The sequence below is a fragment of the Fodinibius sediminis genome (assembly GCF_900182555.1).
GTDB lineage: Bacteria > Bacteroidota > Rhodothermia > Balneolales > Balneolaceae > Fodinibius > Fodinibius sediminis.
This window is the reverse complement of sequence record NZ_FXTH01000012.1, coordinates 114,513-172,183: the sequence shown is the minus strand read 5'-3', so window position 1 is coordinate 172,183 and position 57,671 is coordinate 114,513. Positions and strand designations below refer to the sequence as shown.

Genomic DNA, 57,671 nt, shown 5'->3' with positions numbered 1-57,671 from the left:
GGGACGGTGAGCGGTTGTCGGACGGACGTCCGGATGTATCTGATGATCTGCTTGAACGTCTTAAAGGCATTCGCATAGAAGACGCCTGGCAGTATCTCTATGAAAGGGGCTATAAGAATCAGTATGAGGGAGGATGGAAAAAACTGCACTCCGATCGTCCGATGGTCGGCCAGGTTTTGACTGCCCAGTTTATGCCCGAGCGACCAGATATCAAGGAAAAGCTGGTTGAGGAAGGCACCGAAGCCGGACATATGGGGCCAATGAATACCTGGCCGATAGATATGCTTCAGCAGGGAGATATCTATCTGGCGGACTCTTATGGAAAAATTGCGCAGGGTACCTTGATAGGAAGTAACCTGGGGAATTCTATTTTTGACAACTCCGGCAACGGCGTCATTTTCAACGGCTCTCTGCGCGACGGGGAGGATCTGGAAAAAATCGATGGTTTTAATGCCTTTGTCAGAGATTGGCATCCTTCGTTTCTGGAGCAGACTATGCTTACAGGCATCAATGTGCCTATCCGTATTGGAAAGGTGACGGTTATGCCTGGTGATGTTGTCCTGGCTAAAAAAAGAGGTATTGTCTTTATCCCTCCGCATATGGTCGAAGGGATGGTGATAACGGCAGAAATTGTTAAGCTGAGGGATGAATTTGCCCAGGAGCGCATGGAGGCTGGTGTGTATACCGCCGGACAAATTGATACGAAGTGGACCGAAGAAATAGAAGAAGACTTCCTCGGATGGCTCAGGGATAATCGAATGGATCAGCTGCCTGTGTCCATAGAGAAAATGAAAGAATACCTTCAGGAGCGGACCTGGTAAGATCATGCCGGACCGAAGCTAATTGCAAGAAGAAAAACAAAAGATAGATGAAGAATATTTACAAGGTACTGTTATACATAAGTCTTGCGTGCTTGATCGGCCTGGTGGTTGCGTTGCTGGCGGGCGCTGGGACTGCGGTGATAGCTCCTTTGACCATCGGGATGTTTGTATCGCTGGCCCTGGGCGTCCGGGGCACGGATACGCTTTTTAAATCCTTTTCTTTTTCGATCTGGATTTTTGCATCTGTGTCGCTGGCGATGTTCTATCCGGGCTATATTACAGAAGTGGGCGGCTTCGACACGAGTACACTTATTGTGCCATTGATCCAGCTTATCATGTTCGGGATGGGAACACAGCTGAGCCTGCAGGATTTTACCGGGGTGATGAAGAAACCGCGCGGCGTTTTGGTGGGCATGCTCTGCCAGTTTTCTATTATGCCGCTGGTCGGTATTTCACTAGCGCTGACCTTTGGATTTCCGGCTGAAATAGCCGCCGGTGTTGTGCTTATTGGTTCATGTCCTGGGGGCGTGGCCTCCAATGTAATGGCTTTCATCGCAGAGGCAGACCTGGCTCTTTCTATTACGCTGACCGCCGTGGCCACGATGGTTTCGCCTTTTGTGACGCCGTTCCTCATGCAGTTTCTTGCCGGACAGTTTGTCCCTATTGATGCGTTTGGCATGATGCTTAGCATCCTGAATATGATTATCCTGCCCATTGTGCTTGGACTGTTGTTCAACCATTTTCTGCATGGAAAGGCACAGTGGTTGGATGATATTATGCCGGTGGTTTCCATGGTGGGTATTGCTGTGATTATCACCGTCATTACAGCCGCTGGACGAGACTCACTGGTTTCCATTGGACTGCTCCTGATTGTAGCGGCTGTTATCCATAATGCCGCCGGCTATCTTTTTGGTTACTGGGGTGGCCGCCTGCTCGGCATGGAAGAGAAAGAGTGCCGTACCATCGCCCTGGAAGTGGGCATGCAGAATGGGGGCATGGCGTCAGGCCTGGCCGCGGAGATGGGTAAGATTGCCACCGTAGGGCTGGCTCCGGCTGTTTTTGGACCATGGATGAATATTTCCGGTTCCACGCTTGCCAACTGGTGGCGGCGAAAGGCCCTTTCTGAGAATGAAAAGGAAATGGTCGGGGAGGCATCATCTAATTCTGGACAGGAATATGAGCTCCTCTCAGATAATTAAGAGGCGAAGCTGGCCTGGCGAACAGCCGGGAACAGGTCTTACTTCCCGAGTTTATATACTTTGAATCCCCTGTTGTTTCGGGCAATCAATAGATAGGTCTGCCCGGCATGTTGGAGTGAACGGATGGATCGAATTTCCCCTTCTGCGGAAAGTCCGCTTTGCTGGGGAGGTATGGCCCGGTATTGCCCGGAGGAGTCCTGCTTCAGCAGCGTGCCATAGCTTGCATCATAGGGTCCAGCCTGGGGTTTTACGGTCTGCAGGTTTCCTCCCAGGAGAATATCCAAACGCTTGTCACCGTCAAGGTCTTGAAGGTGGATCCCGTATATGGGAGAAAGCTGTGCTTCCTTGGGCAGGCGTTCCACTTGAAAATGTCCTGTGCCATCGTTCCATCCGATACTGCTGCCCAGCATGGTTGCTTGCAGGTGTATACTTTCATCCAGCTGCTTTTGATTGAACAACTCATGCACCGTCTTCCCGGCATAAGAGTGATAGTTGGGAGCTTTGTTGTTAAGCATGGGGAGTACGGCCATAAGGTCATGCCGCAGTGCGACCGGATAGGCGTCGGTGCCTTTGAAGGTAGTTAGAATCTGTTCAAAACTCCCATCCTGGTTATAGTCATTTACCCACAGCTCTACCGGTTGTTCAGCTGTGGCCCGGAATCGGGAGTTCAGCCCGTGGTTGCCTCCCAGCCAATCCAGATCCCCATCACCGTCAAGATCCCTTAATTTGAGGGTATTCCACCATCCGTGAGTGGAATCCAGGCCTGCTTCTGCGGTAGCGTCTTCAAAGAATTTGCGTTCATTCTTGAACAGGGTCACCGGCATCCATTCTCCCGCCACCAGCAGGTCCGGATCACCATCGCCGTCTACATCCCCCCATTGGGCGTCTGTCAGCAGTCCAAGATCGGATAGAGCGGGTGCCCGTTTCGAGGTTACATCCGTGAAGGTACCGTCTCCGTTATTCTGGAGGAGGTATCCGCTTGCCGGTATCCCGTAGGCCGCTGGCTGCATGCGGTGTCCCACGAATAGATCAATGGTCCCGTCACTGTTGAAATCAGCAGCCTCCACAACCCCGGTTGGGGCGTTAAACCAGCTGCCCAGGGAGGAGAAGGCCTCTCTGGAGAGTGTAAACTGCCCCTCCCCGTTATTAAGGTACAACCGGTCCGAAAAGGCGGGATCCCCCGTGGTGGACGCACCTCCGCCACTGGCTACATACAGATCCAGGGTTCCGTTGCCATCGGCGTCAAAAAATGCACAGTCAACATCCTCGCTGGCCGATGCGGCTGCAAAGACTTTGCTGGACGCCGTGGTGAAGCCCGTGGTTCCTTCCTGCAGGAATAATGTTCCGGGCTGTCCCTTTGCCCCGCCTGCAAAGAAGTCTTGCTGCCCGTCTTCATTGACATCGCCGGTGCAGAGGGGAGGGCCTTCAGTTGATTTGGAATGATACAGCAGAGGCTGATGGCTAAAATCAAGATAGTCGTCTTCGGTATGCTTCCAGTCAACCGGGAAAGAGTCTGTCACGTCCTGAAGTAACGGAGGGGCGTCTGTAAGGGACGGTTGAGACTGGGTCTGCCACAGTGCTGTCCAGCTGGTATCAGCCCGGGCCTGTTCGTGGCTGAAGGTGAGGGTCTGATTGGCTTCAATATTGAGTTTCCGGCTAAGCTGTCCATCCGGCCAGCGTACCCATAAGGTATCAATCTGGCTGGTCGGGCCCAGCCCGATGTGTATCCTTGAATCCACGGTGGACTGGTAGCCGCGAACCGGCATTTGCTCGGCATACCAGCGTCTGCCATTGGCTATTGCCAGGAGCTGGGAACCCACAGCTCGGGAATTGGGGTACGGGCCTTGCAGCGCTACACGCAGCCAATGGCGCTGGCTGTGTTTCTCCGTGGTCCTGTTGCGGTAAACAAATGGTTCTGCATTGACATTATTGACCACCAGGTCCATATCGCCGTCATTATCCAGATCGCCGTAAGCGGCCCCATTGGAGAAACTCGGCTCATCGAGTCCCCAGGCCTCCGCACGGTTGCGAAACTGCAGCGACCCCTGGTTCTCAAAGAGGTAGTTTGCGGTGGGATTGGACGGGGTCATGTCAATGAGTTTTTTGTAATTGACACGGTTGTTTTGAACCACGCTGTTGATCACCTCCTGCTGACTGACATGCAACAGATGGTCTTGGTCGGTCATGTCTTTATAAACGCCGTTGGGGACAAAAATGTCGTTTTCTCCATCCAGGTTAAAGTCGGATATGAGGGCTCCCCAGCTCCAGGCCGTGGCCTCGACGCCGGCATATCGCCCGATTTCACTGAAGGTATCATTGCCATTGTTGAGCTGAAGAACGTTGCGGGTCATCTGGTGAAAATAGTTGTGCTGAAGCTCGAACTGGTACTGTTCCCAATCAGCAAAAGTAGTAATTGTCTTAAGACGCTCTTCACTTTCGGGGAGCATGTCGGTTACAAAAATTTCGGGAAATCCGTCGTGATTCAGATCGGCGATGTCTCCGCCCATGGATGTAGTGCTGATACTGTTCATTTGCTGTTCCAGGGTTTCTCGGAACGTTCCGTCCTTATTGTTTATATACAGGTAGTCCCGCTCAAAGAAGTCGTTGGAGATAAAGATGTCCTCCCATCCGTCGCGGTTGACATCTCCGACAGAAACCCCGAGTCCAAAGCCGATATCACTGCTGAAAATGCCGGTTTCCCTGGTGACATTTGTAAAGGTTGGATGCTTGTCGCTCCGGGAAGGTTGATCTTCAGCACCGGTGGAATCCGCTTGGATGAGATCGTTGCGGTAAAACCGATCCCCTCCCTTAAAATTTATGACATCCCGCTGGCTGCGCTGGAGATCAAAGCTGCCGATAGACTGGGGGGTATAGTTGAGGAGGTACATGTCGAGATCACCATCCTTGTCGTAATCAAAGAAAGAGGCATGGATGGAATAACCGCTGTCCGCAAGGCCGTATTCTTCGGCTCGTTCGCTAAATGTCAGGTCTCCATTATTGATAAAAAGTTCGTTTTTCCGGTCATCATTCGGAAGGTTTCCTGCATTGGAAACATAAATGTCCAGCATGCCATCTCCATTGACGTCAGCTATGCTGACACCGGTCGACCAGGCGCGGGTTCCGCCTACCCCGGCCTCCTCGGTGATGTCTCTGAATGAAAAATCCCCTTCGTTTAAATAGAGTTTATTATCTTCTTGATTGGCAACCAGGTATATGTCAATGAGCCCATCGTTGTTGAAGTCACCGAGTCCAACGCCCCCGCCGGAATAGAAGTTGGCATAAGTATAGATATTGAAAGCGTTTGTCGGATTTAGATGGTTTGAAAAAGTTATATGGGAAGATGAGGAGGGAACCTTCTCAAAAAGAGTATCCCTGCTGTTGCCACCGATGTATGAACAGGAGGAAAGATGGATGATGGTCCCGAAAAAAAACAGTAGCAGGAGAAAAGGGTGCTGCGGAAGTAGATGTTTCACGCTGTTCGATCTTTGCAATTATTGGTTCCCCGATGTAGCTGGAACAGTGAAATTCTCAGTTTTTGATGAGGGCAGGTAAGGCTGCCAGTTCCAACATACCTAAATAAATGTACAGCCTAAAGGGCACGCCGGCCCCTATTCAAAAAGCAGTGTACCAAATTTTTTATACTCATGGAAGCTTTTCTTGACAGGCTGCCAAGACATTAAGGTCTGCTCCCTGTCGTAATCAATACGGTAGAAGTTGGCTCTCCAGCGGGTCCCGGAATCCGGTGGAACATTACTGAGGGGATGGAGCAGGGTATAGGGAATGAAAAATTCGGCTGTCCATGCCCTGATGGCTGCTCCGCTGCTCTTTGGCCCACCTTCGGCAGCCGTCATATGTCTTGTTTGTATCTTTTTATTATACGAAAAAGGGCGCCAGGAAGTGTAGTTTTCTCCCTCGTTGGAGATTAAAAGGAGGAGTTCGTAATTGAGCGGAGACAGTTCATATTCAAAATAGACCGGGTTTTGCTCATTGGGCCAAAGGAAAACCTCCACGACATCCTCTTTCCACAGTGTTGCAAAATCCTCCTCCATGGAAGCTGTCAACAGGCTGTCTTCACATTGAAAGAGGATATAAAGACCGGTACTGGAGTAGAGGGCCTTCATCCTGGTGTTCAGTCCCTGCTTTGGTTCTCCCGGTGTTGCTATGGGAGTTATTGGAATCCAGGTAGCCGAGGACCAGTTTTTTGCGGTTCCGCGGCCGTCTATGGCAAAGTCTGTGGTTTGTTGGACAGTTAACACAGACTCCCCGGCCGACTGACCGAACACTGCATTATTAAGGGATGCCAGGGTAAGCACCGTTAGTAACCATGTTGTAAGGCGATAGAGCATAGCATAATCCCACTAGTTATTTTTTGTTACACTGATTTTTTTCAGCTTTTTAAGGGCTGAAAGTGGCTGCATGCAGTCCCTCCCTCTTCGTTACGGCTGTCTGCCACAGTCTTGATTTTCGATGCTACAGCTTGAAATCCATTGTGATTTTGGTTCCATTTTCCGTGAAATGTAGGTTGTCGGTATATTGACGAATCAGATAAACGCCGCGGCCGCCCTCCTTTAGCAGGTTTTCTTCTTTCAGTGGATCCGGAATCGTTTCGGGGTCAAAGCCGTCGCCCTCATCCTGCACACTGATTGTGAGTATGTCGTCTTTCAATTCTGCCACGACGGCAACCGATTTGTCTTCCTGCAGCTGGTTGCCGTGAAGTATGGCATTGTTGACCGCCTCGCTTAGGGGAAGCATGATGCGGTCCCACTGCTCTTGGTCAAGTGAAACCCATTTTTGAAGCTTGTTGACAAACGGCTCCAGTTTCTCCATTGCTTCCAGAGAAGATTGGAGGATCATTTTTTTTGTGTTTTCAGGAGCTGGTACCATTGTTATAATGTTATGCTGAAGGATATTAGCGATGATGGCCGGATCAGGCGTAGATGCCCCGCATTTTGAGGGTTGTAGCAACTTTATTGATTCCATAGACATAGGCCGCCTGCCGCAGGGTGATGTCATGTTCCTCACGTACATTGAAGAGATTGTCAAAAGCAGCCCGCATCATCCGATTCAGGCGGCGGTTTACTCGTTCTTCAGTCCAAAAATAGCCCTGTCGATCCTGCACCCATTCAAAATAGGAAACCGTTACGCCTCCCGCGTTGGCAAGGATGTCGGGGACCACCATAATGCCCTTATCTTCTAAAATAGCATCTGCGTTGGCCATGATTGGTCCGTTCGCCCCTTCAACGATGATGCGGGTATTGATATTCCCGGCGTTATGCGGCCCTATCTGATCCTCTTTGGCTGCGGGTATGAGCACATCGCATTCCAGGCGTAACAGTTCCTCATTGGTGATTTTTTCCGCTTTCGAGTAGCCTTCCAGCGACTTGTCGTTCTGTTGAGCGTAGGCTATGGCGTCCGGGATATCAATGCCGTCCTTGTTGTAGTATCCTCCTGAAACATCACTGATGGCAATTACTTTTGACCCCTGCTCGTACATCAGTTTGGCACTGATTGAACCCACATTGCCAAAGCCCTGGACAACCGTCGAAGACTTGTTCGGAGCAAGGCCTGCCTTGTTGAGGGCAGCAAGCGTCACCGTGACAACTCCTCGGCCGGTGGCCTCCTTGCGTCCGTGCGAGCCGCCGAGGATAATAGGTTTTCCAGTCACAACAGCTGTCTCGGTCTTATGGGCGTTCATGCTGTAGGTGTCCATAATCCAGGCCATGATCTGTTCGTCGGTATTCATGTCGGGAGCCGGTATGTCGCGGTCCGGGCCAAATACTTCAAGCATGTTGGCGGTATACCGGCGGGTAAGACGCTCAAGCTCCCCGGAGGAAAGCTGTTTGGGATTGCAGCGCACGCCACCCTTGGCTCCTCCGAAAGGCACATTGACAATGGCACACTTCCAGGTCATCCATGAAGCCAGGGCCTTGACCTCCTCGAGCGTGACATCCGGTGCGTAGCGTATTCCGCCCTTGGAGGGGCCAAGTACGTTATCATGGATCACACGGTATCCCTCAAATACACGAATATCCCCGGAGTCCATAACTACTGGTATGGAAACCGTAACCTGTTTGACGGGGCTGGCCAGATACTGAAATTCACCCTCGTCCAGTTCCAGGATATCCGCTGCAAAACGGAAACGTTCCATCATCGATTTAAACGGAGAGTCTTCATCTAATTTAGGTCCCGGCTCTTTGTAATAGCCGGTGCTGTGCATTTTGTCATCGTAGGGCATAAGTCAAATACCAAGGTCTGCAGCGTTTAGGTTGTAATGTGGGAAGTCGTCGGTGAATGTTCCTTTGCAAGGGGGAATTAAAGAAGGTATAAAAATTTTGCAGATGATATAAGCTCATTTTTGATCATTGTTCGATGGAAACAGGGCCGTCTGACACAGCAAAGATACAGCCCCCTTTGCGGCTTGCCAAGAAGCACCCATGTAGAATCAGGAGATTTGCGGGAAATGGCACCAGAGAACGGTGGGCATGGGGGACAGCAGTGCTGAAAGGCCGGTCAACTTCTTAATTATGTTAATATGCATTTTTCATATGAATTCAGCATATTTAAAATTTATTACAAAAAGATCAGCATGCCTTTAGTGACAAATTGTTTGGTTCATGGCTAACTCTCGGGAATCAGATTCAGCATCTTCAACGTTATCAAGCTTCATCCCGATCCGATTTTACCGGATTCTACGCAAGGAACGGACCTTTCTGGCTCTTATCGGCCTGTTTTTCATTATCACCGGCATTACCTTTCCCCATGCCGAAATCGCGCGGTGGATCGGCTTCGCCCTGGCTGGCTATTCGGCCATCTCCAATGACAGCATTCAGACGATCGGTACCTTTATCGCTTCAAATGAGGATAAGCGCTGGTGGGTGTTGTGGCTGTTTATCGGAGGGATTTTTTTGGCTACGGTTTCATACAGCTGGTATATGTATGATGGGGATGTCAGCAATCAGCGGCTGATGACCAAAGGCTTCTCGGATGCGCCACAGTCATTTAGCTTTTTACAGGTGGCGGCGCCTATTTTTCTGTTGATTCTCACCCGCATGCGGATGCCGGTATCAACCACTTTTTTGCTCCTGAGCAGTTTTACGGCAAGTGCTTCTGCCATCGGTAAAGTGCTGGTGAAGAGCCTTTCGGGATATCTGCTGGCCTTTGTAGTTGCAGTTGTAGTCTGGATGGTGATTTCCAAAATTATCAAGCGGTATTTTGTCGGGGAGCCTCACAGGATATGGACAGTTTTTCAGTGGATTACCAGCGGCACCCTCTGGTCGGTATGGATTATGCAGGATGCGGCCAACATTGCTGTCTATTTGCCACGTTCTTTGTCTGGGGGGGAGTTTCTCGCATTTGCGCTCTATATTTTTTTGGGACTGGGACTTCTCTTTTACATGCGCGGCGACCGCATACAAAAGGTTGTGACGGAAAAATCAGATGTACGTGATATCCGGTCGGCCAGTATTATCGACTTTGTCTATGCCATCATCCTCTACTTCTTTAAAATTCAGAGCAATATTCCCATGAGTACCACCTGGGTATTTATCGGGTTACTGGCGGGCCGAGAGATTGCCATGAGCTTTACCGATGCCCGTGGCAAAGGAAAGCCATTGAAGAGCAGCCTGAAGCTGGTTGGCAAAGATGCCGGCTATGCCCTGTTCGGACTGGCTGTGTCTATCGCATTGGCTGTGGCTATCAATCCGGATATCAGCACAGATATTCTAAATTATTTTTTCTGAAGCAGCTTAAAAGGGGGGCTGAGTAAGCTGGAGGGCATTGGAGTTGCATTTAAATGAAATTTAGTGTTGATTAGTCCGTTACCGTTTTTTCGGTTAATAGTTGTTGGTTGAGAACAGGCAGAGCCGTAAAAAATGACAGAATACCATGGACGCAAATGTTCTGGTTTTAAATAAGGATTACCAGCCCCTGAGTGTATGCTCGGTACACCGGTCCATAAAATTATTATTTCTGGACAAGGCCGAAATGCTGCATGACTACCCGGACAAAAAACTCCGGACTGTGACCGAAGAATATTCGTATCCTTCCGTGATACGATTGCGGCGCTATATCAATATTCCATACAACAAGATCGTACTTACCCGCCACAACATTTTGAAACGCGACGCCAACACCTGTCAGTACTGTGGCTCATCCCGGAATTTAACCATCGATCACGTGCTGCCCCGAAGCAGGGGAGGAGGAGACAGTTGGGAGAATTTGGTCGCTGCCTGCGACTCCTGCAATGTAGACAAGGGGAACCGGACTCCGGAGGAGGCCGGCATGTCGTTAAACAGGAAGCCTTTTCGGCCGATTCATATTACATTTCTGCAGTCAATTCTGGGCGGCGTAGAAGAGGATTGGAAACCTTATCTCTATATGTAGATTTGAGGTAACGGTTTTGGCCGTGGGGGGCTTAAACCAAACTTCACACGACTTACATAAAAAATCCTTATTTTTGATGTTCTGTAGATATTTCTAAACCCAAGATATTATGAGTAGCAAAGGACGAGTATTGGTGGCTATGAGCGGTGGCGTGGATTCTTCCGTGGCAGCAGTCATGCTCAAGGAACAAGGATATGATGTTATAGGCATCACGATGAAAACATGGGATTATTCTCGTGTCGGCGGAAAGTCGGATAAAGAAACCGGCTGTTGCACGCTTGAATCGATGAACGATGCCCGGCAGATTGCCGTGAAGCATGGATTCAAGCATTTCATTGTTGATATCCGGGAGGAGTTCGGCGACTGGGTGATTGATCGTTTTGTCGACGATTATATGAGTGGGCGAACACCCAATCCCTGCGTGTTATGCAATACCCATATCAAGTGGGCGGCCTTGCTTCGGCGGGCCGATAACCTGGGCTGCGACTTTATTGCCACTGGGCATTATGCCAATGTGCGCGAAGAGAACGGGCGTTATGTGATCTCTCGTGGACTTGATCCCCAAAAAGACCAGTCGTATGCCCTTTGGGGAGTCGAGCAAAAGCATCTTGCCCGCACAAAATTTCCGCTGGGCAATTTTGAGAAAACGGAGATTCGGAAGCTGGCCGAAGAGTTTGGCTTGAACAAAGTGGCCACCAAACCGGATTCCTATGAAATTTGCTTTGTGCCGGATGATGATTACCGGCGTTTCCTTAAAGACCGGGTCGACGGGCTCGAAGAACGTGTGAAGGGAGGCAAGTTTGTGGACCAGGAGGGTAATATTGTGGGTGAACACGAAGGGTATCCCTTCTACACCATTGGACAGCGTCGGGGACTGGATCTCGCGCTGGGCAAGCGCGTGTATGTAACCGATATCAATCCTGATACCAATGTTATTACAATCGGCGAAAAAGAGGACCTGATCAGCACTACCTGCCGTGCCAAAAATGTCAATTTGAGCAAATATGGGGAAGTGCCCGGCGGTGAAATGGACGTTGTGGGTGCTATCCGCTATAATGATGATGGTGTTGTGGGACAGCTGAAACAGCTGGGCGAAGATGAAATTGAAGTCACCTTCCCAACCGGGCGCGAGGCTATTGCTCCGGGACAAGCGGTAGTCTGTTACGAAGATAACGATGTGGTTGCAGGGGGATGGATCCACAAGGTTAATGTTGATACGAAAGTTCTTCAGCAAGCATAATTTTAACTGAATACAGCCGTTAACCAGCCTGTTCAATAAGCTATTGGACAGGCTGTTTTTGTTAACTGCCCGTTTTTGACGACCGTCGCACCCGGAAAATGGCTCTGTGAAATTTTAATTTTTAAGATTCCTGTTATGAAAAAAGCAACTTATTATCTTTCTGCCATGCTTATGGCCGCTTGTTTCACCCAGCCGGCCGCGGCTCAGTTTGAAGGGGAAATAACCTACCAGAGCTATGACTATACCGAGGGGGATGAAGAAAAAAGTGATATGTTTAAACTCTTCATCACGCCGGATCGGATTTTGCTGCAGGGAGAGAAAAAGTACAATTTCATGGAGTCACTGAAGACAGAAGGGGTACTGGTTCGTCTTGATTCTCAGGATTTTGTGTTTCTAACAGGCGGCAATGATGCTCTTAAGATTGCCAAGACCGATATCACTTCCCTGATGAATATGTTTGGAGGAGGTACGAACGGTCAGCCCGTTGAGAGGGAGTATGACGTAGAGCAGATCCGGACGGGCGAAACTCAGACCATCAAGGGATATCAGAGTGAAAAATTTGTTTTCAGAGATGAGTCGAATCCGGAGGGCAATTATTCGGAAGTGTGGATGACCAAGGAGATTGAAGTGAACTGGGGAATGCTGGCTGAACCGTGGGGAAGCAGCACCGAGGCCCTCGTCAGTGACGATTTTCCGATGGATTTGATCTTCAAGGAGCATTATTTCCCCCTCAGACTTGAAGCCTATAAGGAGGGAACCCTTACTTCGGCTCTGGAAGTGACGGATATTGAAGAAGCACCCATTGCCGCTTCAAAGGTGCAGGTGCCCTCAGGTATCAGGGTGCTGAGTATGCAGGAATACCTCTTTCAGAAAATGAACAACCGGTAGCACCTTCGGTCCGAAGCTACTCTTCCTCGCTGGTATCCATGTTGCCGAGCAGGTACATGTCGCCGGTGGGCTGTGGCATACCGCCTTTGGGCTCCATGGTGATGGCAAAGGCATTGGCTGACTGTGAGTCGGCCTGGACCATCTCTTCAATTTTAAAGAAGGTGTCGCTGCTGTCGTTGACAGCAAATACGCCGGCGCTCACCGGTTCATTATTACGAATCAGCCAAAGCTGGTAATCCTTATCTGTGGGTATGGGAGGCAGGTTGGATACCTGAAGCAGTGCCTGCTGATTTTCCGTATCCCATATGACCTTCCCGAAACCGTTGGGGTTTATTTCCAGCCCGGACATCAGGACCATGTCTACATCCCGGGATTCCAGTATGGCCAGCATTTCTTCTTTGCGCTGAAGCTCATCTTCAAGTTCAGTGATTTTGACCTCCTGATCGGCAATGACTGATTCCTTGTTATTAATTTGTGAGCTCAGGTTGAAAGAATAAAAGAGGAGGCTCAGGCTTACGATGAGCAAGGCAAAGGCCGCCGCAGCAGAGAAACTTGCCCAGCTGAAGGAGCGCTCGTCCTCTTCTATTTCCGTTTCACCGACAGCACTGGCCACAGATGAGGCTTCTTTCGCTTCGTCTTCCTGGCCGCGCATCTGTATCCGGTCCATCAGTCGTTTTTTTAGCGATTCCGGGGGCTCGTGCTCTTCGACTGTGAAAGCTAATTGATGGGCCGTCGACCATAGGTCGCGGTACAGCTTCCGCTGTTCTTCAGTGGCCTCTGCCAGCATCTCCTCGAACTCCTTGCGCTCATCTTCATCAAGCGCATTCAGCACATATCCGGCACACAATTCTTCAAACTTCTCGTTATGTGGTTCTTCGTTCGCCATCAGTTGATGTAATCTCCTAAAATACGTTGTAGTTTAATCATGCCCTGCCGGGTACGCGTCTTGACGGTTCCAAGTGGGATATCCAAGTGATTTGCTATCTCCGACTGGGTCAGTCCCCGGTAATAGGCAATATGAATAACCCGGCGCTGGGCTTCCGGAATTTCTTGCAGCGCCCTTTTGACCAGTTCGGCGCGGTTTGAGAAGATCGTCGTCTCAAGGGGATCAAATTTGTCGCCTTCCAATGTGAAAAAAGGATCATGAATGCTTACGGACGCTTTTTCCTGGCTTTTATAGCTTTTGGACCGGATGCGGTCGATGGCCTTGTTACGCGCCAGGGTGAGGATCCAGCTGTATACATTACCCCGGTCTTTATCAAAGGAGCCGGCTTTGTCCCAGACCGTTATAAATACTTCCTGGAGTACATCTTCGGCTACCTCTTTTTTCTTGACGATGGATAAGATCATTCCGAACAGCAGGCGCTTGTATAGCTCATAGAGCTCTTCTAGTGCATCTTCATGGCCTGCCTGAATGCGTTTCATCAATTCAATTTCATCATCGGAATCACCGTGCATTACTTTTCCGATGGTCGCAAGCAGGCTGAATATGATCACGTTGATATTCTATTGATTATTACGCAATAAATGGCGCAATAGATTGGTATTGACAAAATAAATTTGGTCAAATCCTAAAATTCCATTAGGCTAACGTCATTAAAATAAATTGAAATATAAGAAGAACCTATAACTTATTTGAATTGTGCCCTGGCTTCTACGAATGACTCTCTGGGTGTCCCTGCTCATGATGCCAGCCGTATTATACCTGCTGTGGCGTTTTTTTGTTTCAGGCCGTAAGCTCTTTGGGGATACCAGCGGCGGGCGGTTTGTTCTGCCGATCGTCTTGTGTTCTTTCTACCTTTTCCCCTTTATCGCCAGCATGGATTTTTACATTTCGGGCGGTATCGATGTACTTAAATATCCCAAGGTATTGACGTACTGGTTTTGGGGCGGTCTGGTCTTTGTTTTTCAGCTGGCAACCTGGGTGCTGGTTTCCGATGGCCTAAAATCGCTGATCCGCTTGTTTGCAGGCCGTAAAAAGCAGGTTGAGCACATCCATTCGCGTGTTCTCCTGCTGCTGTTTGTTCTGGTGTTTTGCTATACCGGCTGGAAGACATACCGGGATACCACACATGTCGTGGTCGAGGAGATAACGCTTCCGGTTGATGATCTGCCCGTGTCGCTGCAAGGCTTTACCATCGCCCACATATCGGATATCCAGGGTGATGAGTACACGGGCCAGCAGGATATTGCCAGCTATATCAAACAGTTGAACCAGCAGCATCCCGATCTCATCATTTTCACCGGCGACCTTATTTCATACGGAACGGATTTCATTGAGATGTCGGCCCGCGAGCTGGGCAAGGCGAAAGCAGGATACGGCGTTTTTGCCGTGGTGGGAGATCACGATTACTGGGCCGGTACTGCTGAAGTGGAAAAAGCCTTGCATCAGAACGGCATCAGGCTGCTTCGCGATGAAAACAAGGTGATCCCGATTGGTGGAGGCACGGCTTCTGCAGTTATCAGCGGCATAACCCAGGTGTACAGCAAACGTTCATCTGCGGCCGTTGTTGACTCGCTTTTTCAGGATGGCAAAAAGGCATCATTGAAAATAGCAGCCTCCCACCAGGTGGCCGATCACCTTATTGCCGGCGCTAAAGGTCATGATTATGATATTATGCTGGCCGGACACACCCACGGGGGACAAATACGGGTGCCCTTTCTGGGGATGAATTTTTCTGCTTCCGAGCGTGAAACAAAGTATGTGAGCGGACTGTACTGGGAGGATGCATTGCCTGTCGTCGTAAATAACGGCCTTGGTTTTACGCTTGGCCCTATTCGCTACGATGCCCCGCCAACCATCACATTAGTTCGGCTGCAGAAGAAATAGCTTTAATACTCAAAGTCCAGCTGTTCTTATTTAAGAGCCCTTTTCCAGTAACTGCATCATGATTTCGGGATCCGTCGTGGGTTGTTCACAGTGATAGTTCTGGCATACATAGGCGGTGGCGCAGTCTTTCTGCATGGGGAAGTCAGAGAGAAAAGGAACAACGTTACCGATTTCTTTGTCTGCTGGATCATTCAATAAAATGACGGTGTTGGGTAGGAAAAGGCTGTTCAGAGCTTGTAAGAACGCCCGGGTATCGTCCCTGTCCCTGTGTCCGGCTATCACGATTTCCCGGGAGCCGGCGGTTATGAAATCAATGCCGTGGAGCATACAGCCGAAGCCTGTGGGTGCTTCCCCGATATCGGAGGCAAAAAGTTTGTTAAGGGTATCTGCCAACTCTTCGTATTCGGTATTCCCGGTGAGCCGTGCCAGCCGCAGTAAATTTATCATTGCTACCGAGTTGCTGGATGGCAGGGCGCCGTCGTAAATCTCCTTCTTTCGGCCCAGAAGCTTTTCCGCCGATCGGGACGTAAAGAAAAAGCCACCCTGATCCGGATCCCAGAAAAGATCAATAAATTTGTCATTGAGTTCCACGGCCCGTGCCAGGTAAGAGCTCTCCAGGGTAGTCTGATGGAGTTCAATAAGTCCCCAGATCAGGAAGGCGTAATCATCAGCATGGGCTTCAATACCGGATTCTCCATTTCTAAACCGGTGCAACAGCCCTCCCGTTTCTGGGATCAACTTCTCGGACAGAAATTGATAGCACGATTCCGCCTGTCGAATATATTGCTCATCTTCAAAAGCGCGTCCCGCCTTTGCCAGGGCTGCAATAGCCAATCCATTCCAGTCGGTAAGAATTTTGTCATCCAATAGCGGTGCAACGCGTTCCCGGCGGGCTTGCAGCAGCTGCTTTCGAATGGAATCGAGGTGCTCGTTCAGCTCATCTACTTCCATATTGCGTTCGGTCGCAAGATCCTGAAATGATTTTCGCAGGTGGGGAATGGATTTTCCGGTGGTTTTGCCGGTGGCTTCCTCCCGGTAGTTTCCTTCAGGTGTAATATTGAAGACTTCCAAAGCCAGCTCTGCCTCGGCGGCGGGGAGGGCGGCCCGTATCTCGGCCGGCGTCCAGACATAAAATTTACCCTCTTCCCCCTCGCTGTCGGCATCTTCGGCCGAGTAGTAGCCGCCATCGGGATGACGCATCTTGCGTGTTATATAGGAAATAATTTCTTTGGCTGTACGCTCAAAAAGAGGGCGGCCGGTACACTGCCATCCCTCGGTATAAGCCATGAGCAGCATGGCCTGGTCGTAGAGCATTTTTTCAAAATGGGGCAGCAGCCACTCCCGGTCGGTAGAGTACCGGTGAAAGCCCAGTCCAACATGATCAAAAAGACCGCCCCTGCGCATCTGTAAAAGGGTCTGTTCAGCCATGTGGAGGGCTTGCCTATCGTCAAAATGCTTACTGTGACGGAGTAGCAGCATCAGGTTATGGGGGCTGGGAAACTTGGGTGCTGTGCCGAAGCCCCCGTATTGTTCGTCGAACGTTTCTTCAAACTGGCTGCAGGCTTCTTCCAGGATTGAGACTCCCAGCGGGTTGCCGATTTCGAACTGACTGGACTGTTGAAAGCTCCGGATAATATTATCGGCTGAGGTTGAAATCTTTTCACGCTCATTTTGCCAAAGTTGTGAAATCCAGGGGATGAGCTCCCGCATACCCGGTCGGCCGTGCCGGCCTGTTTTGGGGATGTACGTAGCCGCATAGAACGGTTTCTTGTCGGGTGTCAGTACCACATTCAGTGGCCAGCCGCCGCTGCCTGAAAGCATTTGGCAGACCAGCATGTAGGTATTGTCGATATCGGGCCGCTCTTCGCGATCCACCTTGATGTTGATAAAGGTGTCGTTCATCAGCGCAGCTATCTCCCGGTCCTCAAAGGATTCATGGGCCATGACATGGCACCAGTGGCAGGTGGCGTAGCCTATGGACAAGAAAACGGGCTTGTCTTCCTGCCGGGCTTTGTCAAATGCCTCTTCGCTCCAGGGATACCAGTTAACCGGGTTGTGGGCATGCTGGAGGAGGTAGGGGCTCGATTCCTGCGCCAATCGATTTTCATTATCCATAACTGAATGTCTGAATGATTTGAGGTTGACAGGTGTCTGCCCGGTCAATACCAGTGATCCCCGGAAGATTGCGGCAGATTACGTTTCTTCAATTTCCTTGGTGAAGCGCTGACTGTAGTCTACGAGGAAACGGTCGTATTCCTCGTCGAAGAGATCCGAAGAGATTAAAAAATCGGCCGATGAGCGGTTGCAGGCCATCGGGATATTGTAGAGCACCCCAATGCGGAGCAGGGCCTTAACATCGACATCGTGAGGCTGGGCCTGCAGCGGGTCCCAGAAAAAGATCATCATGTCGATGTCGTGTTTTGAGATGGCGGCTCCTATCTGCAGATCTCCGCCCAGGGGTCCGCTGCTGAAACGATTGACATCAAGCCCCACCTTGTCAGCAATGAGCTGGCCCGTGGTTCCGGTTCCAAAGAGTTTGTGCTTGGAAAGAGAGCCCTGGTTGAATTCACACCAATCGATGAGGTCCTCTTTTCGGTGGTCATGGGCGATCAGGGCGATATTCTTATTTTTTTTCATTTTCCTGGAGCTGTGGGCAATGGGAGGATCGGCATCCTTATAGCTTTTCTTGTAACTCATCAAGTATTTTAGGTTAGGTAGAGATTGACAGAATAATGGTTGTTGCAAATGTAGTCATGTAACGATAGCTAAGCTAAGGCAACTTTCAGTGGCTCTCAACATTTTATTTCAGCGAGGTTCTGGGCAGCAAAAAGAACAGGCAGGCTGCCCGCATGCCCGGGCTGCTTGAGAAATCCCTTCGTGAATTTGTGATCAATGCCTTATATTTGGGTCCTTTGCAGAAATACATTCAAATAAAAATTGATTATAGATTAACATGGCTGTAGAACGAACTTTGACAATTCTGAAACCTGATTGTGTACGGAAAGAGCTTATTGGCGAAGTCACCCGGCGCATCCAGGAAGCGGGCTTTACGATTGTGGCAATGAAAATGACACGTCTGACGAAAGATACGGCCGGGGGCTTCTATGCGGTCCACAAGGAGCGCCCCTTTTATGATGAGTTGTGTGAATTTATGAGCAGCGGTCCGTGTGTTCCCATGATCCTTGAAAAAGAGAACGCCATTGAGGATTTCCGTTCCTTCATCGGGGCGACCGATCCAAATGAGGCTGAAGAAGGAACCATTCGGGCTGATTTTGCTGACAGCGTGGGTGAAAATATTATCCACGGGTCCGATTCTGTAGCCAACGGCAAGAAAGAGGCGGCCTACTTTTTTTCTGAGGCTGAGGTTGTTGCCAATAAGGCATAGACTGATAATTTGTTAGTTGGAACCGTCCGGTTGACAGCTACAGCCGGACGGTTATTAATGATATAAAAAGGTGTTCATCATGCGTATGCGCTTTCTGCTGCTCCTGTTATTGACTTTTTCTTTTGCCTGCCAGTCCTTCCCCTCAAAGAGTCCCGATGTCAAAGTGGGTGCCCAGGTATTGATTGACCAGCACCTTGACGAGCTTGAAGGCAAAAGGGTGGGACTGGTGATGAATCCAACCGCTCGTGTAGAGGGCAAGCATATGCTGGATACCCTGCTGGCACGGGATGTTAATGTTACGGCGCTGTTTGCCGCAGAACATGGCTTTCGGGGCGATGCCGGGGCCGGTGAGACAATAGAGGACGGCGTTGACCAGGCAACGGGCCTGCCGGTATATTCGCTTTACGGGGATACAAAAAGGCCTACGGCGGAAATGCTTGAGCAAGTCGATGTGCTGCTTTTTGATATGCAGGATGTGGGCGCGCGGTTTTATACCTACAACGTCACCATGGGTAACGTCATGGAAGCGGCATCCGAGCAGGGAGTTCCGGTATGGGTGCTCGACCGTCCAAATCCGGCCGGGGGCGACTACATTTCCGGGTGGATGCTTCAGGAGGAACATCAGTCGTTTGTTGGGGCTTATCCCGTTCCCATGGCGCACGGCATGACGCTGGGCGAGCTGGCCCGGATGATGGTGGGCGAGCAGTGGATCGAGCATGCCGGCAAGAGCACCTTGCGGGTTATCCCCATGGAAGGGTGGGAGCGTTCGATGCAATGGCCGGAGACCGGGCTGGAATGGATTCCGCCTTCGCCCAACCTGCCGACATTCAAGCACGCTTTTGTCTACCTGGGAACGGTGCTTTTCGAGGGCATGAATATTTCAGAGGGCCGGGGCACCCCCGACCCCTTTATGATGATAGGGTCCCCCTCAACCGAGCTTACGACCAGCCATATTGCCCCGCTGCGCCGTACGTTTGAGGGGGTGAATATCGAACGTATTTCCTTCCGGCCGAAGTCGATGCCGGGCAAGGCACCGAATCCGAAGTTTGAGGGTGAGCAGTGTCATGGTGTTGAACTGCAGATAACCAATATCGGCAAGGTGGATCCCATAGCCCTGGGGGCCCGCCTTCTCACGGCAATGCTGGACGCTACGCCCAACGCTGAGCTTTCCGACTTTATCGAAAAACTGAGCGGTATTGATAAGTCAGAGCTGCTTCGTCAGCTGGAGGAAGAAACATACCCGGAACAGTGGGAGAAGACAGCTCAGCAGTTTTCCCGGCTGCGGGCGCCCTATCTGCTGTATGAGTGACCACTATCGCTTTCGTTTCCATTCGTAGCAAAGCAGGGCCGCGCTAACAGAAGCGTTAAGCGATTCAACATTGTTTTCCATGGGAATGCGAAAGTGGTAATCGCAGTGCTCAAGGGTCTTCTGGCGAATACCGCTGCCTTCATTGCCGATCACAAAGGCCAGGGGACGATCAACGTCCAGCTCCCAGAGAGACTGGGTGCCCTCCGTATCGAGTCCGCCAATCCAGAAGCCGGCTTCTTTGAGTTTGAGGATGGCCTGATTCAGGTTGCCGGCCCGCACGATGGGGATCCGTCCGGCTGTACCAGCTGACGTCTTGTATACGGTGGCATTGACTGGTGCCTGCCGGTGTTTGGGAACAAGGACAGCAGCCATGCCAGCGGCTGCAGCAGTACGCAGAATAGCCCCGAAATTACCGGGATCCTCTATTTCATCAAGCAGCAGGATAGCCGGATAGGTGGAAGTGTCAATAGAATCAAGCCATTCCCCGAAATTCCTGTACCTTACCGCACTCATCAATGCGACCACCCCCTGGTCGTTTACACTGCCCACAAGGTCATACAGCTTGGTACCGGGGACATGAGAGATGGGGATCCGATGCTGAGAGGCCAAACGGAAGATTTCAGAGAGATCGGAATCACGCAGCGAATCTCGCACAAAGATCTTTTCGATGCGGTCGGCTTCATTGGTGAGAGCTTCCAGCATTGGGTTGCGGCCATAAATGTAAATATTGGAATCAGTATCTGGCATGGAAAATGGGATTGAAAAATCAACAATTTAGGTTAATTTATAACTAAACGATGGTTCCTTAACGATATGGATATCAGCTATGAGTACTTCAAACAAGAATAACCAGTGGAAAACACCATCTGAGAATCGGAATATAAAGGATTCTATATACAGAATTGGTATTTCGAAGTTAATGAACCGGATTCATTCGGTGTCCACCATTTATATCATGGCGGGCGTTTGTCAGATGGTCCTGAGTTTAATGGTCATAGCGGTGGTTATACTGGGGTATGTGGAGCCGCTGTGGCTGTCAACAGTACTGACCGGTGTTGCAAGTGTGACGGCTATGGTTGGTTTCTTTCTGGTATATCATACGGTCTCAAAAATGCATGACCCTAATCTGCTGCTGCGCAACGCCATGAAACGAGTGATGGAATCAAAGAATTAATATGACTGATTTTTCGGATGAAAAGGAGCAGCAGCGGCTGCAATCGTATCTCAACATTCATTTAAAAAATGACAAACAGACGCTGCCGCTGAAGGGACAGATTGAGGCGCTGCAAAAGAAGGACCGAAATAAGTGGATCATGCTGGCAGTTAATATTGCAGCTCTGGTGGTCTTTGGCTATTCCTTTTATTTTGATATCACCGAACTGAGCCAGACTTTTTTTCTGATTATTGTGGCTGTGTTCGGTATTAATGTGGGACTGATCTACTATCAGAAAAAACAGCTTAAAGAGCTTGTCGAATACCTGAGGTGGAAAGAGCAGCGAGGGATATAGGCAGTACTGCTCCGACGCCCTGATGGTCCCGTTGTCAATGGCAGCCCCTATTATCACTATGTCTCAACATTATCGGTTTCCGAAACTCTTTCAACCGAAAAAAAAGGATGATTGTATTGTGATTGCCCATCGCGGGGCCAGTGCCTACTATCCGGAGAATACAATGGCGGCATTCAGAGGTGCTGTTGCGATGAATTCTGATATGATCGAGCTGGATGTGATGCTCAGCAGTGATGGGGTTCCCGTGGTGTTCCACGATGCCAGGCTGGAGGAGCATACGACCGGAAGAGGACTGCTCACGGATTATTCACTCCCGGCCCTCCGCGCATTGGACGCCGGTTCCTGGTTTGGCTCCCCGTTTGCCGGTAGCCGGATTCCCACGCTGGAGGAGGTACTGGAGTTCGCCTCGGATACCATTGCCCTGAATATTGAGATCAAGACAGAGGCGGTTTCCAAACAGCAGGGAGGGGTGGAAGAAAAGTGCCTGGAGCTGGTTGAGGCGCATGGAATGAAGGAGCATGTCTTGTTTTCCAGTTTTGATTACCGCGCTGTCACTCATTTGAAGACGCTGGATCCTGCTGTACCGGTGGCCCTGCTGTACAACCGGTCGTTATCGAATGGAAAAATGCCCAGCAACCTTGTGGCAACCTACCGGGCGGATGCGTTTAACTGCAGCTATCGGGAATTTACCAAAAAATGGAGAAAGAATATCCGGGAACATAAAATTCCGCACTTTGTCTACACCGTAGACCGGCCGCGGCAGATGCGCAAGTTGCTGGCGGCGGGGGTAGATGGCATCTTTACAAATAAGCCGGATCTGCTGCAGTCTGTTGCGGCACAGTGGAGGGCGAGCAAATAATGATTAGGGATCTTGCCACAGGTAGATAATTTTTTTTGGAAAAAATGGTTTAAGGTTTGAATGACGAGCGGAAACCTTCTATTTTTGACTTTCCCTAATTAATTAATGTTTTCATGTCCACAAAATACATCTTTGTAACCGGAGGGGTTACATCTTCACTCGGAAAAGGTATAATCTGTGCGTCCCTGGGACGCCTTTTGGTAGCCCGCGGACTGCGCGTGACGGTCCAGAAGCTGGATCCCTATATCAATGTCGATCCCGGCACCATGAATCCCTATGAACACGGGGAGGTCTATGTAACAGAAGACGGGGCGGAAACCGATCTCGACCTGGGGCATTATGAACGCTTTCTGGATATCAAGACGTCCCAGGAAAACAACGTGACCACCGGGCGCATATACAATGATGTGATTTCCAAAGAGCGACAGGGAGCTTACCTGGGAAAGACCGTGCAGGTTATTCCCCATATAACGGATGAGATTAAATCGCATATTCTGGCGCTTGGCGAATCCGACGATTACGATGTGGTTATCGTTGAAATTGGCGGTACGGTCGGGGATATTGAAAGTCTGCCCTACATCGAGGCGGTCCGTCAGTTCCGGTATGATGTGGGACGCGCGAATACCTTGTCCATTCATCTGACGCTGGTGCCTTATCTCTCGGCGGCCCGGGAGCTCAAAACCAAACCCACCCAGCACTCTGTCAAGACACTATCCGAAAGCGGGCTGCAGCCGGATATCATTGTGGCGCGGTCCGAACACGAGCTGGATGAAACCATCCGGAAGAAGATATCCCAGTTCTGCAATGTGGAAGTGGAGGATGTCATCGCTTCGCTGGATGCCGAAAGTATCTATGAGGTTCCGCTGCTCATGCAGGCGGAACAGCTGGATGAGCGCGTCATCAGTAAGCTGAATCTGGATGGCGGCGAACCGGACCTGGAGCGTTGGATAGGATTTGTAGAAGCCGTACGTAACCCCTCGACGGAAATTAATATTGCCCTGGTGGGCAAATATGTTGAGCATCACGATGCCTATAAATCCATTGTTGAGGCCTTTATTCACGCGGGGGCTGTCAACGATTGTACGGTTAATATCCGGTGGGTGCAGTCCGATCATCTGACCGAAGATAATGTGAAGGCTAAGCTGGACGGCATTTCGGGCATTCTGGTGGCCCCTGGCTTCGGGGGACGCGGCATCAATGGAAAGTTGTCTGCCATCACCTATGCACGTACTCACGGGATTCCCTTTTTCGGTATTTGCCTGGGGATGCAGTGTGCTGTTATCGAATATGCGCGCAATGTGTGTGGATGGCCGGGAGCCAACAGTACGGAATTCGATGATGGTACCGAACATCCCATCATCGACCTGATGCCGGATCAGAAAAATATTGAAGACAAGGGGGGGACCATGCGTTTGGGTTTGTATGACTGCAAGCTCAAAGAAGGAACAAAGGCCTATGCCGCCTATGGAAGAGAGTTGGTCCAGGAACGCCATCGCCACCGCTATGAAGTCAACAACAACCTGAGGTACAAACTTGTAGAAGAGAAAATGCAACTGTCAGGTTTTAACCCGGAGCGAGACCTTGTAGAAATTGTGGAGTTGGAAGACCATCCCTGGTTTATAGGGGTTCAGTTTCATCCGGAGCTGTGCTCAACGGTCAATAATCCCCATCCGCTTTTTGTCGATTTTGTGAAAGCCAGCCTGACGTATGCCAAAGAGCATAATATCAATATTCCGGTGTCGCACGAAAAAGTAGTAGTCGGCGGTCAGTAATGGACCCCCGATCCGTTTTTGGCGAACGTCTGCGACTCCGGGTTTCCGGGCTGCTGGTCGAAGATGATGCCATTCTGTTAGTCAGGATCCACTCTCCCGTTACAGACCAGAAAGTCTGGATGCCTCCCGGTGGAGGCGTGCAGTTCGGGGAGCCTATGGCGGAAGCCCTCCAGCGAGAATTTCGGGAAGAAACCCAGGTGGATATTGAGGTTCACGGGCTGCTGCATGTCGAAGAATTTATCAAGGAGCCATTTCATGCCGTAGAATGCTATTTTGAGGTCAGCCGGAAGAGGGGAGAAGCCTCACGGGGGCATGATCCCGAGCTTGGAAACGAAGAGCAGCTCATTGAAGAGGTGAGCTGGATGGAGATCGAGATATTGGAAAGCCGGTCATTTTCACCCGATCCTCTGCTTTCCAAACTGAAAAACTGGGAAAACCGCAGCTCATTTACTGTTTTTTAATAAGGTGTAATTGTTTAGCTTTACATTTGTTTTTGTTATTTAAATAAGGTTAAATAAATAATTGATGTCATTAATTAAAGTTTTGTCGCGTTTGTCAGCGGTTTATTGTCTGCTGCTGTTACTTTTTTCCTGCCAGCAGGAACCTTCCTCTTCCACTGTTATCCAGAATGTACGGGGCTACACATTTTACGGCGACAGCCTGAGGACTTTTTCTGCCGTGATGTTTAAAGACGGTAAGGTAGTGGATATCTATAATGATACCACTTTTCAGCAGGGAGCCGGTCCTGATATTATTGATGGAAGGGGACAGGTTATGCTGCCGGGACTTATTGATGCCCACGGGCATGTCATGGGACTTGGATTTCAGCAGATGAATGTAGATTTGACAGGGACAACTTCCTTGGATTCTACCCTGCAGCGCGTGGCAGCCTATAGCAGGCAATATCCCGAGCTGTCATGGATACAGGGACGGGGCTGGAATCAGACGCGATGGAACATCAATCGTTTCCCTACAGCGGAAGAACTGGATGATATTGAAAATAAACGGCCGGTTTGGCTGCGAAGGATCGATGGGCATGCGGGATGGGCCAATTCGGAGGCGATGAAGCGGGCTGGAATAAATACCGAGACCAGTGAGCCCGAAGGAGGTAAGATTATCAGGGATGAAAACGGGCGCCCCACCGGCGTATTTGTTGATGCCGCCATGCATCTGATAGAGAGCCATATACCGGAGCCCTCCGCCCGCGCTCGCAGCAAGGCCCTGGAGGCTGCCCTCCTTCAGATGCGCAGCCATGGATTGACCAGTGTGCATGACGCCGGCGTAAGTGTGAAGGATTGGCAGCTCTATAAGGAAAAAGCGGACCAGGATAGCCTGACAACCCGTATCTATGGCATGATTGCCGGTGCCGGGGCAGTCTTTGATACCCTTGCCCGTGAAGGACCGATTGAATCTTACAGCAAGGATCGGCTGGCTTTGCAGAGTGTGAAACTGTATGCTGATGGGGCTCTCGGAAGCCGCGGTGCGGCCTTGATTGAACCGTACAGTGATGCCCCGGATAACCGGGGATTGCTTTTTTTCTCGGAAGAGGAAATGACAAAACACATTTTGAAAACCGCATCGGCAGGTTTTCAAACCAATGTGCATGCTATTGGGGACCAGGCAAACCGTACGGTGTTAAATGCTTTTCGAAAAGTACAGGACAGCCTGGGCCGGCAAAACCTGCGACATCGCATTGAGCATGCACAGATTGTAGCTCCTGAGGATATATCACGTTTTCGGTCGCTGGGGATCATCGCCTCTATGCAGCCCACCCATGCTACCAGCGACATGAATATGGCTGAAGATCGGATTGGCGCGGAACGGATGGAGGGCGCCTATGCCTGGCAAACCTTCTTAAGGCATGGTGTTGTCGTGGCTTCCGGATCGGATTTTCCGGTGGAGCATGTAAATCCTTTCTATGGTTTATATGCTGCTGTCACACGCCGGGATCACCAGGGGAATCCCGAAGAGGGATGGTATCCCGGGGAGCGACTTAGCCGGGTCCAGGCTCTGCGATCGTTTACGGTGGATGCAGCCTATGCAGCGCATCAAGAAACGGTACTTGGGAGTCTGGAGCCCGGAAAATGGGCTGATTTTATATTGGTTGACCGCGATATTTTTGAAGTGCCGGCCCGGGAAATATGGCAGACCAGGGTACTGGAGACATGGGTGGCGGGAGAGAAAGTGTATTCAGCAATGGATAAATAATCCACAATATAGATTACGTATTTATGAATATCCGGATAGAACAGCATAACCCCACAATTGGGGATCTTGAAGGCAATAAAAAACGTATACTGGAGGCCATTACCGCAGCCCGGGATGACGGTATGGACATGCTTATTTTGCCTGAATTGGCCACCTGCGGGTACCCGCCAATGGATCTGCTGGAGTACGATTCCTTTTTGAATGAGGTATACAGCATCAACCAGCAGCTTGCTGCCGAGGTGCGTGAAATGGTTGTGGTCCTGGGAACCATCACGCCCAATAAATCGGGGCCCGGCCGAAAATGTTATAACAGTGCTCTGGTAGTTGAACACGGAGAGGTAAAGGCTGAGATTCATAAGGCGTTACTGCCAACCTATGATGTGTTTGATGAGCTACGGTATTTTGAACCGGCCCGCAGCTTTGAATGTGTAGCGGTGGGGAAGCGCAAAGTGGGGATTACCATTTGTGAGGATATCTGGTATAATTACAGCGATCCCCAATACCTGACCTACGATATCAATCCCGCACAGGAATTGGTGGGCCAGGGAGCAGAAATGATTTTAAACCTCTCGGCTTCGCCCTATACGAGAAATAAACCAGCCGGCCGGGAGCGCATGCTTCGAAGACATGCAGAAGAATTTGAGATACCACTGTTATATGCCAACCAGGTTGGTGGAAATACGGAAACAATCGCTGACGGCGACTCGCTCGCCATGAATCGAAAAGGAGAAGTTGTGGCCCGGGCCGGGATGTTTAAGGAAGACGCCGTTGCTGTCAGCTGGAAGGGGAGCGAGCTTGCTGCTCTGGATGAGAAGAAAGGGATTACCGGCGTTCCTTCTTTGGAGGAACAGTTGTTCAGTGGTCTTGTATTGGGACTGCGTGACTATCTCCGTAAAACGGGCGTCGCCGACAAGGTGCTGCTTGGCCTGAGCGGGGGCATCGATTCGGCTCTGGTGGCCTGTATTGCAGCAGAAGCCCTGGGAGCTGATCGGGTTGTGGGCATCACCATGCCGTCGGAATTTTCTTCCGAAGGGAGTGTCCGGGACTCCGAGATATTGGCACATAATTTGGGAATAGAATTCCAGGCACTGCCCATCAGAAAGATCTATGAAGTCTTTGATGAAGCACTGGCTCCCTTTTTTGAAGGCACACCGTTCGGGGTGGCAGAAGAGAACCTCCAGCCACGCATCCGGGGAACACTTCTAATGGCCTATTCCAATAAATTTGGTCACATGCTCTTGAACACCGGCAATAAATCAGAACTGGCCACTGGATACTGTACGCTTTACGGAGATATGGCCGGCGGATTATCGGTTATAGGGGACCTCTATAAGACAGAAGTTTATGAGGTGGCTCATTGGCTAAATAATGATTATTATAAGAATGAAATTATTCCGCAGTCTATCTTGTCGAAGCCCCCGAGTGCGGAGCTTCGGCCGGACCAGAAGGATTCAGATTCTTTGCCGGAATATGATGTGCTGGATACCATTTTGAAAGCGTATCTCGAAGAGCAGTCGTCGGTAAAAGAAATTGTGGAATACGGTTATGATCAGCAAACGGTGAGTCGTATTTTAAATCTGGTCGATCAGATGGAATATAAGCGTGCCCAGGCAGCACCGGTGTTAAAGGTGAGTTCGAAAGCCTTTGGATCGGGCAGGCGATGGCCCATGGTGCAGCGTTGGACGCAAAACAGATCCGCGAATAAAATATGACCGGGATGTATTCCGTTTGCCTGATACAGCGCCGCCTTTTATTCGTTGCGATTCATACACTACATAAGCTCTAACGTCATAAATATCGTTTAACTCCTATGCAAAAGAAGTTATACTTTCTACTACCCCTTTTTCTGGCCGTTGGTTTTTCTGCTTTTGCCCAGCAGGCTGATTCTACCATTCCCATTAAACTGAAGGAGGTACCGGTTTCTCCCATGCTGCTGCCATATAATAATCCCTTGCAGGATGAGGGAGAGGCCCTTGCCGGCAGTGGTTCTGCCACCGGGGCAAGCGAGGATTCCGAGGATTATGGAAAAAGCACCATGCAGCGTATTGCACAGATTTACAAGATACAGGTACAGGCTATCGAAGCGCAGCTGAACGAGGACCCCCTGAAGGCAGAACAACATATTACGGATGCCCTGAACAATTTACAGGCTCTGCTCGACAAATATCCAGAGATACAGTCTGATCAGCGGTTTAGTGAGTTGTATCGATCAGTTATGACAGAGTATCGCAAGTTTTACGGGGTTACGGAGTCGGAAACAGAGGCACAGGGTGAGATTTTTGCCATTCAAAAGGAGCTCTTTTCAGACAGTGACGATTGGATGAAAGATAGCTACAGCATACCCGAAAACCTCCCCTCTTCCAGTACCAGGGTGCCGCTGGTGCAGAATGATAAGGTCAATCGCTCGCTGATGTATTTTTCCATGCGCCGTCCCGAGGTTATGGAGCGATGGCTGAAGCGATCGGAGAAATACTTCCCCATGATGGAGAGAATTTTTGAGGAAGAAGGCGTGCCTACCGAACTTATTCATTTGTCCATGGTGGAAAGCGGCCTGAATCCGCGCGCCCAAAGCTGGGCCTCCGCGGTTGGAATGTGGCAGTTTATCCGGGGCACCGGCTCTGTATACGGCTTGGATGTCAACTGGTGGGTCGATGAACGGCGCGATCCAGTAAAAGCTACACGTGCAGCAGCACAGCACCTTAAGGATTTGTATGAAGTATGGAACGACTGGCATTTGGCGCTGGCTGCATACAATATCAGCCCCCGGGGACTGAATTATGCCATACGGCGTGGCGGTGGAGAAAAGGATTATTGGTCGGCATGGGATCATCTCCCGCGGGAAACCAGAAATTACGTGCCCAGCTACATTGCTGCAACAATGATTGGGATGAACCCGGAGTCGTTTGGGTTTGAAAAAAGATATGACGAAGAGCCCTATAGCTACGATATATACAGGGTGGCACCCCTGATGCCGCTGGATGTGCTTGCCGAGGCAGCCGGGATTACGCTTGATACGTTAAAAGAATACAATCCGGAGCTGCTGCGCTGGGCGACGCCACCGGGAGACGAGTATCCACTGAAGCTGCCGGCGGGCCGTAAAGAACTTTTTGCGGAAAATTACAAGGAAATACCCCAGGATGAACGCGGATCGAACATCGCCATGCATACGGTAAGCCGTGGCGAATCCCTGGGTGTTATTGCCAGGAAATACGGTACTTCTGTACGGGCGCTTTATGAAACGAACGAGAGTTTATCGAGTACTATTTACCCGGGACAGAAAATTGTTGTCCCCCTGGCGCCGGGTAGTACGAAACAGATAGCTGCTGACGAATCCGAGGAAAAGCCAGAAGACAAAGCTGAGCCATCCTCTTCCAGGGAAAAGACAGCCTCCGGCACGAAGGCTGTGAAGAAGAATTCCTCTTCCGAGCGTAAAATCGCATCCAGCAGGTCCAAGGTGCGCTATGAGGTCAGGAAGGGAGATACCATTGGACATATCGCCGAATGGTTCGACGTCTCTTCATCCCAGATAAGGGTTTGGAACAATACCTCCAATACCATTACGCCCGGGGAGTATTTAGACATCTATGTCAGTAAGTCCAAGGAATCCTATTACGAACAAGTGAGTGAGATGTCGTTTGATGAAAAGCAGGAAATTGAACAGAAGCAGCGGAACGGTACCGATGTGACCGAGGAGTATTTAACATCGCTGATGGATGCTGATGCAGAGTATACCGTCCGCCGGAACGATACGCTTATCGATATTGCAAATAAATTCGGCGTTCCCGTCAGCCAGATAAAGCAGCTCAATGGATTGAACAGTTCCCGAATACGGGTGGGGCAAAAGTTGAAGATAAGCAGTTCCGAATAAGCGGCAGGCAGCAAAGCGCTATTTTGTCCAGATAAATTAGGTTTTCCAGGTGGCAAAAGCAGATTTACATATCCATACTGTGGCTTCCGACGGACGTATGAGTCCACAGGATGTGGTAAAATATGCCATAGAACATAAGCTCGACGTTATCGCGATTACTGATCATGATACGTTGAAAGGGTACTGGAAAGCCCGGGAGGTTGCGGCAGATCATGAGGAGATCAGCTTGCTGCCTGGTGTGGAAATTACGGCTGATTTCAACGGCAGGGAATGCCATCTGCTGGCCTATGCTTTTGATCCCGGGCACCATGTTATCGTAAAGCTAATGCGCGAGCACTACCTCTCACGTCTAAAACGGGCCCAGTGGATAATCGATCAGCTTTCGCAGAAAGGATTTGAGCTCGATATTGAGGAAGTAAAAGCGGAGGCCCATGGCGGCAATATCGGCCGGCCCCATATTGCCGCGGTTTTGCTGGACAAAGGATATGTGGGATCGTTCAAGGAGGCGTTTATTCGATATCTCAGTGATCAGAGGCTTGGAAGTATCTACAACGAGTATAATTCCCATCATAAGGTTATCGATATGGTCAAGAAAGCTGGGGGAGCGATCGTGATCGCCCATCCCGGCAAGTTATATACCAATGAGGAGCTGGAACAACTTGTCGAAGCCGGGGTAGATGGTATTGAGGCTATTCACCCGAGCCATGATTATAAAACCCAGAAACGGATTGAACAGTTTGCCGATCGGCATCAGCTGCTGATAACCGGAGGCAGTGATTTTCACGGCGGCCCAGAAAAATATCAGAAGTATTTTGGTATTGTCACTATCAATACTAAGTATGTGACGCGGCTGTTGAGGTTAACAAACCAGCGAAAAGAAATAGCAGTTTAGAGATATGGAACACCAGGTACTGAAAGGAAATGTAGATGACCCCGACAGCAAGGTCGGAATTGTCGTAGCAAAATGGAATTCATTTATCACTGAGGAACTCCTTGACGGGGCGCTGGAGGTATTGAAACAGCGGGGCTTGCCGGGAGATCAGATAGTGGTTGTCTATTGTCCGGGCGCCTATGAGATCCCTTTTGCCGCCGGTCAGCTGCTGCCCAAGGTTGATGGGGTGATCACCCTGGGAGCCGTTATCCGGGGAGATACCCCGCATTTTCATTATGTGTGCGATGCTGTTAACAAAGGAGTGACAGAATTGAATATTCAAGGCAATAAACCGGTGGTTTTTGGTGTTTTGACTACAGATAATGTACAGCAGGCTCAAGAACGGGCAGGATTAGTAGAAGGCGGAAAGGGTAATAAAGGGGCGGAGGCTGCCTTGGCCCTGTTAGAAATGATCGGTCTGAACAAGCGGATCGAACAATTATAATGTTAAAAAGCTTGAAATAACGTGTATAATACTCTAATATTAATAGCTTAGCTAATCACCATTTTTACGCTTTTGAAACCAATTTCGCTTACAAATACGGAACAAAAAGATAGTGACAAGCAGTCGCAGGCTCAGCTTATTGAGCAGGGACAGCTGCCCGATCATATTGCCATTATTATGGATGGTAATGGCCGCTGGGCAAAAAGCAGGGGGAACTTGCGTTCGTACGGACACAAGGCGGGGGTGGATTCTGTTCGGGATATTACCGAGGCGTGTGCCCAGCTGGGCGTAAGCTATCTGACCCTCTATGCGTTCTCAACGGAAAATTGGAGGCGACCGAAAATAGAAGTTAACGCCCTGATGCGGCTGTTGGCAAGTTCGCTGCGCAAGGAGGCGGAGAATCTCAACGAGAACGACATCCGCCTGGAAACCATCGGCCAGATCGACCGGTTTCCCGACAAGTGCCGAAGGGAGCTTCAGGAAGTCGTTGAGCTGACCAAGGATAACAAGCGCCTTAATCTGTGCCTGGCTCTGAGTTATTCAGGGCGCTGGGATATCAAGGAAGCCGTTAAAAAGCTGGCCCATCAGGTAAAGGAGGGTGATATCGATCCGGAGGATATTAACGATGACCTTATAAGCTGTCATCTGTCGACCGCCGATATTCCGGATCCTGACCTGATTATCCGAACGAGTGGAGAGTATCGCTTGAGTAATTTTTTATTATGGCAGCTGGCTTACTCTGAACTGTATATCACAGAGACATATTGGCCTGATTTCAGGAGAAAGGAATTGTATAAAGCGATCCACTCTTTTCAAAAACGTGAACGCAGGTTTGGCAAGCTTCCCAATAATGAACAGGAGTCCAAGTCGAAATTGCACATTCAAGAGCTGACTACTTAATTTTAACAAAACGTACGCTCAATCTTATTCAAGAATTTATACACGTGAAGAAATTATTACTCACACTCTCTCTTTTTTGTTTTATTTCCATTTCCGCCCTGGCACAAGACACTCCTTCTGATCGTACTCCCATACGCATTGAAAATCCAATGAATGCCACCCCCCAGCAGTATGAGATTCTGGGAATTGAAGTGGAAGGACTGACGACTTCGCGTGAGGAATTTGTCATCGGTACAAGCGGGCTGCAGGTGGGAAACCAAATCACCATTCCGGGAGAGCAGGTGGGGCAGGCGATTAAAAGCCTTCACCAGACCGGTCTTTTTTCTGATGTTGAGATTGTGCAGGCCGGTCGCGAAGCCGGCGGGATCTATCTCAAAATTATCGTTCAGGAGCAGCCCCGGCTTGAGACTTTTGAGATAGAAGGCGTTAAACGCTCCGAACGGGAAGACCTCAGAGAGAAAATCACCCTGATCCCGGGCTATGCAGTAACGGAATCTTCCATTGCACAGGCTGTTAATACCATCAAACGCTATTACAAGCAGGAGGGCCACCGGTTTACCAAGGTGGAGGTCCGGCGTTCAGAAACCGATGAGGTGCGAAACCGGGTCACGGTCACTTTTGATATTGACGCCGGTGAGCGGCTTGAGGTCAAGGATATTACCTTCGAAGGGAATGAAGAGTTCAGCGACAAGGAGCTTCAGAAATCACTGGGAACCATCAAGGAAGACAAGTGGTGGAAGTTTTTTTCCAAAAAACTGTTCAAGGAAAGTGAATTTGAAGAAGCCAAAGATAACCTGGCACAGTTTTACCGCGACAACGGTTTCCTGGATTTCCGTATTACCAGCGACACGGTCTACACTTTCCCCTATACCCAGCGGCGGCTCTATGTGTTCGAAACCCCGGCACAGGGTATCAAAACGAATATTTCGGTCTACGAGGGAGCCCAGTACAAAGTGCGTAATGTCACCTGGGAAGGAAACACCGTGTATACCGACGAACAGCTTACCCAGACACTCGGTTTTGAGAAGGGCGAAGTCTTTAACCAAAGCAAATTTGACACGCGTCTGAATATCAATCAAAAGGGGCCTGATGTGACCAGCCTCTACCAGGATATCGGCTATCTCTTTTTCCAGGTGGAGCCGCAAATTGAGATGGTGGCTGAAGACTCGGTGGACCTGAATATGACGATTATTGAGGATGAAATTGCCTATGTCAAAAGAGTATCATTTGAGGGGAACACCAAGACCCATGATGATGTTATCCGCCGGACATTGCGAACCGTACCGGGACAGAAGTATAGCCGGCAGGCCATTATTCGTACTATTCGTGAGCTGGGACAGATAGGATATTTCCAGCAGCAGTCTATTGAGCCGGATATTATCCCGGACCGCGAAAATCAAACTGTGGATATCAATTATTCCCTTGATGAATCCCAGAGCACGGATAACTTTGAGTTTTCCGGTGGTTTTGGCGGCCGGGGGATTGGTCTTATCCTGTCGGCCAGAGTGAACTTCAACAACTTCTCCATCCAGCGTGCCCTGCGTGGCGAGGGGTGGACGCCAATCCCTTCCGGCGACGGGCAGAAGCTTTCGCTGGGTGTGCAGGTTACGGGTAGTGGCTACCAGAGTTACAGTGCCGGCTTCCAGGAACCCTGGCTGTCAGGAAAGCCGCTTTCCCTGGGCGTCAATATGAGTTATGATCTCATCAAATACAGGGGCAGCGATCAGCGTAACGAGCTGTTTTCAAGCAGTGTATCGCTGGGGCGCCGTCTCGACTGGCCGGACGACTACTTTACGCACCAGAGTATTCTCTCTTACCAGCTATATGATGTGGCTGGCGGAGCTTCTTTCCTGCCTGAAGGCGCTTCCAATATTTTGAGCATCCAGCAGGTCCTGGAACGCAATTCAACCGATAACAAGATTTCTCCCACGACAGGTTCCAAGCTGCGTATTTCGGGCGAAATTGCGCCCCCGCTGCCCAGCTTCGCCCAGTACTACAAGTTTAAATCAAGCTATCAGAATCATACCTCTATCGTGGGTGATCTTGTGCTCACCAATACCGTGGAATATGGGTATCTTGGCTACTTGTCGCAGGGCAAGCGAAGTGATTTTCAGCGGTTCAAACTGGGAGGTACCCAGATGCAGCAGCGCCAGTCGTTCCTGGATGATAATATTGATCTTCGCGGTTTCCCGGGGGGCAGAAACGGTTCCATTACCCCTTTTGAGGATGGACAGGAAGTAGGGGGACGGTTGTATACCAAATACTCCTTTGAACTGCGTTATCCGGCCATTACCGAGCAGCAGGCCCAGGTTTACCCCTATGCCTTCATGGATGCCGGTAACGCCTACCTGAATCCGAGTGAATTTGCCCCCTTTGATGTCAAGCGATCGGTGGGGCTGGGTACGCGTATTTTCCTGCCGATCCTGGGGCTGGTTGACCTGAGCTACGGGTATCGTCTTGATGGCATTCCCAATACCCAGGTCAGGGCCGGCGAATGGGAGTTTCTCTTTAATATTGGGGCGCCGTTTTAATGCTTAAGTCTGCTGCCTGTATATCATTGGTTGCTGTCTGCTTTCTGTTCGGATGGATAGCCGAGGCCGGAGCCCAGCAGCAGAAAATAGGGTATGTAGATACGGATTACCTGTTGTCCCACATGTCGGAATATGAGAGCGTGCAGCAGCAGCTGCGTTCGCTGAGTTCTGAATGGAACAGTGAGCTCCAGGAAATGGAGGAAGAAATTGAAAAGCTCAGAGAAGACTTTCAATCCAAAAAGGTACTGTATACCGAGCAGCAGCAACAGCAAAAGCGGGAACAAATTCAATCGAAAGTGGCCCGTCGTCAGCAGTACCTGGAGGAGCGGTTTGGATCTGATGGGCAGTATTTTCAGCGTCAGAAGGAACTTTTGGAACCCATCCAGCGAACCATTTTTGAAGCTGTAGACCGGGTTGCAGAACGTGGGGGCTTTGATTTTGTCTTTGATCGGGCTCAGAATTCCGGTTTACTGTTTGGCAACAAAGAATTTAATTTGAATGAAGAAGTACTACAGGAGCTCGGGGTTACGTTAAATGAGTCCAGCAATTGATAAAAATTGTTAGTATTATCAGACGCTTTAGTAAAGTAGAAAGTTAAATCAGATTTAACCCATGATTAAAAAGATACTAAGTACAGCGGGCCTGTTCCTTTTTCTTGTAAGTTCTGCAGCTTACGGGCAGCTTAAGATCGGATATATGAATACCCAGGAGGTATTGAGTCAGCTGCCCCAGCGTTCGCAGGTAGAGGAGGAGCTGAACAGTTTTATTCAATCCAAGCGGTCAGAACTTGAAGATCGTATCGCTTCCTTTCAGGATGAAGTAGCTACCTACCAGCAGAATCAGAGCAGCATGTCTGAACAGCAGGTTCAGCAGAGAGAGCAGGAACTTGCGGATCAGGAAGCGTCCCTGCAGGAATTTCAGCAAAATATCCAGTCACAGATACAGCAGCGGCGATCGGAGCTCCTGGAACCCTTGTATAGTACAATGGACCAGGCTATTGCGGATGTAGCCGAAAGCAATGATCTTGATTTTGTTTTGAACCAGGCAACAAATACAGGGGAAAACGTGATCTATTATTCCGCTGACCAGCAAATGGACATTACCCAACAGGTTATACAACAAGCGAAGGAACTATCAGCGTCGAACTAACACGAAAATAGAATAAGAATTATGTTAAAACGAATACTATCAACATCTCTTCTTTGTTTATTTTTCATTGGCTTCGCCGGCACGTCTTCGGCTCAGGCACAGCAGCTGGAAATAGGCTATGTAGACCCGCAGGCTATTTTAAGCAGAATGCCTGAGATGAAAGCCGTGCAGCAGCGCCTCCAAAATTTTATGGAGAAGAAAAGAAACGAACTGGACACCAAGCGACAGGAATATCAGCAGCAGGTATCTCAGTACCAGCAGAAAGAATCCGTTATTTCTGAAAGTGCCAAGCAGAAAGAAGAAGAACGTCTCGGACAACTGGGAGCTGAACTGCAGGAGTTTCAGTCGCAACTGCAGCAGGAGGTACAGCAGAAACAGCAGGAACTCGTAGGTCCGCTTTTAGACCAGATTGATACTGCTATTGGTACGGTGGCCAATGATATGGGGCTTACCTATGTGCTCAATACAACAACCAGCAACGGGGATGTCATCATATTGTACGCTTCAGACGAAGCTCAGCAAAAGTATGACATTACCGACGAGGTTATGGCCGAGCTGGATATGCAGTAGGTCTTTCATTTTGACGGTCTTACAGAATTACCAAAGGAGGGTTTACAGCAGGTAGACTCTCCTTTTTTATTTAACCCTCCGTTTGCGATTTCGGATATAGTCTTCAAAGATATAGCCGCCCAGGTTATCCAGGGATGCAAAGTATGCCCGTCCTTTGTTTGCTTTTGACAGCTCGCGTACAAAATCCTGCAGGTAGGGGTCGCGTGCAATCATAAAGGTGGTAATATCAATATTGTCACGCCGGCATTTAACGGCCTCATCCAATACTTTGTTGACAATTTTCCGATCGAGTCCAAAACTGTTCTTGTATATTTTTCCATTCTCTATGATGCAGGAGGGTTTGCCATCGGTGATCATGAAAATTTGCTTGTTTGCATACTTGCGCCGGTGCAGGGTGTAGCGGGCCAGCTGCAGGGCCTGCTGCGTATTGGTGTGGTAGGGCCCTACTTTCAGATAGGGGAGATCCTCGATTTCAACTTTCCATGCTTCATTGCCAAAGGCTACGATATCGAGTGAGTCGTTGGCGTAATTGTTCAGGATAAGCTCTGAGAGGGCCATAGCCACCTTTTTAGCCGGGGTGATGCGGTCTTCCCCGTAAAGGATCATGGAGTGGCTCAGATCGATCAACAGGACCGTAGCCACGGAGGTGTAGTGATCGGTATTGTGAACCCGGAGGTCATCCTCATGGAGGTTCATCTGGTCAATGTTACTGTGCCTGAGCATATTCATCATCGTCCCTACGCTGTCGATGTTGGCAATGTCGTCGCCCTGTTGCCAGTTGCGTGTTTCGGGCTGCCGTTCCAGTCCGCGCCCGGTATGATTGGTCTGATGATGGCCGGCAGCTCCTTTCGCTAGATTGTCGAAAATTTCTCTCAGTGATCGACGCCGAAGACTTCGTTCGGTTTTTCGGGTGATAACCAACATCCCCTGGTCCCGGTCCTCTTCAATATAGCCGCGCTCTTTGAGTTCTTCCACAAAATCACCGATGCTGAAATTTTCAAACTGATCAGTGATGTGGTATTCCTCATCCAGCTCGGTAAGCCACCGCAGGGCCTGCGACACCTCTCCGCTCGCGATAGTGAGCAGCTCTTGGAACAAATCCATGACAGTGTCGAAGGGGGAGGTATCGGAGTGCCGCTCAAATCGTGAATCCCACTTTTGGTACTTGAAATACATAATGAAAACATTGACTTTAGCAGAAGTATTGATAACGTATTTAACGGGAAATTAATTCGCATAAATGACAAAACCGGGCGACGGTGATAAAAGTACAGAATCCTTGAATCGGCTGCGGTATGAACGCAGGCTTTGGAATGAAGGCTTTGAACGGGTGATGGGACTCGATGAAGTGGGCCGGGGCTGCCTGGCCGGTCCCGTGGTGGCCGCCGGCGTTATTTTTAAGGCCGGGACGTTTATTGAGGAGATCAGAGACAGTAAGACCCTTTCGCTGAAGGATCGCAGGCGGCTTGGCCGGGAAATTAAAGCACAGGCCCTCTATTGGACCGTGCAGTGGTGTATGCCTTCAGAAATTGATAAACTCAATATTTTGCAGGCTTCCATAAAAGCGATGAACAAGTGTGCCGAGGCCGAGCAGGCATGCCCGGACTACCTGCTGGTGGATGGCAACAGATTTAAATCCGGCTTGTGCCCGCATCAATGCCTGATTAAGGGGGATGATCGGTCCATGAGCATTGCTGCTGCTTCCATCATTGCAAAGGTCTATCGCGATGAGTGGATGTATGACCTTCATGAGGAATACCCCCATTACGGATGGGATACCAATGTGGGTTACCCCACCCAGCAGCATTTCCGGGGGTTGAAGGAGCATGGCGCGACCAAATATCATCGGCAGAGCTTCAGGCTGCGAACGGATAAAATGATTGATTAATAAACAGGGCTCAGCGATAGATGCTGAACTGCCGTTTGTGAAAGTCCAGGTTCAGGCAGATGCCAAGCATCAGGGTATTGGTGATAAGGGCGGACCCCCCATAGCTGATGAAGGGCAGGGGGACACCAATTACGGGTATTAGCGCTGTAGCGGAGCCGATGTTAATAAAGAAATGTGTAAAATAGATAGTAGCAACGCTGACGATGACCAGTTGTGCAAACGGGTGCTTATGGTTTGCAGCGGCCCGCAGCAGCATAATGGTAAAGCCTATGAGCATCATGACAACCAAGCCGGCACCCACAAACCCAAATTCCTCGCCAATCACACAGAAAATGAAGTCGGTCCACTGTTCGGGAAGGAAACGAAGCTGTGTCTGGGTTCCCTCCAGGTATCCTTTGCCATAAAGCCCTCCCGAGCCAATGGCTGTCTTGGCCTGTATGATATTCCAGCCGGCCCCCTGGGGATCGAATGAGGGATTGGTAAAAGCTTCAATCCGGGCCCGCTGGTGCGGCTGCAGCACCTGAAACAGAGCAACCTGTACTCCAATGACAAGTAATATACCGGTCGCAAAGGAGGTAAAGGTAAGCCAGGTGCGCCGCTGGAGAATAAAAACAAGCAAGGTCAGAAGCACGGCTGCTGCCAGGCCCCAGTACCAGCTGATAATGCTCAGGTAACCGATGATGGCCGGAGAAATAATAAAAAGGGAAATACCATAGGGAAGGCCCGACCAGAACAGCACAACGGGTATCAGGGCTAAAAAGATGATCGCGGTCCCCGAGTCGTTTTGCAGGAAAACGAGGATAGTGGGCACAAGAATAATAAGTACCGTGGTAAGTGCTGTCTTCAAATTCTCGGCAGAGATGTTGCGCTGGCTCGTCAAGTAGTTGGAGACGGCAAGTACGGTGGCAATTTTCATCAGCTCACTGGACTGGAGGTTGAATGGTCCCAGGACCAGCCAGCTTTTGGCTCCGTTCACCTCGCGCCCGATAAGGAGGGTCAGCACCATTAGGACGATCCCCAGCAGATAAAAAATATAGGACCCTTCGCGAAAGGTGCGCGGACTCACATATTGCAGGCCGATGAGCAGCAAAAGGGCCAGCCCGAATGATATGAGCTGCTTGTAGAAATTTACCTGGATGTATGCAGGTAGGAATTGGGCAACGGGACCCTGCGTTGCACTGTAAATGGAGATCAGCCCGATGGTGACCAGTCCAACCCAGAAGGTGGTAAGAGACCAGTTGTATTCTCCAAAGTTATTCATTGTCGTCATTCTGAGATTCGGGTTCAAAATCCTTTACGTAATCGTAAACACGGGTACGATTGATCTTGCCGGTAACATATTGCTCAACCAGGAGGGAGGCGATGGGGGCCGCAGAAATTGAACCATAGCCTCCGTTTTCGATGAGCACAGCAATAGCAATCTGGGGATCATCCATCGGGGCAAAACACACAAACCAGCCGTGGTCCTCCCCGTGTGGATTCTGTGCAGTCCCCGTTTTGCCGGCTACTTTCACGCTGTCCAGGTTGGCATAATAGCGGCCGCTGCCTGTGGTGACAACCCGACGCATTCCCGCCTTGACGATCTCAAGTTCCCGCCGGTCGATCCAGCTTATTTTGGTAGTGTCATTTTCAGGAAATAAAACCGTACCGTCGCTTTCTTTGATGGAATGAACGAGATGGGGTTGAAGGGCATATCCCCCATTTGCGATTTGGGATACGACGGTGGCCATCTGAAGAGGAGATGCCGCCAGAAAGCCCTGGCCAACGCCCAGGCTGATTTGGTCTCCAATGCCCCAGGTACCCTCTCCAAGCAAGTTGTTCAGATAAGTGCTGTCAGGCAAAATGCCGCTGGTTTCATTGGGCAGGTCGATACCGGTATTGCTGCCAAGTCCGAAGGTTGATGCCAGTTCGTTCCAGCGGTCAATACTGTAGCTGTGAACAATCTTGTCCATCAGCCAGAAGAAGAAGGTATTACTCGATTCCTGCAGGGCTTTTTCCAGGTTGTACTGTCCCGGATCTGCCAGGTCATTATAGCGTCGACCGCGCGAGTAGTAGCCGGGGTTGTAAATGCTGGTCTGAGGATTAATAATATCGAGCTCCAGGCCCATGAGCCCCATGAGTGGCTTGAAGGTAGAACCCGGGGGCTGCTTGCTGGAAAGAGCCCGGCTGAATAGCGGGTTGTCGGGGTCTTGGTTAATTTTTTGCCAGTAATCGAAATCTATGCGTCCGGAGAGTCGCCGGATGTCATATTGAGGGGCGCTGACCATACTCAGAACCCCCCCGGTCTTCGGGTTCAAGGCCACTAGTCCTCCTCTTTTCCCCTCCATCAGATCTTCAGCCAGCAGCTGCAGGTCGGTATCAAGGGTGGTGTTGAGGTTGGCACCTTTGACGGGAGCTTCGTCTATGGCGCCGTCTTGGTATGATCCGAGGTTTTGTCCCATGGCATTGACCAGAATATATTCTGTTCCATACTGGCCTTTCAGCTGCGCTTCATACTGCTTTTCAAGCCCGGTTTTTCCAATCTTGTCGCCCAGGTGATAGTTCTGCTGCTGCAGATATTCTTCCTTGGAAACTTCACGCAGATAGCCGAGGGTATGTGATGCTTTAAGGCTGTCCACCGGATAGTGACGCTTGCTCTCAATCTGATGACCAATACCCGGAAGCTGCCATATGTTTTCCTGGATGATCGAAAATGTCTTGAAATCGATCTCCGTGAAAAGCCGGGAGGTTCGATACCAGGAATAGGCCCGCGCTTCCTCAACGCGTTTTTCTACCTCTTCTTCGGCTATGCCGAGGAGCTGAGCCAAAAGGGGCGTTTTTTCACGATCGTAGGCCGAGGGGGTAATGGTGATGGAATAAATGGGTTTGTTATCCACCAGAAGACGTCCGTTGCGATCATAGATAAGCCCCCGCGCCGGATTTACATTTTGTTGTCGCAGGGCATTTTGCCGGCTCAACGGCTCATAGGTTTCATAATTCAGAATCTGTAGTTGGAAAAGTCGCCCCAGAATCACCAATCCCAGCAGGATAATGATCAGCTGGAAAATACGAATGGAAATTTGGGTGCGTTTTTTCTTGTGGCGCGACATACCGAGTGTCACCTTTGGGTTCTGAACAAGTGTATACAACAAGCAACGATAGCAGAATAGAGACTATTGCCAACCAGCTGCCGCCAAAATATAATTTCAGCAGTATAATTCTGTATAAAAAGATTGAGTCCTAAAAAAATGATGTTATGGAGCAGGGCCGCTGAAAAAACAGTCGTAAATACCGGTCCGATTAATAAAAGTTTCGTATGATCTTTGGGAATAAACCGGTGGCTTAAATATACCAGTAATGTTTTTGTAAACATATGAAGGCCCCACAAATCAAGAAAAAAATCTTGCAGAAATCCCAGCAGGGCCCCCATAAGCAAGGCGGTCGCCCTGTTTTTTTTACTCATAAACCAGACGAGAAAGATGAGTACGAGATCCGGCTGCATCCTGAAAATCGTCAAGTGTCGGAACAGTACGACCTGAAGCAACAGGAAAAGGAGCCCTATGCTAAGATATTTCAGCTGTTCTTTGGTCATTCTAACACTTCCTGATATTCCTTGTTGAGGTTTTGGAGCGTGGTATCGGGCTGGAATTTGATGACAAACCCGCCGGACAGGGTATAGAGGTCAACAAAGGGATCGAGGTAGATGCGCTGTGTATCCTTGCCTTTCTGAGGCATTGTTCGTATCACTTCGCCGATGGGGATATTCGGTGGAAATTGATTGCTGTAGCCGGAAGTGACAACCACTTCCCCCGTGTCGACCTCAACTGTTTGGGGGATGTAATTAAGTTGCAGCTCTTCAATGCTGGTGCCGTCCCATGAAACAATACCATAGGCATTGGAATTCTGTAGTTTGGCACTCACTTTGAACAGTGTATTTAAAAAAGGCATAACCTGGGCATAGCCCCGGTCGGTGAGGATGACTTTACCGGCCAGACCTTCCGCAGCAACCATGGGCATGCCGCTTTCGATACCCTGCTCGCTGCCGGCGTCTATGGTTAATGAGTTTGATACCTGGTGTAGTTCCTTGCCGACGACCTGAACCGGGTAGAGGTTCAGATTGCTCTCCCTGCTGAATTCAAGCAGCTGCCTTAGCCTTTCATTCTCCTGGTCGGCTGAACGCAACCGGCTCAATTCATCCAATAGCAAAACGTTTTGTCGCCGGAGATAGGTGTTGGTTTTCAGGGCCTGTCGGTAGGTGCGGATATTGGCAAAAGGTTCTTCGAGATAGCTGAAAAGAGTGACTGACGCCTTGCGCAGGTTCTCAAGCCCTCCCTGGTGCCGTCCGATCATGAGTGCTACGGCAGTAAGAAGGAGTACGGCTGTGAGGATGTGATCTTTAACATCAGATATTCCCGGAAAACGTAGTTGCATTCACCTTGCTGTAGCTTAATTAATAACGGTTCGGTAGTATTCCAGGTCTTCCAGGATGGCTCCCGTGCCACGCACGACGGCGGTCAGCGGATCTTCAGCAATGTGAACAGGAAGGTCGGTGGTCTCGCGAATTAATTTATCGAGATTCTTAAGCTTGGCCCCTCCGCCCGTGAGGAGGATCCCCCGGTCCAGGATATCGGCGGAAAGTTCGGGAGGCGTTTGTTCCAGCGATTTTGTGATGGATTCTACAATCGTATTGACCGATTCAGAGATCGCTTCGCGGACGTCTTTAGAGGTCACATGCCGGGTTCGCGGTACTCCGTTGACCAGGTCGCGACCTTTGGTGTCCATTTCCAGTTCTTCATCCAGAGGAGCGGCCGAGCCAATTTCGCACTTTATCTTTTCGGCTGTACGTTCTCCGATAAGCAAATTGTGGTTGCGGCGGAAATAGTTGATGATATCATCATTAAGCTCATCTCCTCCAAGACGCACGGATTGGGCAAAGACGATGCCGGACAGGGCAATAACCGCAATTTCCGTGGTACCCCCGCCTACATCAACGATCATGTTGCCGATAGGCTCATGCACATTCAGCCCGATACCAATGGCGGCCGCCATGGGTTCGTCAACAAGATGTACTGATTTGGCTCCGGCATGTTCTGCACTGTCACGAACGGCGCGCCGTTCCACTTCGGTGATGCCGCTGGGTACACATACCACCATCTGCCGGGTGCTGGAATACCATTTCATCTTGACCTTGTCGATCATTCCGCGGATCATCTGTTCGGCCACTTCAAAATCGGCAATGACACCGTCGCGCAGTGGACGTACCGTACGGATGTTCTTGTGGGTTTTTTCATGCATCAAGCGCGCCTCGTGACCTGTGGCAACGGGCTCATTTTGCATGTTTAGCGCCACAATGGAAGGTTCGTTCAGCACGATGCCCTCGCCCCTTGAGTAAATCAGGGTATTTGCTGTCCCCAGGTCTATGGCAATATCCGTGTAGAGCCAGTCGAACCATCCTTTATTATTTTGCTTTTTCTTAGCTTTAGGTGCGTTTTTATCCATGTTTTAAGAGAGTGTAGATGAGCTTCGAGTAAACAAATTATTTTCGAGGAAAATAACAAAGTCGAAAATACAATTTTGTCCGCCTATTTGCGAATTAATACGTATAAAAGTTATAACGGTTATATAGCCGGTTTTAGTGTCGGAAAAGCCGCTTCCCGGTAAATACCATACTCAGACCAAGCTTGTCGGCTGCTTCAATAACCTGCTCATCACGGATGCTTCCGCCGGGCTGTATCACGGCCGTGGCACCGGCTGCTGCTGCGGCCTCCACACCATCGGGGAAGGGGAAAAAGGCATCTGAAGCTATTGCTGTTCCTTCAATGGAAAGCCCTTCTTCTTTTGCTTTGGCTATGGCAATCTGAGACGCCTCTACCCGGCTTGTCTGCCCGGTGCCGATACCGATTGTCTGCTGGTCCTTGGCATATACAATGGCATTGGACTTGACATGTTTTACGACTTTCCAGCTGAAAAGCATGTCAAGAATCTCTTTTTGAGTGGGCTGCCGTTCTGTTACCACTTTGAGGTCAGCCTCTGTTACAACGCGAAAGTCGGATTTTTGGCTGAGGGCGCCGCCAAAGATAGAACGGAACTGGTTTTCAGCCGTCTGACTGAGCTGTTTTTGTTGACGGATCAGTCGCCGGTTTTTCTTCTGTTTGAGCAGAGACAGGGCCTCTTCCTCATAGGAGGGTGCAATAATAATTTCCGTAAAAATTTCATCAATCGCCCGGGCGGTCGCCAGGTCAAGTTCGCGATTTACGACGACAATGCCGCCAAAGGGTGATTTTGTGTCGGTCTGGAAAGCTTTATCCCAGGCTTTGTGGAGCTGTTCATCGGAGGCAATGCCACAAGGGACCGTATGTTTAAAGATAGCACATGTTGGGGGGGCATCCTGGAAGTCGGCAATAAGCCGAAGTGCACTGTCGACATCCAAAAAGTTGTTATAGCTGAGCTGTTTCCCGTGAAAGCAGTCAATAAATTCATCCTGGTAACCGTAGACGGCTGCCTGTTGGTGAGGGTTTTCGCCGTACCGAAGGCTCTGCGATTTGGGGAGGGAGATATTCAATTGATCGGGCTGCTCATCCCCGTTGGCCGTAAGGTCATTGAAATAATTGGCAATATGGGCATCGTAGTTCGCGGTATGATTAAAGGCATCGGTGGCCCATTGGCGACGCTGGGCAAATGGGATGGCCGAATCTTTTTCCAGCGTTTCAATAAACCCGCTGTATTGCCGGGGGGAGGTGAGCACACAGACATGGGCAAAGTTTTTGGCAGCGGCCCGGATCATGGTGGGACCGCCAATGTCAATATTTTCAGTAGCCACGGCCGGTGTGCAATCTGGGTCGGATATGGTTTTCTTAAAAGGATACAGGTTGACAACCACCAGCTCTATGGGCTTGATGTCCAGCCGGTTCATTTCACGGACATCCGGATCGTGGCTGGTCCTGCCCAGCAGACCGCCGTGGATCAGGGGATGCAGCGTTTTAACCCTTCCATCCAGGCATTCTTCAAAGCCGGTTATTTCACTTACATCCGTAACCGGGATATCTGCCTCTCGAATTTTCCGACCGGTCCCGCCGGTGGAAATAATTTCCACCCCGGCCCGGTGAAGGGCCTGGGCCAGCGGCATGATATCCGTCTTGTCGGAAACGGAAAGGAGGGCGCGGTTGATGGAAAGTGAATGTTTGGGTAATTCGTCAAGGGGTTGTAGAGACACTGTGATGGTTTAGTTTTTGGAGTTGAGTTCGTTAGCAAGTTTAGCAATAACTTCGGGAAGCAGCTGGTGCTCCTCTTTTAAGATTCGTTCGGCAAGGGTTGGCGGGTCATCGGATGCATAAACCGGCACCCTGCGCTGTGCTAGGATGGGGCCGTCATCATATTCTTCAGTCACCAGATGAACGGAACAGCCTGATTCTTTTTCCCCGTTGGCGATGACGGCACGGTGCACCTTGAGCCCGTAGAATCCTTTGCCTCCGTATTTGGGAAGCAGCGAAGGATGGATGTTGATAATGCGGTTTTCAAACTCCTCAATAAGTTCAGGCGGTATTTTGATCATGTATCCGGCCAGCACAATGAGATCGGTTTGCCATTGCGCCAGCTGATCTAAAAGGGTGTTTACATAAGCTGTTCGTGTGGCAAAATCAGCCGGGTTGAGCGTAATGTGAGAGATCCCGTGCTTCCGGGCCCGCTCAATAGCCTTAATGTTGTTTTTATTGGTTATCAGACCCTGGATGCGTCCATTAATTTGCCCCTCCCTCGCAGCATCAATAATCGACTGAAAGTTGGTTCCGGACCCGGAGGCAAATACAACAATATTAATCAATGGATGATGACGGTATAAGTTCCTGTCAGTTTGATCGCAAAGATAAGTAAAAAAGATCAGATATTAAGGGCTATATGCGAAAAATCCATCTCCTCATCAGGCCTCGGGCTTTTGCCCGGAACGGAATACATAGTAATTGTTGATGCTCCAGCGGATCTGATTGATGGTTATTTTAGTGGTCGTCGCTATGGGGACAGCCAAAAGCATTCCCAGAATGCCGGCGATTTCAGCACCTATCATGATGATGAAGAGAATCGCAACCGGATGAATTTCCGCCGAGCGCGAGAATATGACCGGCTGCAGTACCAGGTTGTCGAGCAGCTGTACCAGGAAGATAGCAATGATACAGGGCAGGACGAGCGAAAAATTGCCTATCTCAATGATCGATACCGTGATGGAAAGAAGATAGCCGATGGCCGGGCCAAAATAGGGGATCGTATTGGCAAGGCCTACGGCAATGCCCACCGACAGTGCGTTGTTTAGACCCACAATTGACAGCAGAAGCCAGGACGTAAGGGCCACAATGAAACTCTGCAGCATCACACTTCGGAAGTAATGACCCAGCCGGGTCTCGATTTTGTCGATGAGACTGAGCGTTGTCTCAAAGTATTTGTTGGGAACAAGCTGCAGGATGTCGCGCCGAATTTTAGTCCCGTCTTTCAGGAAAAAAAAGGTGGCGAAGGGAATGACAAGAGCCGCCCAGAAGATGTTGGTAAACAGGCCGATAAGGTTACTCAGGGCTGTAGGCAGCTGCCCGACATCAAACAGATCCTGCAGCATGCGGGTAATGTTGGTACTCAGAAAATGCTCGGGCAGAAAGGTGAAGTTTCTGGTTAGTCGATCTTCTACCTGCTGGGTGATATCCTGAATCGTCTGTACATTCAGCTGGCCGGCCAGCTCTACCATCTGGTTCGCAATGACCGGAAAGATATTGGTTGATATCCACACCAGAAACAGGATGAGCGTGCTGAGAGTCAGTACGATAGCCCATATGCGATTGATGCCCGTGGTCTGTATGCGGTTTACCACGGGATCCAGAAGATAGGTGATGAGGATGGCGATGATGGCATATCCGACCAGCGTGCCGAAATAATACAGCAGGTAGAAAAACAGGGCCAGCCCGGCCAGGCCCAACGCCAGCTTTATAAACCGTTCGAGGGTGAAGCTGTTCATTTTTCGATAATCTTCATGAGCTTGTCAATACTGCGATAGATACTGGAGGAACGAAATCCTTTGCGTGCCAGGTAATCTACAACTTTTTTCTTCCGTTTGAGCAGATGCTCTTCGCGTAAAAAATGGCTTTTCCGTTTTGAGATTAAATGTATGAAAGTTTCCTCTAAATCTTCATCATTAAATACGGCATTGACGCTTTTGCGGGCAACGGACCGCTGTATTCCCTTTTTGTAGAGGTGGGCCTTTATCTTGGCTGGTCCCCAGCTGTTGAGACGGAACTTGTCAACCGCATATTTTTTTGCGAAGGCGGTATCGTCGATATAGCCCTGGGCTTCCAGCTCATCCAGGACCTCGTGGATGACCTCCCGGGGATATTCTTTTTTAAGGGCCTTGGTCTGCAGCTCCCTGCGTGCGTGATCGCGGCGGCCGAGTAGTTTGATAATGTACGCCTTCACTTCAAAGCGTCCCTCTTCACCTTGCATTTTTCTGTAAAGCGTGGGTGTGACTTCAATGCCCTTGCGTAAATTGAGGCTGATGAGCGTCTGTTCGCTGACGCCCATCAGAAACTCCTCGTTCACAAAGATGGAATACCGCTCTTTGTTTCGTTTTTGAACCGCAATGGAAGAAATGAGTCCCGGCAGGTTATGCTCTGCGTCATCACTCATCAGGAGTCATCCTTGTCTTCTTTTTTCTCCGTACCTTCCCCATCTTCGTCCTGTTCCTTGAGCTCGGGGTTCATCTCATTACGCACCATCTCCTCGATGCGATCGGTCAGTTCAGGATCCGATTCCAGAAACTCGATGGCATTGTCGGTGCCCTGTCCGATGGGTTCTCCATCGTAGCGATACCAGCTGCCACGCTTTTCAATGATATCAAATTCCACAGCGAGGTCCAGGATTTCGGCCATGCGGGAAATGCCGGTGCCGTACATGATATTAAATTCCACCACCTTGAAGGGAGGAGCTACCTTGTTTTTGACCACTTTTACCTTGGTACGATTTCCCACGACCTCATCCCCCTTTTTGAGGGATCCGATACGGCGGATGTCCATACGGACGGAGGAGTAGAATTTAAGGGCGCGTCCACCGGAGGTTGTCTCGGGATTTCCAAACATGACCCCGATTTTTTCCCGGATCTGGTTGATGAAGATAACCGAGGTTCTCGTCTTGTTGATAATCCCAGTAATCTTGCGCATGGCCTGCGACATCAGCCGGGCCTGCAGCCCCACATGGGAATCTCCCATCTCACCTTCCAGCTCGGCGCGGGGTACGAGGGCCGCCACGGAGTCGACTACGATGACATCGAGGGCTGCAGAGCGAATAAGGGTTTCGGTGATTTCAAGGGCCTGTTCGCCGCTGTCGGGTTGCGAAACCAAAAGCTCGTCCGTATTGATGCCCAGGTTCTTGGCATAGCGGGGATCAAAAGCATGTTCGGCATCCACGAAGGCCGCATATCCGCCCGCTTTCTGAGCCTCTGCGACCACATGCATGGCCAGCGTCGTCTTACCGCTTCCTTCCGGACCGTAGATCTCGGTGATTCGTCCGCGTGGGACGCCGCCCACACCCAGGGCCTGGTCGACCATGAGTGAGCCGGTAGAGATACTGGGAACATTCTGGGCCGCTTCATCCCCGAGCCGCATGATTGTTCCCTTGCCGTGTTGTTTTTCAATTTGGCCAATGGCCATTTCCAGTGCCTTGTCGCGATCTTTATTATCAGACATAAAATAGGTTCTGTGATTGGGTTTTATTTTTCACCGAATAATATATTAAATAAAAGTGACAACATAGTGTCACTCCGGTGTAAATACTACATGATTAAAAAACAGCTCATAAGACTGAGGCCGACATTGTTGCTGTCCCGGGTTTTGACAATAGCAGCAAGTATGCCGGCCATCCCGCCCGGCTTTTCCATAAATGGTTCCGGGACTGAGCGGACAGCCGCTACTAGTAAGAGAGAACTACAGCCTGATCCTTACAAAATAATTTTCATGGCGTCAGCTGCCGTACCGTCTCAGCCAACAGCTCAATGGCTTTTTTGATCTGCCGGCTCGTAGTGTAAGGGGCCGGTCCCAGCCTGAGAATGTCGCCGCGTGCATCTGTATGGACCGATTTTTCCCGGAGTTTTGCACAGATGGCCCGTGCAAAGGGGGAGCGCAAGGCCAAAAAACCCCCGGTTTCTTCGAGGGGGCGATGATGACGCAGGGCAATGAGATCCGGGTCCAGGTTCTGTTCGGTAAACTCTTTCCTGAGCATCCCGACCTGGTTGGTATACTGTTGTCGTAGGATGTCGGGCGTCAGATTCTGTTCTTCAAAAAATGCCACCACGTTGGCTGCCCGGAACTGGGAAGCGGGATCATAGGTTCCGGTTGCGAATCGTCGCTCCCCGCGGTCATAACGGACGGGGTCGTCTGTGGAGGCCGTCTGAAGTGTGCTGAAAGAGGCAAACCAGCCCGTTATGGCGGGACGCAGTGAACATTCCTCCGGAAAGCGGAGGAAACAATTGCCTTCTCCCCACTGCAGGTATTTATAGCCTCCGGTCAGCATATAGCAATCTTCGAGCTGCTCTTCCCGCAGGGAAAGCGGGACAACATTGGTGCCGTGATAATCATCAATCAGCAGCGGAACCCCGCGCCTGCGGGCCATGGCGGCAATGGTTGAAAGCTGCCGGTTGACCAGTCCGCTTTCGAAGAAGACACGGGAAAGCATGATGGCCGCGGTTTTTCCATCCATCAACTTTTTGATCTGGCTGCCCAGCTGCCCGGAATGTCCCTGCGCATAGCGAACATCAAGCCCCTCTTCCTGCAGGCGGCGAAGCTGGCGTCCCATGGAATGAAACTCACTGTCGGTAGTGATAATCCTGGGCTTGTTCTTCAGGTCGAAGCTGGAGAGCCAGGATACAAGCAGTTGATGCGTGTTTTGTCCAAGGCAGTATCGGCCGTTGGGATCATCATAGTACCGCCGCAGGTAGCTGCGCAGCACCTCCGTCTTTTCAAAAGCTTTTTCCCATTTGTCATCCACACGGTCAGCAGCCGAATAGTAGGCTTCCTGCAGGCCTTTGAGAGCGACATCCGGCCAGGCCTGGTGGGAATGACCGGTAAAAAGGAGCCGGTTGGCTACCTTGAAATGTGTGTAATGGGGTTGGAGCCGGTTTGCCAGCGGATCAATAGTGTTCATGGGGCTGATGTTGGTTGCTGTTGATATAGGGGGCTGGTGAAATCGTCAGATTTCGGACCTGATTTCCCACAGGTCGGGGAAGATACGCCGGTGCAGGGTTCTCCGCAGGTACGACACGCCGCTTGAACCTCCGGTTCCCCTCTTGTCTCCGATGGTGCGCTCCACCATTTTTACATGGCGATAGCGCCATTCCTGCATTCCTTCATCAAAATCCACAAGCAGTTCACAAAGAAGGGCTTTCTCGGGGTCATTCTTCATGATATCCAGTAAAATCTGCTGGTTGTGCGGAGAGGGATCGTACACCAGTCCATGATCATTTCTACGCTCGGGCATACGGATGTCGTAACCGTCTGCCTGAAGGTATTCACAGAAACACTCCCACAGCGTAGGTTCATTCATCCGCCCTTTTAATCGGCGCACATAATCCGGGTTATTCTCGTGTGCTTTGATCATCTTATCGGATCGTTGTCCGCACAGAATTTCAATTTCACGGAATTGTACCGATTGGAAACCGCTGGCCTCATCCAGAAATCCCCGGAAACTTTCGAACTCCAGAGGGGTCATTGTTTCAAGGATGTCAATTTGGGCAACCATGGTTTTGAGGATGGTCAGAATACGCTTCATCGTTTTGGAGGCACCCCAGGTTTGTCCTTCTTTCAGGATACTCCGGAACCGGCCAAATTCATGCAGAACCTGCTTAAACCAAAGCTCATAGGTCTGATGGATGACAATGAATAACATCTCGTCATGCTCCTCCGGCTCGGACTGCAGCTGCTGAAGAGCCAGCAACTCATCAATTTTGAGATAATTATTATACGTTAATTTCATCAGCTTTATTTATTTTCAATGGTTATTATATAGCAAATGATAGGTAGAATTTATGCCAGTCTCTATTTCCGGATGGAGTTTTGCAGGATATAAAAAAAATTGCTTAGATTTGGCAACAACAAATAAATGAAATATATCTATGAGTATTTTAATTGCCGACAGCGGTGCAACCAAGACAGAATGGTGTGTAAAGTCGGCGGACGAAAGTAAGATTTACAAAACAGAAGGACTTAACCCTTATTATCATACGGTTGAAAGCATCCAGCGTGTGGTTGAGCACGACCTGTCTTCCAAGATAGGGGATGTCGAGATCAGTGATATCTATTTCTACGGGGCCGGATGCGACAGCGAGGAAAAAAAGGACTTGGTGCGTACCGCTCTTGGAAATGCTTTCCCCAAAGTCAATATCCATCTTTACCATGATTTACTGGGGGCGGCCCGGGCCTGTTTTTTCGACGAACCGGGGATTGCCTGTATTCTGGGCACCGGCTCCAACTCCTGCCTGTATGACGGGGAAAAGGTGATCGAACATATTCCTTCGCTCGCTTTTATTCTGGGAGATGAGGGCAGTGCTGGATATTTTGGCAAGAAACTGATCAATAAGTACTACCGGTTTGAAGTGCCCGATGATCTCCGTGAAGATCTCGAGAAGAATTACAACATGGATCTCGATTATATCAACGAAGGATTGTACGATGGAGCCCAGAAGAGCAGGTTTATCGCCTCCTATGCCGCTTTCCTCGGCGAGCACGAGGACCATCCGTGGGTTCGCGAGATACTGTATGAAGGATTTGAAAATTTTATCACCCGGATTGTGTTGAAATATACCAATGCCAAAGACTATGATGTCCGCTTTATAGGATCCGTTGCCCATGCCCACCAGGATATGATCAATGAGATTTTGACCCAAAACGGGATGAATCCCGGCCGGTATATCAGCAAGCCGATGAAGCGTCTCATTGAATACCATTCGGTTGAAGTGCATTAAGTGCTGTGATTGACACCCATTGCCATCTCTATTCCGACCAGTTTGACGATGACCTGCAGGAGGTGCTGCATCGCGCTCACAATGCGGGCGTCACCCACATTTTTATGCCCGCCATTGACCTGGATTCACTGGACAGGATGGAACAGCTGCCCTCCTCAGAGATCTTACTCTACAAAATGGCTGGTATCCACCCCACATCCGTCAACGAAGGGATCCGGACTACCGAGGAGAAGCTCCTCGACTGGTGCCGCCGTGAGGATATTGTGGGAGTCGGTGAAACAGGGCTGGATTACTATTGGAGCGATGATCATAAAAAGGAACAGCAGCAAAGCCTGCGTGTGCACTGCCGGGTAGCCAGGGAGGTGGGGAAGCCTGTTATCCTGCACAACAGGAACAGCACCGCTGACCTGCTGGATATTATTGAAGAGCAGCAGGATGGAAGCCTATCGGGTATCTGGCACTGTTTTAACGGCTCTGTGGAGGAGGGAACCCGGGCCCTGGATCTGGGGCTTCACTTGGGAATAGGGGGGATCTTCACCTTTAAAAATGCAGGGGTTGATACAACGGTGGCGAAGCTTCCGCTGGACAGGATGGTGCTGGAGACAGACGCCCCGTACCTGGCGCCCGCGCCCAAACGGGGGCAGCGCAACGAACCCGCCTTTGTGAGGTTTACGGCCCGCCGTCTGGCTGAAGTAAAGAATCAGCCGCTTGAAGCAATTGTTGAAAGTACCACGCAGACAGCCCTTCAGCTGTTCAGCGTGTCAGAGTAAATGAAAGCCCATCTTTTTCAGAACGGGAAACCGTTCAAAATAGGTGGCGGGCAATTGGATATGACTGAATTCCTGCCGCAGTGGAAATTCAGCCCGCAGCCTGTTGAACAGTACGCTCCGGCGCGGATTTTGTTTTTGCAGGATCTGTTTCAATTCCGATTCGTACTCGCGAATGGGATGCAGGTGATCCATCACGGCCGGAAGACTCTTAAAAAGATCGGCCGGCTCGCTGATCTGAAGGGGCGCCGTATCCTGAGACTCATTCTGTGGAGGTAACCGGAAGTGCTGGATCAGTGCATCGGCTATAAACCTGGATGCATTCTGCTTGGCCTGTACCGAATATCCTGCAATATGGGGGGTCTTTAAAAAGGCACGGGCGGCCACATCAAGATTGATATCCGGTTCGTTTTCCCATACATCGAGGATAAAATGGCGGACAGTCCCCTCATCTTGCGCTTTGCACAGGGCCCCTTCATCCAGGATGCCCCCGCGCGCGCTGTTAATGACCAGCTCATACTGGTGGGTCGACAATTTCGCGGCATCCAGCCAGTGGTGGGTCGGGTGCGGTCCGCTGCGAGTCAGGGGCGTATGAAAGGTGAGGATGTCGGCTGCCAGCACCTCCTCGAGCGTGCTTGAACTGAAGCCGGGATCGCGCTGGGCACGCGGCGGATCGTAACAGCAGGTGGCGATATCCATTTTTTGCAGTAGCCGGTCTACCTGGCGTCCCACATGACCAACTCCGATTATGCCTGCACAGAGATCCTGCAGCTTATATTGTGCTCGGGCCTCCCAGATAAGCAGGCTGGTTGCTAGGTATTCCGCAACGGAGCGTGCATTGCATCCAGCGGCGTCAGCAAAGGTGATGCCGCTGGCCTTGAGGTAGGCCTGGTCGACATGATCGGTTCCCGACGATCCCGTCCCGATGAACGAAAGGCCGGCGGGGATATCGGGCAGTGTTTGGGGGGTGATGGGATTGACCGTGCGAACGAGGAGGGCTTGGGCGTGATCCAGCCCTTTGGGCAGGCCTTCCGCAGGGTCGTAGAGCACCAGATCCACCGAATCCGGCAGGTAGGAGGCAATGTTATAGAGATACTGGTCGGCGAATACGGTGATCATGGTTTTCATTATTAATTTTTGGGGAAAACTGCGTTATTGCACATTCCATTAGAATGTAACTCCTTTTAGCTATGGCTACAAAATTGTACAACCCGGTATCACTCATCAGAAGAAAGCGCGACGGGGAGGCCCTTGACCATGAAGAAATAACCTATATGATCCGGGAGTATTCGGCCGACCGGCTGCCGGACTATCAGATGAGTGCTTTTTTGATGGCAGCTTTTCTGAAAGGCATGGATGACAGCGAGGCCTCCGCCCTGACCAAAGCCATGCTGCACTCCGGGAGGGTGTTGGATTTGAGTGACCTTCCGGGCACCAAGGTGGATAAGCATTCCACGGGCGGCGTGGGCGACAAGCTTTCCCTGATACTGGCCCCTGTGGTTGCCAGCTATGGAATACCCGTGCCGATGATATCCGGGCGGGGGCTGGGGCATACGGGGGGCACCCTCGACAAGCTGGAGTCCATTCCCGGATTTACCGTGGATCTGTCCCTGGAACGCTATCGCTCAGTTTTGTCTGCCTGTCATGTGGTGATGGCCGGCCAGACTGAGGAGATCGCCCCGGCCGACAAGCGGATTTATGCCCTTCGGGATGTAACAGCTACAGTTGAATCCATCCCTCTGATTGCCGGGAGTATTATGAGTAAAAAGCTGGCTGAAGGGATTGATGCACTGGTGCTGGATGTAAAATTTGGCTCCGGAGCCTTCATGAAAAGCCGGGAGGAGGCTCAACGGCTGGCGGAAACCCTGGTGGGCATTGGCGAGGACTTTGGCAAGGAGACCGTGGCTTATCTTACAGACATGAACCAGCCACTGGGCTACAAGATCGGGAACTGGTTGGAGGTGGAAGAGGCAATGGAAGCGCTGCAGGGCAACGGTCCGGCCGATGTAATGGAGGTGACGCATACGCTGGCCGGAACCATGATCGCCCTCGGCGGCAGGGCAAACAGTATTGAAGAGGGAATGGCAATGAGTTGCGAAGCGGTGAACAACGGGCAGGCGTTTGAAAAATGGCTGGAGCTCAGCCGGGAACAGGGCGGGGATACCAGTGTGCTGAAGGATTTTTCAAAGTACCGGCAGGCCAAACACCGTCTTGCGTTTGAAGCCGAAGAATCCGGTTACCTGTCAGAAATGGATGCTTATCGCATTGGCATGGCCTCGCTGGAGCTGGGAGCCGGGCGCAAGACCAAGGAGGATGCTGTTGACCCGCGGGCGGGCATCAAGCTGCACCATAAAGTGGGTGCCCGCCTGCAGAAGGGTGATCTCCTGGCTACGGGATTTACCAGTGATCGGGGATTGCTCGAAGCAGCCCGTGATCACCTGGGCAAAGCATTCAAAATCAGTGAGGAACAACCCGGACAGGATCCCCTGGTAACGCATCGTATTGACCGGGAGGGGGTGCATGCCATCAAAGAATAGTTCGGTTAGCCGCCGGGTGTTGCGCCACCGCCCATCAGATAGATGCCAAGGGCTACCAGTACCAGGGCGAGAGCAACTTTCAGGCGTTTGACTTGGATACGTTGTGCGAAATACCAGCCGGCTACGGTCCCGATCAGAAGGGGAACGGTCAGAAAGGCCGCCAGCCCCCAGTCTACGGCTCCCTGCAGGGCATAGCCAAAGGTAGCCATCCCGGAGATGAAAATAGATTGCACCTGGGCCAGCGCTACCGACAGCAGCATCGGGGCCCCGAGGACGACCAGCAGGGGAACGGCAAGGACCGGACCGCCTACCCCCAGAAGCCCCCCTGGCAGCCCCACGGCCACACCGACGGCGCCCATCCATGCCAGTCCGCTTAAGCTGTTGATATCCAGTCGTTTGTCAGGAGCAAGTTTGTTATACTGCCGGTAGAGGATGATGAGCCCCGTAAGGAGGACAAAAAGGCCGAGTACGACGGCAAAAGCAGAAGCATCCAGTAATGTATTGATTTCGGCACCCGCATAGGCCCCGGCTATAGAGGCAAAACTAAGTGCCATGGCCGCTTTTAAAGCACTTTTGCCTCTTAGCTGCCCTGAACGGAGATACCCCAGGCTCCCCACGATGCCGGTGGCAATGAACGTAGCGCTTGCCGTACCTGCCACCGTTCCGGGATCGAGCGGGAGTAATACAAACAGTGCGATGGTAACAAAGATGCCGCCGGGACCTATGGTGGTGATGCAGGCTCCGCCGATGAGGGCGATGAACAGCAGCAACAGGGCAACCCCCAGGCTTAGCGACGAGCTTCCGAACAATAGTAGCAAAATGGGTACAATCATGGGTTAAGGGTTGGTTAGGTAAGAAGTCCTCCAAAAATTGCTTCCAGGACACCGCGTCCTGAATTGATGGCAATATATATTGAAAAGAGTACTAAAACGATATTGACAACATTCAGCTTCCAGGAATTGGTGTTAATGCCCATCAGCTTCCGATCATTGACGGCCCAGAAAAGCAGGGCTGCTGTGATGGGCAGGCCAAAAACGCCGTTGTAGGCCGGAAAGAGGGTTACCATTTCTACAACACTCAACCCGGTTATGTGGGCTACCAGGGGGGAGAACATTCCCAGAAGAATACTGCCGGCAAAGATCAGCTTGAATGTGCTGCTGCTTCCCTCTTTATGGTCGATATCGAGGGCTTCGAGGATCATGAATGGGATGGTCCACATGATGGGCACAATACTGTTGAAGGCGGCGGCGATGACCCCCAGCAAAAAGACAATCATAGCCCATTGTCCCAGTACGATTTCCAGTGCTTCTCCGGGAGCCATGAATGAAGAGAGCTCGGTATAGCCCGCCGGTCGAAGCACGGCCGCTGCAACGATAATTATGGCCAGGGTGATCAATCCGCCTACGCTGTAGCCCATTGCCAGGTCTGAGCGCATCATTTTCACATGTTTGGGTTTATTCCAGCCCTTCTGTTTTACCAGGATGGATTCCAGGAAAAAGTTCGGCCAGAGGGCGGTTGTTCCAAGTATGGCGGCCCCCAGGAGCATCGCCCCTGTGTTGGGCAGAGAAGGGATAAAACCGGTGATAACGCTGCTCACGGAGGGCTGGCTGGCCCCAGCGACCACGAGGTAGAGGATTAGCAGCAGAAACATCATGCCTGTCATCACCTTCTCCACGTGGTCATAGTTCATGATGCCTACCAGGATGGCGCATACACCGGTGACC

At 50.5% G+C, this 57,671-nt stretch carries 53 protein-coding genes (2 of these 53 cut by a window edge); 28 read left to right on the top strand and 25 right to left on the bottom strand.

Going from position 1 to position 57,671, the window contains the following annotated elements; translation table 11 throughout:
- Together FN808_RS13825 and FN808_RS13820 are read left to right on the top strand one after the other, a co-directional pair.
- Positions 1–821: the 3' portion of an RraA family protein gene (locus FN808_RS13825; protein ID WP_142715193.1), read on the top strand. Its footprint begins 130 nt before the window's first position; only the last 821 of its 951 coding nucleotides appear in the window; its start codon lies off the left edge, out of view; its stop codon occupies positions 819–821.
- 47 nt (positions 822–868) lie between these two features.
- Entirely contained in the window at positions 869–2,020 is a 1,152-nt protein-coding gene (locus FN808_RS13820; RefSeq protein WP_142715192.1) for a bile acid:sodium symporter family protein, read from the top strand.
- A 38-nt stretch (positions 2,021–2,058) separates the two neighbouring features.
- Here FN808_RS13820 and FN808_RS13815 read toward each other — a convergent pair whose 3' ends face one another.
- The 4 genes from FN808_RS13815 to FN808_RS13800 form a co-directional block, all read right to left on the bottom strand.
- Positions 2,059–5,409 carry a VCBS repeat-containing protein gene (locus FN808_RS13815; protein WP_434084137.1) on the bottom strand — a complete coding sequence of 1,117 codons (3,351 nt, stop codon included), beginning with the start codon at positions 5,407–5,409 and terminating at the stop codon, positions 2,059–2,061.
- Between the two features lie 219 nt (positions 5,410–5,628).
- Positions 5,629–6,366 carry a carbohydrate-binding family 9-like protein gene (locus FN808_RS13810; RefSeq protein ID WP_142715190.1) on the bottom strand — a complete coding sequence of 246 codons (738 nt, stop codon included), beginning with the start codon at positions 6,364–6,366 and terminating at the stop codon, positions 5,629–5,631.
- A 124-nt stretch (positions 6,367–6,490) separates the two neighbouring features.
- The gene (locus FN808_RS13805; protein WP_185958410.1) at positions 6,491–6,904 is read right to left on the bottom strand and encodes an ATP-binding protein; all 414 of its coding nucleotides are present in this window, start codon (positions 6,902–6,904) and stop codon (positions 6,491–6,493) included.
- Between the two features lie 43 nt (positions 6,905–6,947).
- Positions 6,948–8,255 (bottom strand): Glu/Leu/Phe/Val family dehydrogenase, encoded by a 1,308-nt coding sequence (locus tag FN808_RS13800; protein WP_142715188.1) that lies wholly within the window; start codon positions 8,253–8,255, stop codon positions 6,948–6,950.
- 379 nt (positions 8,256–8,634) lie between these two features.
- Here FN808_RS13800 and FN808_RS13795 point away from each other — a divergent pair, with 379 nt between their 5' ends.
- The 4 genes from FN808_RS13795 to FN808_RS13780 all read left to right on the top strand — a co-directional run bounded on the left by FN808_RS13795 (position 8,635) and on the right by FN808_RS13780 (position 12,530).
- Positions 8,635–9,759, top strand: a complete 1,125-nt coding sequence (locus tag FN808_RS13795) for a hypothetical protein (protein WP_142715187.1) — start codon at positions 8,635–8,637, stop codon at positions 9,757–9,759.
- 145 nt (positions 9,760–9,904) lie between these two features.
- The gene (locus FN808_RS13790; RefSeq protein WP_142715186.1) at positions 9,905–10,402 is read left to right on the top strand and encodes an HNH endonuclease; all 498 of its coding nucleotides are present in this window, start codon (positions 9,905–9,907) and stop codon (positions 10,400–10,402) included.
- Positions 10,403–10,511: 109 nt separating this feature from the next.
- Positions 10,512–11,642, top strand: a complete 1,131-nt coding sequence (gene mnmA / locus FN808_RS13785; protein WP_142715185.1) for a tRNA 2-thiouridine(34) synthase MnmA — start codon at positions 10,512–10,514, stop codon at positions 11,640–11,642.
- A gap of 135 nt (positions 11,643–11,777) precedes the next feature.
- Positions 11,778–12,530 (top strand): DUF4412 domain-containing protein, encoded by a 753-nt coding sequence (locus tag FN808_RS13780; protein WP_142715184.1) that lies wholly within the window; start codon positions 11,778–11,780, stop codon positions 12,528–12,530.
- A gap of 16 nt (positions 12,531–12,546) precedes the next feature.
- Here the strand turns inward: FN808_RS13780 and FN808_RS13775 are convergent, their stop codons facing one another.
- Both FN808_RS13775 and FN808_RS13770 read right to left on the bottom strand, forming a co-directional pair.
- Positions 12,547–13,416: an anti-sigma factor gene (locus tag FN808_RS13775; protein WP_142715183.1), complete on the bottom strand. Its 870-nt coding sequence runs from the start codon at positions 13,414–13,416 to the stop codon at positions 12,547–12,549.
- Complete coding sequence (locus FN808_RS13770) at positions 13,416–14,027, bottom strand: sigma-70 family RNA polymerase sigma factor (protein WP_246068364.1); 612 nt, start codon at positions 14,025–14,027, stop codon at positions 13,416–13,418. The genes FN808_RS13775 and FN808_RS13770 overlap by 1 nt, the downstream gene beginning before the upstream one ends.
- Positions 14,028–14,172: 145 nt before the next feature.
- On the opposite strand from FN808_RS13770, the gene FN808_RS13765 reads away from it, so the two are divergent.
- Positions 14,173–15,360, top strand: coding sequence for a metallophosphoesterase (locus tag FN808_RS13765; protein WP_142715182.1), 1,188 nt, complete (start codon positions 14,173–14,175; stop codon positions 15,358–15,360).
- A gap of 30 nt (positions 15,361–15,390) precedes the next feature.
- On the opposite strand, the gene FN808_RS13760 is transcribed toward FN808_RS13765, so the two are convergent.
- Together FN808_RS13760 and FN808_RS13755 are read right to left on the bottom strand one after the other, a co-directional pair.
- Positions 15,391–17,475 (bottom strand): thioredoxin domain-containing protein, encoded by a 2,085-nt coding sequence (locus FN808_RS13760; protein ID WP_142715181.1) that lies wholly within the window; start codon positions 17,473–17,475, stop codon positions 15,391–15,393.
- Positions 17,476–17,553: 78 nt separating this feature from the next.
- Complete coding sequence (locus FN808_RS13755) at positions 17,554–17,997, bottom strand: methylglyoxal synthase (RefSeq protein ID WP_142715206.1); 444 nt, start codon at positions 17,995–17,997, stop codon at positions 17,554–17,556.
- Positions 17,998–18,313: 316 nt separating this feature from the next.
- On the opposite strand from FN808_RS13755, the gene ndk reads away from it, so the two are divergent.
- Together ndk and FN808_RS13745 are read left to right on the top strand one after the other, a co-directional pair.
- Entirely contained in the window at positions 18,314–18,745 is a 432-nt protein-coding gene (ndk, locus tag FN808_RS13750; protein ID WP_142715180.1) for a nucleoside-diphosphate kinase, read from the top strand.
- 79 nt (positions 18,746–18,824) lie between these two features.
- Entirely contained in the window at positions 18,825–20,054 is a 1,230-nt protein-coding gene (locus FN808_RS13745) for an exo-beta-N-acetylmuramidase NamZ family protein (RefSeq protein ID WP_142715179.1), read from the top strand.
- A gap of 3 nt (positions 20,055–20,057) precedes the next feature.
- On the opposite strand, the gene rlmB is transcribed toward FN808_RS13745, so the two are convergent.
- Positions 20,058–20,801 (bottom strand): 23S rRNA (guanosine(2251)-2'-O)-methyltransferase RlmB, encoded by a 744-nt coding sequence (gene rlmB / locus FN808_RS13740; protein ID WP_142715178.1) that lies wholly within the window; start codon positions 20,799–20,801, stop codon positions 20,058–20,060.
- Positions 20,802–20,880: 79 nt separating this feature from the next.
- Here rlmB and FN808_RS13735 point away from each other — a divergent pair, with 79 nt between their 5' ends.
- The 15 genes from FN808_RS13735 to FN808_RS13665 all read left to right on the top strand — a co-directional run bounded on the left by FN808_RS13735 (position 20,881) and on the right by FN808_RS13665 (position 36,795).
- A complete protein-coding gene (locus tag FN808_RS13735) occupies positions 20,881–21,228 on the top strand; it encodes a hypothetical protein (protein ID WP_142715177.1) in 348 nt (115 codons plus the stop codon).
- 1 nt (position 21,229) lies between these two features.
- Positions 21,230–21,562 (top strand): hypothetical protein, encoded by a 333-nt coding sequence (locus FN808_RS13730; protein ID WP_142715176.1) that lies wholly within the window; start codon positions 21,230–21,232, stop codon positions 21,560–21,562.
- A 58-nt stretch (positions 21,563–21,620) separates the two neighbouring features.
- Positions 21,621–22,421: a glycerophosphodiester phosphodiesterase gene (locus FN808_RS13725; RefSeq protein ID WP_142715175.1), complete on the top strand. Its 801-nt coding sequence runs from the start codon at positions 21,621–21,623 to the stop codon at positions 22,419–22,421.
- 113 nt (positions 22,422–22,534) lie between these two features.
- The gene (gene pyrG, locus FN808_RS13720) at positions 22,535–24,193 is read left to right on the top strand and encodes a CTP synthase (protein WP_142715174.1); all 1,659 of its coding nucleotides are present in this window, start codon (positions 22,535–22,537) and stop codon (positions 24,191–24,193) included.
- A complete protein-coding gene (locus FN808_RS13715) occupies positions 24,193–24,654 on the top strand; it encodes an NUDIX domain-containing protein (RefSeq protein WP_142715173.1) in 462 nt (153 codons plus the stop codon). Before pyrG ends, FN808_RS13715 begins: the two co-directional genes overlap by 1 nt.
- 64 nt (positions 24,655–24,718) lie before the next feature.
- Positions 24,719–26,401, top strand: coding sequence for an amidohydrolase (locus FN808_RS13710; RefSeq protein WP_142715172.1), 1,683 nt, complete (start codon positions 24,719–24,721; stop codon positions 26,399–26,401).
- A 23-nt stretch (positions 26,402–26,424) separates the two neighbouring features.
- The gene (locus FN808_RS13705; RefSeq protein ID WP_142715171.1) at positions 26,425–28,113 is read left to right on the top strand and encodes an NAD+ synthase; all 1,689 of its coding nucleotides are present in this window, start codon (positions 26,425–26,427) and stop codon (positions 28,111–28,113) included.
- 98 nt (positions 28,114–28,211) lie between these two features.
- Entirely contained in the window at positions 28,212–30,269 is a 2,058-nt protein-coding gene (locus FN808_RS13700; RefSeq protein WP_142715170.1) for a LysM peptidoglycan-binding domain-containing protein, read from the top strand.
- A 49-nt stretch (positions 30,270–30,318) separates the two neighbouring features.
- Positions 30,319–31,161, top strand: a complete 843-nt coding sequence (locus FN808_RS13695; protein WP_246068363.1) for a PHP domain-containing protein — start codon at positions 30,319–30,321, stop codon at positions 31,159–31,161.
- 4 nt (positions 31,162–31,165) lie between these two features.
- Positions 31,166–31,645 carry a 6,7-dimethyl-8-ribityllumazine synthase gene (gene ribH / locus FN808_RS13690; RefSeq protein WP_142715169.1) on the top strand — a complete coding sequence of 160 codons (480 nt, stop codon included), beginning with the start codon at positions 31,166–31,168 and terminating at the stop codon, positions 31,643–31,645.
- Between the two features lie 72 nt (positions 31,646–31,717).
- The gene (gene uppS / locus FN808_RS13685) at positions 31,718–32,545 is read left to right on the top strand and encodes an undecaprenyl pyrophosphate synthase (RefSeq protein WP_142715168.1); all 828 of its coding nucleotides are present in this window, start codon (positions 31,718–31,720) and stop codon (positions 32,543–32,545) included.
- A 44-nt stretch (positions 32,546–32,589) separates the two neighbouring features.
- Positions 32,590–35,076 carry an outer membrane protein assembly factor BamA gene (gene bamA, locus FN808_RS13680; RefSeq protein ID WP_142715167.1) on the top strand — a complete coding sequence of 829 codons (2,487 nt, stop codon included), beginning with the start codon at positions 32,590–32,592 and terminating at the stop codon, positions 35,074–35,076.
- The gene (locus FN808_RS13675) at positions 35,076–35,627 is read left to right on the top strand and encodes an OmpH/Skp family outer membrane protein (protein WP_142715166.1); all 552 of its coding nucleotides are present in this window, start codon (positions 35,076–35,078) and stop codon (positions 35,625–35,627) included. Before bamA ends, FN808_RS13675 begins: the two co-directional genes overlap by 1 nt.
- Before the next feature lie 61 nt (positions 35,628–35,688).
- Positions 35,689–36,225 carry an OmpH/Skp family outer membrane protein gene (locus FN808_RS13670; protein WP_142715165.1) on the top strand — a complete coding sequence of 179 codons (537 nt, stop codon included), beginning with the start codon at positions 35,689–35,691 and terminating at the stop codon, positions 36,223–36,225.
- A gap of 21 nt (positions 36,226–36,246) precedes the next feature.
- Positions 36,247–36,795 carry an OmpH/Skp family outer membrane protein gene (locus tag FN808_RS13665; protein ID WP_142715164.1) on the top strand — a complete coding sequence of 183 codons (549 nt, stop codon included), beginning with the start codon at positions 36,247–36,249 and terminating at the stop codon, positions 36,793–36,795.
- A 66-nt stretch (positions 36,796–36,861) separates the two neighbouring features.
- On the opposite strand, the gene FN808_RS13660 is transcribed toward FN808_RS13665, so the two are convergent.
- Positions 36,862–37,971 carry a vWA domain-containing protein gene (locus FN808_RS13660; RefSeq protein WP_142715163.1) on the bottom strand — a complete coding sequence of 370 codons (1,110 nt, stop codon included), beginning with the start codon at positions 37,969–37,971 and terminating at the stop codon, positions 36,862–36,864.
- Positions 37,972–38,035: 64 nt separating this feature from the next.
- Here FN808_RS13660 and rnhB point away from each other — a divergent pair, with 64 nt between their 5' ends.
- On the top strand, positions 38,036–38,683 hold the full coding sequence (rnhB, locus tag FN808_RS13655) for a ribonuclease HII (protein ID WP_142715162.1): 648 nt from the start codon (positions 38,036–38,038) through the stop codon (positions 38,681–38,683).
- Between the two features lie 10 nt (positions 38,684–38,693).
- Here rnhB and rodA read toward each other — a convergent pair whose 3' ends face one another.
- From rodA to FN808_RS13595, 12 genes are all read right to left on the bottom strand, one after another.
- Complete coding sequence (gene rodA / locus FN808_RS13650) at positions 38,694–39,944, bottom strand: rod shape-determining protein RodA (RefSeq protein WP_142715161.1); 1,251 nt, start codon at positions 39,942–39,944, stop codon at positions 38,694–38,696.
- On the bottom strand, positions 39,937–41,772 hold the full coding sequence (mrdA, locus tag FN808_RS13645) for a penicillin-binding protein 2 (protein WP_142715160.1): 1,836 nt from the start codon (positions 41,770–41,772) through the stop codon (positions 39,937–39,939). The genes rodA and mrdA overlap by 8 nt, the downstream gene beginning before the upstream one ends.
- An 8-nt stretch (positions 41,773–41,780) precedes the next feature.
- Positions 41,781–42,254 carry a rod shape-determining protein MreD gene (gene mreD / locus FN808_RS19465; RefSeq protein ID WP_142715159.1) on the bottom strand — a complete coding sequence of 158 codons (474 nt, stop codon included), beginning with the start codon at positions 42,252–42,254 and terminating at the stop codon, positions 41,781–41,783.
- Positions 42,251–43,093: a rod shape-determining protein MreC gene (gene mreC / locus FN808_RS13635; RefSeq protein WP_246068362.1), complete on the bottom strand. Its 843-nt coding sequence runs from the start codon at positions 43,091–43,093 to the stop codon at positions 42,251–42,253. Before mreC ends, mreD begins: the two co-directional genes overlap by 4 nt.
- A 15-nt stretch (positions 43,094–43,108) precedes the next feature.
- The gene (locus FN808_RS13630; RefSeq protein ID WP_246068361.1) at positions 43,109–44,161 is read right to left on the bottom strand and encodes a rod shape-determining protein; all 1,053 of its coding nucleotides are present in this window, start codon (positions 44,159–44,161) and stop codon (positions 43,109–43,111) included.
- A gap of 133 nt (positions 44,162–44,294) precedes the next feature.
- Positions 44,295–45,875: a bifunctional phosphoribosylaminoimidazolecarboxamide formyltransferase/IMP cyclohydrolase gene (gene purH / locus FN808_RS13625; protein ID WP_142715158.1), complete on the bottom strand. Its 1,581-nt coding sequence runs from the start codon at positions 45,873–45,875 to the stop codon at positions 44,295–44,297.
- 9 nt (positions 45,876–45,884) lie between these two features.
- Positions 45,885–46,481 carry a phosphoribosylglycinamide formyltransferase gene (purN, locus tag FN808_RS13620; protein ID WP_142715157.1) on the bottom strand — a complete coding sequence of 199 codons (597 nt, stop codon included), beginning with the start codon at positions 46,479–46,481 and terminating at the stop codon, positions 45,885–45,887.
- 96 nt (positions 46,482–46,577) lie between these two features.
- A complete protein-coding gene (locus FN808_RS13615; protein ID WP_142715156.1) occupies positions 46,578–47,654 on the bottom strand; it encodes an AI-2E family transporter in 1,077 nt (358 codons plus the stop codon).
- Positions 47,651–48,319 carry a regulatory protein RecX gene (locus tag FN808_RS13610; protein ID WP_142715155.1) on the bottom strand — a complete coding sequence of 223 codons (669 nt, stop codon included), beginning with the start codon at positions 48,317–48,319 and terminating at the stop codon, positions 47,651–47,653. The genes FN808_RS13615 and FN808_RS13610 overlap by 4 nt, the downstream gene beginning before the upstream one ends.
- Positions 48,319–49,374, bottom strand: coding sequence for a recombinase RecA (gene recA / locus FN808_RS13605; protein WP_142715154.1), 1,056 nt, complete (start codon positions 49,372–49,374; stop codon positions 48,319–48,321). Before recA ends, FN808_RS13610 begins: the two co-directional genes overlap by 1 nt.
- 265 nt (positions 49,375–49,639) lie before the next feature.
- A complete protein-coding gene (locus FN808_RS13600) occupies positions 49,640–50,827 on the bottom strand; it encodes a kynureninase/PvdN C-terminal domain-containing protein (protein WP_142715153.1) in 1,188 nt (395 codons plus the stop codon).
- Between the two features lie 45 nt (positions 50,828–50,872).
- Positions 50,873–51,655 (bottom strand): tryptophan 2,3-dioxygenase, encoded by a 783-nt coding sequence (locus FN808_RS13595; protein ID WP_142715152.1) that lies wholly within the window; start codon positions 51,653–51,655, stop codon positions 50,873–50,875.
- A 139-nt stretch (positions 51,656–51,794) separates the two neighbouring features.
- Here FN808_RS13595 and FN808_RS13590 point away from each other — a divergent pair, with 139 nt between their 5' ends.
- Both FN808_RS13590 and FN808_RS13585 read left to right on the top strand, forming a co-directional pair.
- Positions 51,795–52,643 carry a hypothetical protein gene (locus tag FN808_RS13590; protein WP_142715151.1) on the top strand — a complete coding sequence of 283 codons (849 nt, stop codon included), beginning with the start codon at positions 51,795–51,797 and terminating at the stop codon, positions 52,641–52,643.
- Positions 52,644–52,648: 5 nt separating this feature from the next.
- Positions 52,649–53,413, top strand: coding sequence for a TatD family hydrolase (locus tag FN808_RS13585; protein WP_142715150.1), 765 nt, complete (start codon positions 52,649–52,651; stop codon positions 53,411–53,413).
- Here FN808_RS13585 and FN808_RS13580 read toward each other — a convergent pair.
- A complete protein-coding gene (locus FN808_RS13580) occupies positions 53,405–54,529 on the bottom strand; it encodes a 4-phosphoerythronate dehydrogenase (protein WP_185958409.1) in 1,125 nt (374 codons plus the stop codon). The two genes, FN808_RS13585 and FN808_RS13580, sit on opposite strands and share 9 nt — an antisense overlap.
- A 71-nt stretch (positions 54,530–54,600) precedes the next feature.
- Between FN808_RS13580 and FN808_RS13575 the strand changes: the two genes are divergently transcribed.
- Positions 54,601–55,947, top strand: coding sequence for a thymidine phosphorylase (locus FN808_RS13575; RefSeq protein ID WP_142715148.1), 1,347 nt, complete (start codon positions 54,601–54,603; stop codon positions 55,945–55,947).
- Between the two features lie 5 nt (positions 55,948–55,952).
- Here the strand turns inward: FN808_RS13575 and FN808_RS13570 are convergent, their stop codons facing one another.
- Entirely contained in the window at positions 55,953–56,780 is an 828-nt protein-coding gene (locus tag FN808_RS13570) for a sulfite exporter TauE/SafE family protein (RefSeq protein ID WP_142715147.1), read from the bottom strand.
- Positions 56,781–56,794: 14 nt separating this feature from the next.
- A protein-coding gene (locus tag FN808_RS13565) for an Nramp family divalent metal transporter (protein WP_142715146.1) crosses the window boundary here: on the bottom strand, positions 56,795–57,671 show its 3' portion. The gene runs 371 nt beyond the window's last position; 877 of the gene's 1,248 nt are visible here — the last part of the coding sequence; the start codon falls outside the window, past its right edge; it ends in the stop codon at positions 56,795–56,797.

Excerpts from the sequence above, each read along its gene's own strand:
- FN808_RS13745 (WP_142715179.1), top strand. The coding sequence starts at position 18,825 with ATGCGTATGCGCTTTCTGCTGCTCCTGTTATTGACTTTTTCTTTTGCC.
- rlmB (WP_142715178.1), bottom strand. The coding sequence starts at position 20,801 with ATGCCAGATACTGATTCCAATATTTACATTTATGGCCGCAACCCAATG.
- FN808_RS13760 (WP_142715181.1), bottom strand. The coding sequence starts at position 17,475 with ATGGATAATGAAAATCGATTGGCGCAGGAATCGAGCCCCTACCTCCTC.
- FN808_RS13775 (WP_142715183.1), bottom strand. The coding sequence starts at position 13,416 with ATGGCGAACGAAGAACCACATAACGAGAAGTTTGAAGAATTGTGTGCC.
- FN808_RS13795 (WP_142715187.1), top strand. The coding sequence starts at position 8,635 with ATGGCTAACTCTCGGGAATCAGATTCAGCATCTTCAACGTTATCAAGC.
- FN808_RS13705 (WP_142715171.1), top strand. The coding sequence starts at position 26,425 with ATGAATATCCGGATAGAACAGCATAACCCCACAATTGGGGATCTTGAA.
- pyrG (WP_142715174.1), top strand. The coding sequence starts at position 22,535 with ATGTCCACAAAATACATCTTTGTAACCGGAGGGGTTACATCTTCACTC.
- rnhB (WP_142715162.1), top strand. The coding sequence starts at position 38,036 with ATGACAAAACCGGGCGACGGTGATAAAAGTACAGAATCCTTGAATCGG.
- FN808_RS13700 (WP_142715170.1), top strand. The coding sequence starts at position 28,212 with ATGCAAAAGAAGTTATACTTTCTACTACCCCTTTTTCTGGCCGTTGGT.
- FN808_RS13735 (WP_142715177.1), top strand. The coding sequence starts at position 20,881 with ATGAGTACTTCAAACAAGAATAACCAGTGGAAAACACCATCTGAGAAT.
- FN808_RS13600 (WP_142715153.1), bottom strand. The coding sequence starts at position 50,827 with ATGAACACTATTGATCCGCTGGCAAACCGGCTCCAACCCCATTACACA.
- FN808_RS13790 (WP_142715186.1), top strand. The coding sequence starts at position 9,905 with ATGGACGCAAATGTTCTGGTTTTAAATAAGGATTACCAGCCCCTGAGT.
- mrdA (WP_142715160.1), bottom strand. The coding sequence starts at position 41,772 with ATGTCGCGCCACAAGAAAAAACGCACCCAAATTTCCATTCGTATTTTC.
- FN808_RS13780 (WP_142715184.1), top strand. The coding sequence starts at position 11,778 with ATGAAAAAAGCAACTTATTATCTTTCTGCCATGCTTATGGCCGCTTGT.
- rodA (WP_142715161.1), bottom strand. The coding sequence starts at position 39,944 with ATGAATAACTTTGGAGAATACAACTGGTCTCTTACCACCTTCTGGGTT.
- FN808_RS13570 (WP_142715147.1), bottom strand. The coding sequence starts at position 56,780 with ATGATTGTACCCATTTTGCTACTATTGTTCGGAAGCTCGTCGCTAAGC.
- FN808_RS13805 (WP_185958410.1), bottom strand. The coding sequence starts at position 6,904 with ATGGTACCAGCTCCTGAAAACACAAAAAAAATGATCCTCCAATCTTCT.
- FN808_RS13630 (WP_246068361.1), bottom strand. The coding sequence starts at position 44,161 with ATGGATAAAAACGCACCTAAAGCTAAGAAAAAGCAAAATAATAAAGGA.
- FN808_RS13595 (WP_142715152.1), bottom strand. The coding sequence starts at position 51,655 with ATGAAATTAACGTATAATAATTATCTCAAAATTGATGAGTTGCTGGCT.
- recA (WP_142715154.1), bottom strand. The coding sequence starts at position 49,374 with ATGTCTGATAATAAAGATCGCGACAAGGCACTGGAAATGGCCATTGGC.
- FN808_RS13660 (WP_142715163.1), bottom strand. The coding sequence starts at position 37,971 with ATGTATTTCAAGTACCAAAAGTGGGATTCACGATTTGAGCGGCACTCC.
- FN808_RS13730 (WP_142715176.1), top strand. The coding sequence starts at position 21,230 with ATGACTGATTTTTCGGATGAAAAGGAGCAGCAGCGGCTGCAATCGTAT.
- FN808_RS13675 (WP_142715166.1), top strand. The coding sequence starts at position 35,076 with ATGCTTAAGTCTGCTGCCTGTATATCATTGGTTGCTGTCTGCTTTCTG.
- FN808_RS13710 (WP_142715172.1), top strand. The coding sequence starts at position 24,719 with ATGTCATTAATTAAAGTTTTGTCGCGTTTGTCAGCGGTTTATTGTCTG.
- FN808_RS13810 (WP_142715190.1), bottom strand. The coding sequence starts at position 6,366 with ATGCTCTATCGCCTTACAACATGGTTACTAACGGTGCTTACCCTGGCA.
- FN808_RS13670 (WP_142715165.1), top strand. The coding sequence starts at position 35,689 with ATGATTAAAAAGATACTAAGTACAGCGGGCCTGTTCCTTTTTCTTGTA.
- mreC (WP_246068362.1), bottom strand. The coding sequence starts at position 43,093 with ATGCAACTACGTTTTCCGGGAATATCTGATGTTAAAGATCACATCCTC.
- ndk (WP_142715180.1), top strand. The coding sequence starts at position 18,314 with ATGGCTGTAGAACGAACTTTGACAATTCTGAAACCTGATTGTGTACGG.
- FN808_RS13580 (WP_185958409.1), bottom strand. The coding sequence starts at position 54,529 with ATGATCACCGTATTCGCCGACCAGTATCTCTATAACATTGCCTCCTAC.
- FN808_RS13800 (WP_142715188.1), bottom strand. The coding sequence starts at position 8,255 with ATGCCCTACGATGACAAAATGCACAGCACCGGCTATTACAAAGAGCCG.
- FN808_RS13575 (WP_142715148.1), top strand. The coding sequence starts at position 54,601 with ATGGCTACAAAATTGTACAACCCGGTATCACTCATCAGAAGAAAGCGC.
- FN808_RS13615 (WP_142715156.1), bottom strand. The coding sequence starts at position 47,654 with ATGAACAGCTTCACCCTCGAACGGTTTATAAAGCTGGCGTTGGGCCTG.
- FN808_RS13665 (WP_142715164.1), top strand. The coding sequence starts at position 36,247 with ATGTTAAAACGAATACTATCAACATCTCTTCTTTGTTTATTTTTCATT.
- ribH (WP_142715169.1), top strand. The coding sequence starts at position 31,166 with ATGGAACACCAGGTACTGAAAGGAAATGTAGATGACCCCGACAGCAAG.
- FN808_RS13610 (WP_142715155.1), bottom strand. The coding sequence starts at position 48,319 with ATGAGTGATGACGCAGAGCATAACCTGCCGGGACTCATTTCTTCCATT.
- FN808_RS13725 (WP_142715175.1), top strand. The coding sequence starts at position 21,621 with ATGTCTCAACATTATCGGTTTCCGAAACTCTTTCAACCGAAAAAAAAG.
- FN808_RS13820 (WP_142715192.1), top strand. The coding sequence starts at position 869 with ATGAAGAATATTTACAAGGTACTGTTATACATAAGTCTTGCGTGCTTG.
- mnmA (WP_142715185.1), top strand. The coding sequence starts at position 10,512 with ATGAGTAGCAAAGGACGAGTATTGGTGGCTATGAGCGGTGGCGTGGAT.
- mreD (WP_142715159.1), bottom strand. The coding sequence starts at position 42,254 with ATGACCAAAGAACAGCTGAAATATCTTAGCATAGGGCTCCTTTTCCTG.
- FN808_RS13755 (WP_142715206.1), bottom strand. The coding sequence starts at position 17,997 with ATGAAAAAAAATAAGAATATCGCCCTGATCGCCCATGACCACCGAAAA.
- FN808_RS13590 (WP_142715151.1), top strand. The coding sequence starts at position 51,795 with ATGAGTATTTTAATTGCCGACAGCGGTGCAACCAAGACAGAATGGTGT.
- FN808_RS13715 (WP_142715173.1), top strand. The coding sequence starts at position 24,193 with ATGGACCCCCGATCCGTTTTTGGCGAACGTCTGCGACTCCGGGTTTCC.